Here is a 56762-nt window from a genome sequence, read left to right on the forward strand (position 1 = left end):
GTCGTTCAACGGCGTCGTCCAGGAAGTGGACGAGGAGCGTGCCCGCCTCAAGGTGGAAGTTTCGATCTTCGGGCGCGCCGTGCCTGTCGATCTGGAATTCGGACAGGTCGAAAAGGGCTGATCCGTATATCCGCGCCGCAAGGCGTCGGGGCGGTGTGAAAAACGCCGCATGAACGGGTGGGAGGCGAAGGCGGCATAGCCGGCCGTCGGAACCGTACCACCAGACTGCAACCGCCGGTGTTGCCCGAGAATGGGGCCGGCATGAGAAAAGGCAGGAATAGAGATGGCTAAGAAAGTTGCAGGCCAGCTCAAGCTCCAGGTTGCCGCGGGCTCGGCTACGCCGTCGCCCCCGATCGGCCCGGCGCTTGGTCAGCGCGGCATCAACATCATGGAGTTCTGTAAGGCGTTCAACGCGCAGACCCAGGAGATGGAGAAGGGGTCGCCGATCCCGGTCGTCATCACCTACTACCAGGACAAGTCGTTCACCTTCGTCATGAAGACGCCGCCGGTGAGCTACTTCCTGAAGAAGGCCGCCAACCTGAAGTCGGGCTCCAAGGAGCCGGGCAAGACCAAGGTCGGCACGATCAGCCGCGACAAGGTGCGCGCGATCGCCGAGCAGAAGATGAAGGACCTGAACGCAAACGACGTCGAGGCGGCCATGCGCATGGTCGAGGGCTCCGCCCGCTCGATGGGCCTGGAAGTGGTGGGCTAAGATCATGGCAAAGATTGCAAAGCGTGTTGCCAAGAGCCGCGAAGGCATCGATCCGAACAAGGCTTACGCCCTCTCCGAGGCGCTGCAGCTGCTCAAGGACCGGTCCAAGGTGAAGTTCGACGAGACCGTCGAGGTCTCGATGAATCTCGGCGTCGATCCGCGCCATGCCGACCAGATGGTCCGCGGCGTGGTCAACCTGCCGAACGGCACCGGCCGCTCGGTGCGCGTCGCCGTGTTCGCTCGCGGCGACAAGGCTGAGGAAGCCAAGGCCGCCGGCGCCGATGTGGTTGGCGCCGAGGACCTGGTCGACATCGTCCAGAAGGGCACGATCGATTTCGATCGCTGCATCGCCACCCCGGACATGATGCCGCTGGTCGGCCGTCTGGGTAAGGTGCTCGGCCCGCGCGGCATGATGCCGAACCCGAAGGTCGGCACCGTGACCACCGATGTGGCCGCGGCCGTCAAGGCTTCGAAGGGCGGCGCCGTCGAGTTCCGCGTCGAGAAGGCCGGCATCGTCCAGGCCGGCGTCGGCAAGGTCTCGTTCGACGTCAAGGCGTTGGAAGAGAACGTCCGCGCCTTCGCCGATGCGGTGAACAAGGCCAAGCCCGCGGGCGCCAAGGGCAACTACGTCAAGAAGGTGTCGGTCACCTCGACGATGGGCCCGGGCCTCAAGCTCGACATCGCGACGCTCGCCGCGTCGTAAGTGTCGTCCGGTCGGCCTCGAGCTGATCGTAACAAGAATTCCGGACCGCCGATCCGTCGGCGGCCCGGTAACCCGGGAGCCGAAAGGTTTCCGGATGTCCTGTCCGAGATTGCAGGCGGCCCAAAAGCCTTAATTCGATTGGGCCTGCATGAGACGGGTGAAGACCCGACAAAGGAGCAAGTGCTCCAATGAAAGGTTCGAACCGTGTTTGCCTTTTGTCAGCACATCGCCGGCTTGCCGTCGGTGTGGCGAAAAAGGGGGCAGGATCCTCGAGCGCCGTTCGGGAGATCCAGGATTTGGATGGCCCGGCCGGCAAAAGGCAACCCGACTTCTGACCTCGAAAATGAGGCAGGGGTCAACTGGAGATAGGCAGTGGACAGAGCGGAAAAGCGCGAACTCGTCACGGGCCTGAACGAAGCGTTCACGAACGCGGGTTCAGTCGTCGTGGCCCACTACGCCGGTATCACCGTGGCGCAAATGAACGACCTCCGGTCTAAGATGCGCGCCGCCGGCGGCACCGTCAAAGTCGCGAAGAACCGTCTCGCCAAGATCGCTCTTCAGGGCACGGACTCCGCATCGATCGTCGATCTGTTCAAGGGACAGACGCTGGTCGCTTATTCGGAGGATCCGGTTGCGGCGCCGAAGGTCACGTCCGATTTCGCCAAGGGGAATGACAAGCTGATCATTCTCGGCGGCGCGATGGGCTCGACCTCGCTCAACGCCGATGGTGTCAAGGCACTCGCCACGATRCCGTCGCTCGACGAGCTGCGCGCCAAGCTGGTTGGCATGATCGCCACGCCGGCAACCCGGATCGCCCAGATCGTCAATGCGCCCGCGGCTTCGGTCGCGCGCGTCATCGGCGCTTACGCCCGGAAGGACGAGGCGGCATGAGGCCGTTCCTCGCTGTCAACAACACACGTTCGAACCAACTAAAGGAATATCAAAATGGCTGATCTCGCGAAGATCGTAGACGACCTTTCGAAGCTGACCGTCCTCGAGGCGGCTGAGCTGTCGAAGCTCCTGGAAGAGAAGTGGGGCGTTTCGGCCGCTGCTCCGGTGGCTGTTGCCGCCGCTGCCGGTGGCGCTGCCGCTGCCGCTGCTCCGGCTGAAGAGAAGACGGAATTCGACGTCGTTCTCGCCGACGCCGGCGCCCAGAAGATCAACGTCATCAAGGAAGTCCGCGCCATCACCGGCCTTGGCCTCAAGGAAGCCAAGGACCTGGTCGAAGCGGCTCCGAAGCCGGTCAAGGAAGGCGTTTCCAAGGCCGACGCCGACAAGTTCAAGGCTCAGCTGGAAGCAGCTGGCGCCAAGGTCGAGCTGAAGTAAGCCTGTCAGGCAGGGGCGGGCGGTCTCGCGCCGTCCGCCCCCTCCCTTGGATCGAGGGAGGGCTTTGTTGCGCGAGGCGTTTGAAAACCTCTTTCCTGAGGGCCGAAAAGCGGCCTTCCGGAAACGGGTTTTCTCCCGTTTTAGCCGGTAGCCGCCAAGCGATTGGAAAAGGCGACCGGAAAAACAGATAGGGGCAGCCGCCGAGGCCGCCCGTTGGTGCAAGGCGAGCCGCGGCGAGGTTCGTCCCGAGTTTAGAGCTAAGGAGCGACGATGGCCCAGACCCAGACTTTCAATGGCCGCAGACGCGTACGCAAGTTCTTCGGAAAGATCCCGGAAGTTGCGGAGATGCCGAACCTCATCGAGGTTCAGAAGGCATCCTATGACCAGTTCCTGATGGTGGACGAGCCCAAGGGCGGCCGTCCGGACGAAGGGCTGCAGGCCGTTTTCAAGTCGGTCTTCCCGATCTCCGACTTTTCCGGCTCCTCCATGCTGGAGTTCGTGAAGTATGAGTTCGAGGCACCGAAATTCGACGTTGACGAGTGCCGTCAGCGCGACCTGACCTATGCCGCGCCGCTCAAGGTGACGCTGCGCCTCATCGTGTTCGATATCGACGAGGATACCGGCGCGAAGTCGATCAAGGACATCAAGGAGCAGGACGTCTACATGGGCGACATGCCGCTCATGACGTCGAACGGCACCTTCATCGTCAACGGCACCGAGCGCGTCATCGTCTCGCAGATGCACCGCTCGCCGGGCGTCTTCTTCGACCWTGACAAGGGAAAGTCGCACTCGTCGGGCAAGCTTCTGTTTGCCGCGCGCGTCATCCCCTATCGCGGTTCGTGGCTCGACRTCGAGTTCGATAGCAAGGACGTCGTGCACGCCCGCATCGACCRCCGCCGCAAGATCCCGGTGACGTCGCTTCTGATGGCGCTCGGCATGGACGGCGAAGAGATCCTGTCGACCTTCTACAACAAGATCACCTACAAGCGCTCCGGCGACCATTGGCGCATTCCCTTCAACGTCGAGCGGTTCCGCGGCCTCAAGGCCGTCGGCGACCTTGTCGACGCCGACACCGGCGAGATCGTCGTCGAGGCCGGCAAGAAGATCACCGCGCGCCAGGCCCGCCAGCTCGGCGAAAAGGGTCTCAAGGCCATCAAGGCGACCGACGAGGATCTGCTCGGCAACTATCTCGCCGAGGACATCGTCAACTACGCCACCGGTGAAATCTTCCTCGAGGCCGGCGACGAGATCGACGACAAGACGCTGAAAGTGCTGCTCGGCACCGGCGAGGAAGAGATCCAGATCCTGGACATCGACCACGTCAATGTCGGCGCCTACATCCGTAACACCTTGGCCGTCGACAAGAACGAGAGCCGCCAGGACGCGCTGTTCGACATCTACCGCGTCATGCGCCCGGGCGAGCCGCCGACGCTCGAGACCGCCGAAGCCATGTTCAACTCGCTGTTCTTCGACAGCGAGCGCTATGACCTGTCGGCCGTCGGCCGCGTCAAGATGAACATGCGCCTCGAGCTCAAGGCCGAGGACACCGTGCGCGTGCTGCGCAAGGAAGACATCCTGGCTGTGGTCAAGACGCTGGTCGAACTGCGCGACGGCAAGGGCGAGATCGACGACATCGACAATCTCGGCAACCGCCGCGTGCGTTCGGTCGGCGAGCTCATGGAGAACCAGTACCGCGTCGGGCTGCTGCGCATGGAGCGCGCGATCAAGGAACGCATGTCCTCGATCGAGATCGACACGGTCATGCCGCAGGACCTGATCAACGCCAAGCCGGCGGCCGCCGCCGTGCGCGAGTTCTTCGGTTCCTCGCAGCTGTCGCAGTTCATGGACCAGACCAACCCGTTGTCGGAGATCACCCACAAGCGTCGCCTGTCGGCGCTTGGACCGGGCGGTCTGACCCGCGAGCGCGCCGGCTTCGAGGTGCGCGACGTGCACCCGACGCATTACGGCCGCATCTGCCCGATCGAGACGCCGGAAGGTCCGAATATCGGTCTGATCAACTCGCTGGCCACCTTCGCGCGCGTCAACAAGTACGGCTTCATCGAAAGCCCGTACCGCAAGATCGTGGGCGGCAAGCTGACCAACGAGGTCGTCTATCTGTCGGCGATGGAAGAGGCCAAGCACTATGTCGCGCAGGCCAACGCCGAGCTCGACAAGAATGGCAGCTTCGTCGACGAGTTCGTCATTTGCCGTAACGCCGGCGAAGTGATGATGGCGCCGCGCGAAAACGTCGACCTGATGGACGTCTCGCCGAAGCAGATGGTGTCGGTCGCGGCCGCGCTCATCCCGTTCCTCGAGAACGACGACGCCAACCGCGCGCTGATGGGCTCGAACATGCAGCGTCAGGCCGTGCCGCTGGTGCGCGCCGAGGCGCCGTTCGTCGGCACCGGCATGGAGCCGGTCGTCGCCCGTGACTCGGGCGCGGCCATCGGCGCCCGTCGTGGCGGCGTGGTCGACCAGGTTGACGCCACCCGTATCGTCATCCGCGCCACGGAAGATCTCGATCCCGGCAAGTCGGGCGTCGATATCTACCGGCTGATGAAGTTCCAGCGTTCGAACCAGAACACCTGCATCAACCAGCGTCCGCTGGTGCGCATGGGCGACCGCGTCAACAAGGGCGACATCATTGCCGACGGTCCGTCGACCGAGCTCGGCGATCTGGCGCTCGGCCGCAACGTGCTCGTCGCGTTCATGCCGTGGAACGGCTACAACTACGAGGACTCGATCCTGCTCTCCGAGCGCATCGTGGCCGACGACGTCTTCACCTCGATCCACATCGAGGAGTTCGAGGTCATGGCGCGCGACACCAAGCTCGGGCCGGAGGAAATCACGCGCGACATTCCGAACGTTTCGGAAGAGGCGCTGAAGAACCTCGACGAGGCCGGCATCGTCTATATCGGTGCCGAAGTGCAGCCGGGCGATATCCTGGTCGGCAAGATCACGCCGAAGGGCGAAAGCCCGATGACGCCGGAAGAGAAGCTTCTGCGCGCCATCTTCGGCGAAAAGGCCTCGGACGTCCGCGACACCTCCATGCGCATGCCTCCGGGCACCTTCGGCACGGTCGTCGAAGTGCGCGTCTTCAACCGCCACGGCGTGGAGAAGGACGAGCGCGCGATGGCGATCGAGCGCGAGGAGATCGAGCGTCTGGCCAAGGACCGCGACGACGAGCAGGCGATCCTCGACCGCAACGTCTATGCGCGTCTTTCCGACGTGCTGGTCGGCAAGGAAGCGATCGCCGGACCGAAAGGCTTCAAGAAGGGCTCGAAGCTGTCGAAGGACACGCTCGACGAGTATCCGCGTTCGCAGTGGTGGCAGTTCGCCGTCGAGAACGAGAAACTCCAGGGCGAGCTCGAGGCTCTGCGCGGCCAGTATGACGAGTCCAAGAAGGCGCTCGAGCAGCGCTTCATGGACAAGGTCGAGAAGGTGCAGCGCGGCGACGAAATGCCTCCGGGCGTCATGAAGATGGTCAAGGTCTTCGTGGCGGTGAAGCGCAAGATGCAGCCGGGCGACAAGATGGCCGGCCGTCACGGCAACAAGGGTGTCGTGTCGCGCATCGTTCCGGTCGAGGATATGCCTTTCCTCGAGGACGGCACGCATGCCGATATCGTGCTCAACCCGCTGGGTGTGCCGAGCCGCATGAATGTCGGCCAGATCCTGGAGACGCATCTGGGCTGGGCTTGCGCCGGTATGGGCAGGAAGATCGGCGAGCTGATCGACGCCTACAAGGCGGGCGGCGACATCAAGCCGCTGCGCAAGACGCTGGAAAGCTTCATGCCGGCCAACGACCGCAACGAGCCGATCCGCGAGTATGACGACGAGAGCATCGTTCGCCTGAGCGAGCAGATGCGCCGCGGCGTCTCCATCGCGACCCCGGTGTTCGACGGCGCGCATGAGGCCGACATCAACACCATGCTGGAGCAGGCCGGCCTGCACACCAGCGGTCAGTCGCAGCTCTATGACGGCCGCACCGGCGAGCCGTTCGATCGCAAGGTGACGATGGGCTATATCTATATGCTCAAGCTGCATCACCTGGTGGACGACAAGATCCACGCGCGTTCGATCGGCCCGTACTCGCTCGTCACCCAGCAGCCGCTGGGCGGCAAGGCGCAGTTCGGTGGCCAGCGCTTCGGCGAAATGGAGGTCTGGGCGCTCGAAGCCTACGGCGCCGCCTACACGCTGCAGGAAATGCTGACGGTGAAGTCGGACGACGTCGCCGGCCGCACCAAGGTCTACGAGGCGATCGTGCGCGGCGACGACACGTTCGAGGCGGGCATTCCGGAGAGCTTCAACGTGCTCGTCAAGGAAATGCGCTCGCTCGGTCTCAATGTCGAGCTGGAGAACACCCAGCTCGAAGAGGTCCCGACGCGTCTGCCCGACGCAGCCGAGTAAAGGCTACGGCGCGCGCCGCTCTAAGGGCGGCGCGCCCCTCAAAATTCTCGGCCGGTTCGACCGGCCAGTCTGCGGACATTTCGTCCGCGATCGATTGAAGGGGTTATCGAGGACCCCGAAAAGGAGAACGGCATGAACCAAGAGGTCATGAATCTCTTCAACCCGCAGGCGCCTGCGCAGGTGTTCGATTCCATCCGGATCTCGCTTGCCAGCCCAGAGAAGATTCTGTCCTGGTCGTTCGGCGAGATCAAGAAGCCGGAGACCATCAACTACCGCACCTTCAAGCCGGAGCGTGACGGCCTGTTCTGCGCGCGCATTTTTGGCCCGATCAAGGACTATGAGTGCCTGTGCGGCAAGTACAAGCGCATGAAGTACAAGGGCGTCATCTGCGAGAAGTGCGGCGTCGAAGTCACGCTGTCGCGCGTTCGCCGCGAGCGCATGGGCCATATCGAGCTCGCCGCGCCCGTCGCCCATATCTGGTTCCTGAAGTCGCTGCCCTCGCGCATCGGCACGCTGCTCGACATGACGCTCAAGGACATCGAGCGCGTGCTCTACTTCGAGAACTACATCGTCACCGAGCCGGGCCTGACCGCGCTGAAGGAGAACCAGCTCCTCAGCGAGGAAGAGTACATGCTCGCCGTGGACGAGTATGGCGAGGATTCTTTCACCGCCATGATCGGCGCCGAGGCCATCCATGACCTTCTGGCCGGCATGGACCTGGAGAAGATCGCCGGCGACCTGCGTTCGGAGCTGGCTTCGACCACCTCCGAGCTCAAGCAGAAGAAATACCTGAAGCGGCTCAAGGTCGTTGAGAACTTCATGGAATCCGGCAACCGTCCGGAATGGATGATCATGAAGGTGGTTCCGGTGATCCCGCCGGACCTGCGCCCGCTCGTCCCGCTGGACGGCGGCCGCTTCGCGACGTCCGATCTCAACGATCTCTATCGCCGCGTCATCAACCGCAACAACCGCCTGAAGCGGCTGATCGAGCTGCGCGCGCCCGGCATCATCGTGCGCAATGAAAAGCGCATGCTGCAGGAAGCCGTCGACGCGCTGTTCGACAACGGCCGTCGCGGCCGCGTCATCACCGGCGCCAACAAGCGTCCGCTGAAGTCGCTGTCCGACATGCTCAAGGGCAAGCAGGGCCGGTTCCGCCAGAACCTGCTCGGCAAGCGCGTCGACTATTCCGGCCGCTCGGTCATCGTGACCGGTCCGGAGTTGAAGCTGCATCAGTGCGGCCTGCCGAAGAAGATGGCGCTCGAGCTCTTCAAGCCCTTCATCTACGCCCGTCTCGACGCCAAGGGTTTCTCCTCGACCGTCAAGYAGGCGAAGAAGCTGGTCGAGAAGGAGCGTCCGGAGGTTTGGGATATCCTCGACGAGGTCATCCGCGAACATCCGGTGSTGTTGAACCGCGCGCCGACGCTGCATCGCCTTGGCATCCAGGCGTTTGAGCCGACCCTGATCGAAGGCAAGGCGATCCAGCTGCATCCGCTGGTCTGCACCGCCTTCAACGCCGACTTCGACGGCGACCAGATGGCGGTCCACGTGCCGCTGTCGCTGGAAGCGCAGCTCGAAGCCCGCGTGCTGATGATGTCGACCAACAACATCCTGCACCCGGCCTCCGGCGCGCCGATCATCGTGCCGTCGCAAGACATGGTTCTCGGTCTCTACTATTTGTCGATCGTCAACCAGAACGAGCCGGGCGAAGGCATGGTGTTCGCCGACATGGGCGAGCTCCAGCATGCGCTGGAGACCAAAGCCGTGACGCTGCACGCCAAGATCAAGGGCCGCTTCCGCACAGTCGACGCCGAAGGCAATGTCGTGTCGAAGATCTATGACACCACGCCTGGCCGCATGATCATCGGCGAGCTTCTGCCGAAGAACGTCAACGTGCCGTATGAGACCGCCAACCAGGAGATGACCAAGAAGAACATCTCCAAGATGATCGACACCGTCTACCGCCACTGCGGTCAGAAGGAGACGGTCATCTTCTGCGACCGCATCATGGCGCTGGGCTTCGCGCATGCCTGCCGTGCCGGCATTTCGTTCGGCAAGGACGACATGCTGATCCCGGACACCAAGCTGAAGCTTGTTTCCGACACCGAGGCTTTGGCCAAGGAATACGAGCAGCAGTACAATGACGGCCTGATCACGCAGGGCGAGAAGTACAACAAGGTCGTCGACGCCTGGGCCAAGTGCTCGGAAAAGGTCGCCGACGAAATGATGGCGCGCATCAAGGCGGTGGAGTTCGAGGAGAACGGCCGTCAGAAGCCGATGAACTCGATCTACATGATGTCGCATTCGGGTGCGCGCGGTTCGCCCACCCAGATGCGCCAGCTCGCCGGCATGCGCGGCCTGATGGCCAAGCCGTCGGGGGAGATCATCGAGACGCCGATCATCTCGAACTTCAAGGAAGGTCTCACCGTGCTCGAGTACTTCAACTCGACCCACGGCGCCCGCAAGGGTCTGGCCGACACCGCCTTGAAGACGGCGAACTCGGGTTACCTCACCCGCCGTCTCGTCGACGTGGCGCAGGACTGCATCGTCAACTCCGTGGATTGCGGCACCGACAAGGGCCTCACCATGCAGCCGATCGTCGATGCCGGTCAGATCGTCGCTTCGGTCGGCCAGCGCGTGCTGGGCCGCACCGCGCTCGACGACATCAACCATCCGGTCTCCGGCGAATTGCTGGTCAAGGCCGGCAAGCTGATGGACGAGCGTGATGTGGAGCAGATCGAAAAGGCCGGCGTGCAGTCGGTCCGCATCCGTTCGGCGCTGACCTGCGAGGTCAGGACCGGCGTGTGCGCCGTCTGCTACGGACGCGACCTGGCTCGCGGTACTCCCGTCAACCAGGGCGAGGCCGTCGGCGTCATCGCGGCGCAGTCGATCGGCGAGCCTGGCACCCAGCTCACCATGCGTACTTTCCACATGGGCGGCACGGCGCAGGTGGTGGATTCTTCGTTCCTTGAAGCCTCCTATGAGGGCAAGGTGCAGATCCGCAACCGCAACGTGGTGCGCAACTCGGAAGGCCAGCAGATGGTCATGGGCCGCAACATGGCGGTGCTCATCCTCGATGAGACCGGCAAGGAGCGCGCCACGCACCGCGTCGCCTATGGTTCGCGCATCTTCGTGGACGATGGCGACAAGGTGAAGCGCGGCCAGCGTATCGCCGAGTGGGATCCCTACACCCGCCCGATCCTCACCGAAATCGAGGGTCGCGTGGCGTTCGAGGATCTGGTCGACGGCATTTCCGTCCAGGAAACGGCCGACGAGTCGACCGGCATCACCAAGCGTGAGGTCATCGACTGGCGTTCGACGCCGCGCGGCAGCGACCTGAAGCCCGCGATCGTCATCCAGGACGCCAAGGGCAAGGTCGGCAAGCTGTCGAAGGGCGGCGATGCGCGCTTCCTGCTCTCGGTCGAGGCCATCCTCTCGGTCGAGCCGGGCGCCCATGTGAAGCCGGGCGACGTGCTGGCGCGTATCCCGATGGAAAGCGCCAAGACCAAGGACATCACCGGTGGTCTGCCGCGTGTCGCGGAACTGTTCGAGGCTCGCCGTCCGAAGGATCACGCCATCATCGCCGAGATCGATGGCACGATCCGCTTCGGCCGCGACTACAAGAACAAGCGCCGCATCATCATCGAGCCGCATGACTCGACGCTGGAGCCGGTGGAGTACCTGATCCCGAAGGGCAAGCCGTTCCATCTCCAGGACGGCGACGTCATCGAGAAGGGCGACTACATCCTCGACGGCAATCCGGCGCCGCACGACATCCTGGCGATCAAGGGCGTGGAGGCGCTTGCCTCCTACCTCGTCAATGAGATCCAGGAGGTCTACCGCCTGCAGGGCGTGTCGATCAACGACAAGCACATCGAGGTGATCGTTCGCCAGATGCTGCAGAAGGTCGAGATCACCACGCAGGGCGACTCGACCTACATCCCGGGCGACCATGTCGACGTGATCGAGCTGGAAGAGGTCAACGAGCGCCTGATCGAGGACGGCAAGAAGCCGGCCGAAGGTCAGCCGGTGCTGCTCGGCATCACCAAGGCCTCGCTGCAGACGCCGTCCTTCATCTCGGCCGCCTCCTTCCAGGAGACGACCAGGGTGCTGACCGAGGCAGCGGTTGCCGGCAAGACCGACATGCTGCAGGGCCTGAAGGAAAACGTCATCGTCGGCCGCCTGATCCCGGCCGGCACGGGCGGCACGATGAGCCAAATCCGGCGCATCGCCACTTCGCGCGACGAGCTCATCATCGACGAGCGCCGCAAGGCCTCCGGTGTCGAGGTCGCCGAGCCGATGCTGACCGACATGGTCAACGCCGCGCAGTAAGCGGTTATGATATGAGAGACGACGAGAAGGGGCCTACGCGGCCCCTTCTTGCATTTTGGCTTCACGAACGAGGAAGAGCCATGAGCAGCAAGACCTGGACTTCTGTCGACGACTATATCGTTTCCGCTCTTTTCGAAGCGGATCCAATGCTGGATGCGGTGCTCAAGGCCAACCGCGATCAGGGCCTGCCGGCGATCGACGTCTCGGCGGCGCAGGGCAAGCTGCTGTCGCTGCTGGTGCGCATCCGCGGTGCCAAGACCGTGCTGGAGGTCGGCACGCTCGGCGGCTACTCGACCATCTGGATGGCAAGGGGATTGCCGGCGGACGGTAAGGTCGTGACGCTGGAGCTCGACCCGCACCACGCCAAGGTCGCGCGCTCGAATTTCGAGCGGGCAGGGGTTTCCGACAAGGTCGACCTACGGGTCGGTCCCGCGCTCCAGTCCCTTGCCGCCCTTGGCAGCGAAAATGCGGGGCCGTTCGACCTGATCTTCATCGACGCCGACAAGCCGAACAACCCGAATTATCTCGACTGGGCCATGAAGCTGGCGCGCCCGGGCACCGTCATCGTCTGCGACAACGTCATCCGCGACGGTGCGGTCGTGAAAAAGAACAGCGGCGACGCCAATGTCGAAGGCGCTCGCGCCGCGTTCTCGTTCATCGGTGGCGAGAAGCGACTGGACGGCACCGCCATCCAGACCRTCGGCGCCAAGGGCTATGACGGTTTCGCCATCGCGATCGTCGAGTAAGGATCTCGTTCGCCTCGGCGCTTTACCGCGGTCTCAGTCGAAAAACGCCTCGACCACGTTGCGCTTGCCCAGCATGAAAGCATCGGCAACATGCTGCAGCGGCGCGAGGTCGACGTCCGAAGCTCCGGCGCGAACGATCTCGGCGAAGCGCTTGTAAAGCATCGGATATTCGGCTTCCGGCTCGTCATGGATGATGTTGCCGTCAACGGCGAGCTTCGCGCCGCCGCCTGACAGCACCATCTTGCCCTTGTCGGTCTCGGCCAGGATGTCCCAGCTCTGCGGGCCGGTCTGCAGCCAGTCGAGCTCCATCGTCACCGGCAGGCCGTTGGACGTGCGGAAGGCGACATGCGCCGCGACCGGCGCCGCGCGATTCTCCGGAAAATCGAGGACGGCCGAGGTGATGAACATCGGCGGCAGGATGTGGGTGGCGATCGACAGCGCGTTGATGCCCGGATCGAACACGCCGAAGCCGCCCGGTTCCCAGATCCATTCCTGGTTCGGGTGCCAGCGGCGCACGTCTTCCTTCCAGTTGATGGCGGCCGAAGTCAGCCTGGCCGAGGCGAGGAAAGCGCGCGCGGCTTCGACCGCCGGCGCGTAGCGGGAGTGCCAGCTGGCGAAGAGCGAGACGCCGTTCTTTTCGGCAAGCGCCTTAAGGTGCTCGACTTCGCTCACCGTCGCGCCCGGTGGCTTTTCGAGGAACACATGCTTCTTCGCTTCCAGCGCGGTGCGTGCGGCGTCGTAACGGAACTGCGGCGGCATGCAGAGCGAGACCGCCTCGAGGCCGGGTTCGGCCGCAAGCATTGTTTCGATATTGGGATAGTTGGCAATGCCGTCGACCTTGCCGTGGCGGCTGGCCGCGGCGATGAGCTGATAATTGCCGTCCTTGGCGATCGCCGGCAAATGCTGGTCGCGAACGATCTTTCCCACGCCGACGATGCCGAGCTTGATTGCGTTGCTGGTCATGGGAGCTCCGGAGAGAAGAGTGCTGGCTTTAGGTTGTCGGGAAGGCCGTTACGCCGGTGCGGTATCAGAACGGCTCGTCGAAGGTAACGATCGAGACCTCGCCTTCGAGCGCGCCCTGATAGGCCGACAGATGCGGCTCCTCGTCGGGCTCGCCCTCCATGTCGCCGATCTGGTCGAGCTCTGCCTCCGCGAATCCTTCCGCGGCGAGCGATTCGAGCGCGCGCCGCACGGCAGAATCATCGTCGGGCGCCACCAGCATCACGTGCACGCCCTCCGGCTTGCCGCCTTTCTTGCGCCAGACCCGTCCGGTGATGATGGTGACCGGCCGTTCCTCATTGTCGTTCACGGGTTGATTCCTCATTTTCCGGCAGATAGTCCGGTTCAAGCCGCCTTTTGGCACGAAGCAAGCCCGGAAGACAGCCGCAAGCCGGTCACTTTCTTCCTCGCTCTTGAAAAAAGGCGCAATAAAATTACATGCGTTTTGCGCATGGCTGCCAAGCCCCGAATTGACCGCAATATTTGCCGTTGCGGGGTTGACGGGCAATGACCTTACGAGTAGAAGCCGCCACGTCAGAACCGATGTGAGACCAGCCTTTCCGAGGCGACACGCTTTGGAGTTTGTCTCAAACAGGGTTCGTTTTACGAGCGAAAAGACATTTCCGGCGCGCATGAAGCGGCTTCCGCTTCCTCTGCAATTTGTTCGGGCAGGACCGCGAGCCGCGGTGTGTTGCCCGAATTTGCGTATGGAAATGACGCTTTGAGCGGCCCTGACAGGGCAGACACGGAATTGAGAGACAAGAGGGTTTAATGCCTACCGTCAACCAGCTGATCCGCAAGCCGCGCCTGGCGCCGGTGAAGCGCAACAAGGTCCCGGCCATGCAGCAGAACCCGCAGAAGCGGGGCGTCTGCACGCGCGTCTACACGACGACGCCGAAGAAGCCGAACTCGGCGCTGCGCAAGGTGGCCAAGATTCGCCTGACCAACGGTTTTGAAGTGATCGGCTACATCCCCGGCGAAGGTCACAACCTTCAGGAACACTCGGTGGTCATGATCCGCGGCGGTCGCGTCAAGGATCTGCCGGGCGTCCGCTACCACATCATCCGCGGCGTGCTCGACACGCAGGGTGTGAAGAACCGCAAGCAGCGTCGTTCGAAATACGGCGCCAAGCGTCCGAAGTAAGGGTTTCCCATGTCCCGTCGTCACAGTGCAGAAAAGCGTGAGATCAATCCGGACCCCAAGTTCGGCGATCTGATCGTCACCAAGTTCATGAACGCCGTCATGTATGATGGCAAGAAATCGGTTGCCGAGACCATCGTCTATGGCGCGCTGGACCAGGTCCAGTCCAAGACCAAGCAGGAGCCGGTCACCGTCTTCCACCAGGCGCTCGACAATGTCGCGCCGCATGTGGAAGTGCGCTCGCGTCGCGTCGGTGGCGCCACCTACCAGGTTCCGGTCGACGTGCGCCCCGAGCGCCGCCAGGCGCTGGCCATCCGCTGGCTGATCGCCGCGGCCCGCAACCGCAACGAGACCACCATGGTCGATCGCCTCTCGGGCGAGCTGATGGACGCGGCCAATAACCGCGGCACGGCCGTCAAGAAGCGTGAAGACACCCACAAGATGGCAGAAGCCAACCGCGCCTTCGCGCACTACCGCTGGTAAAGCGCGAACGAGACTGAGAGGCAACCTCCCATGGCCCGCGAATACAAAATCGAAGACTACCGCAATTTCGGTATCATGGCGCATATCGACGCCGGCAAGACGACGACGACCGAGCGCGTCCTGTATTACACGGGCAAGTCGCACAAGATCGGCGAAGTCCATGACGGCGCAGCCACCATGGACTGGATGGAGCAGGAGCAGGAACGCGGCATCACCATCACGTCCGCCGCGACCACGACCTTCTGGAAGGGTCGTGACGGCAAGATGCGCCGCTTCAACATCATCGACACCCCCGGACACGTCGACTTCACCATCGAGGTCGAGCGTTCGCTGCGCGTGCTCGACGGCGCCATCGCGCTGCTCGACGCCAACGCCGGTGTCGAGCCACAGACCGAGACCGTGTGGCGCCAGGCCGACAAGTACCACGTGCCGCGCATGATCTTCTGCAACAAGATGGACAAGATCGGCGCCGACTTCTACCGCTCGGAGGAAATGATCGGTTCGCGCCTCGGCGCGCAGGCTGTCGTCATGCAGCTGCCGATCGGCGCCGAGACCGAGTTCAAGGGCGTCGTCGACCTCGTCGAGATGAACGCGCTCGTCTGGCGCGATGAGACGCTCGGCGCTGCCTGGGACGTCGTCGAGATCCCAGCYGACCTCAAGGCGAAGGCCGAGCAGTACCGCGAGAAGATGATCGAAGCGGCTGTCGAGATGGACGAGACGGCGCTCGAGAACTACCTCGAAGGCAAGATGCCGTCGAATGACGAGATCCGCGCGCTGATCCGCAAGGGCACCATCGCGGTCAAGTTCTTCCCGATGTTCTGCGGTTCGGCCTTCAAGAACAAGGGCGTGCAGCCGCTGCTCGACGCCGTCGTCGAATACCTGCCGTCGCCGATCGACGTGCCGGCCATCAAGGGCGTCGACGCCAAGACCGACGCCGAGATCGAGCGTCATGCCGACGACAACGAGCCGCTGTCGATGCTGGCGTTCAAGATCATGAACGATCCGTTCGTCGGTTCGCTGACCTTCGCCCGCATCTATTCGGGCAAGCTCACCAAGGGCACCTCGCTCGACAACACGGTGAAGGGCAAGAAGGAGCGCATCGGCCGCATGCTGCAGATGCATGCGAATTCGCGCGCCGACATCGAGGAAGCCTATGCCGGCGACATCGTCGCTCTGGCTGGCCTGAAGGACACGACCACCGGCGACACGCTCTGCGATCCGCTGCACCCGGTCATTCTCGAGCGCATGGAGTTCCCCGATCCGGTCATCCAGATCGCCATCGAGCCGAAGACCAAGAACGACCAGGAGAAGATGGGCCTCGCGCTGCATCGCCTGGCGGCTGAGGATCCGTCCTTCCGCGTCAAGACCGACGAGGAAAGCGGCCAGACCATCATCGCCGGCATGGGCGAGCTGCATCTCGACATCATCGTCGACCGCATGCGCCGCGAGTTCAAGGTCGAAGCCAATGTCGGCGCGCCGCAGGTGGCCTATCGCGAGACGATCACCCGCACGCACGAGCAGGACTACACGCACAAGAAGCAGACCGGTGGTACCGGCCAGTTCGCCCGCGTCAAGATCCTGTTCGAGCCGAACACCGAGAGCGAAGAGTTCGTGTTCGAGTCCAAGATCGTCGGCGGTGCGGTTCCGAAGGAATACATCCCCGGCGTCGAGAAGGGCATCAACAGCGTCATGGGTTCCGGCCCGTTCGCTGGCTTCCCGATGATCGGCGTCAAGGCGACCCTCATCGACGGCGCCTTCCACGACGTCGACTCCTCGGTGCTGGCGTTCGAAATCGCTTCCCGCGCCTGCTTCAAGGAAGCCGCTCCGCGCCTCGGCGTGCAGTTGCTGGAGCCGATCATGAAGGTCGAGGTCGTGACGCCGGAAGATTACGTCGGGGGCGTCATTGGCGACCTCAACGGCCGTCGTGGCCAGATCCAGGGCCAGGAAGCGCGCGGCGTTGCCGTCGTCATCAACGCGATGGTGCCGCTCGCGAACATGTTCAAGTACGTCGACAATCTGCGTTCGATGTCGCAGGGCCGCGCCCAGTACACGATGCAGTTCGACCACTACGAGCCGGTTCCGACCGCGGTCGCCCAGGAAGTTCAGAAGAAATACGCGTAACTCGAGCGGGTTGCACGAGACCTTAATTCAAGGCCCGCACGGGCAGGCAGGAATGGAGAGATCACATGGCAAAAGGTAAATTCGAGCGCACCAAGCCGCATGTGAACATTGGCACGATCGGTCACGTCGATCATGGCAAGACGTCGCTGACGGCGGCGATCACGAAGTATTTTGGCGAATACAAGCGCTATGACCAGATCGACGCGGCCCCGGAAGAGAAGGCACGCGGCATCACGATCTCGACGGCGCATGTCGAGTATGAGACGGCCAACCGTCACTACGCCCATGTCGACTGCCCCGGCCACGCCGACTATGTGAAGAACATGATCACGGGTGCCGCGCAGATGGACGGCGCGATCCTGGTCGTGTCGGCCGCCGACGGCCCGATGCCGCAGACCCGCGAGCACATCCTGCTTGCCCGCCAGGTCGGCGTGCCCTCGATCGTTGTGTTCTTGAACAAGGTCGACCAGGTCGACGACGCCGAGCTGCTCGAGCTGGTCGAGCTCGAGGTTCGCGAGCTTCTGTCGAAGAACGAGTTCCCCGGCGACGACATTCCGATCGTCAAGGGTTCGGCGCTGGCGGCGCTGGAGGATTCCAACAAGACCATCGGCGAGGACGCCATCCGTGAGCTGATGGCTCAGGTCGACGCCTACATCCCGACGCCTGTTCGTCCGCTGGACAAGCCGTTCCTGATGCCGATCGAGGACGTGTTCTCGATCTCGGGCCGCGGCACGGTGGTGACCGGCCGCGTCGAGCGCGGCGTGGTCAAGGTCGGCGAGGAACTGGAGATCGTCGGCATCCGTCCGACCGCCAAGACGACCTGCACGGGCGTTGAAATGTTCCGCAAGCTGCTCGACCAGGGTCAGGCCGGCGACAACATCGGCGCGCTCTTGCGCGGCATCGACCGCGAGGGTGTCGAGCGCGGCCAGGTTCTGGCCAAGCCGGGTTCGGTGAAGCCGCACAAGAAGTTCGTGGCCGAAGCCTACATCCTGACCAAGGACGAGGGCGGCCGTCACACGCCGTTCTTCACCAACTACCGTCCGCAGTTCTACTTCCGCACGACCGACGTGACGGGCATCGTGACGCTGCCGGCCGGCACCGAGATGGTGATGCCCGGCGACAACATCACCGTCGACGTCGAGCTGATCGTGCCGATCGCGATGGAAGAGAAGCTGCGCTTCGCCATCCGTGAAGGCGGCCGCACCGTCGGTGCCGGCATCGTCGTCACCATCAAGGAATAATTGGACTGAAACGGATCTGTCGCGGGCGCGGGAGCTGCCCGCGCCGCGCCAGAACAAGGAATTGACGCATGAACGGACAGAATATCCGCATCCGCCTTAAGGCGTTTGACCACCGGGTGCTCGACGCCTCGACGCGCGAAATCGTGTCGACCGCCAAGCGCACCGGCGCCAACGTCCGCGGCCCCATTCCGCTGCCGACGCGGATCGAAAAATTCACGGTCAACCGGTCGCCCCACGTCGACAAGAAGAGCCGTGAGCAGTTCGAGATGCGCACGCACAAGCGGCTGCTCGACATTGTCGATCCGACCCCGCAGACGGTCGATGCTTTGATGAAGCTCGATCTGGCGGCCGGTGTCGACGTCGAGATCAAGCTCTAAGGGAATGAGAGCGCGGTAAGGGGCGCTGCCCCTGGCCCGGAACTCTAAAGGAATTGAACCGATGCGTTCAGGTGTGATTGCAAAGAAGGTGGGAATGACCCGCATCTACAACGATGCCGGGGAACACGTTCCCGTCACCGTTCTCCAGATGGAGAACTGCCAGGTCGTGGCCCAGCGCACGCAGGAGAAGAACGGCTACACCGCCGTCCAGCTCGGCGTTGGCCTTGCCAAGGTGAAGAACACGTCGAAGGCGATGCGCGGCCATTTCGCCGCCGCCGCCGTCGAGCCGAAGGCCAAGCTCGCCGAGTTTCGCGTCTCCGCCGACAACATGATCGACGTCGGCGCGGAGCTGACCGTCGAGCATTTCGTCGCCGGCCAGAAGGTCGACGTCACCGGCACCTCGACCGGCAAGGGTTTCCAGGGCGTCATCAAGCGGCACCACATGGGCGGTGGCCGCGCCACGCACGGTAACTCGGTTTCGCACCGTACGCACGGTTCGACCGGTCAGCGCCAGGACCCCGGCAAGGTGTTCAAGGGCAAGAAGATGGCCGGCCACATGGGCGACACCCGCGTGACCACGCAGAATGTCGAGGTCGTGTCGACCGACGCCGACCGCGGCCTGATCCTGATCCGCGGCGCGGTTCCCGGCGTCAAGGGCGCCTGGATCCTGGTTCGCGATGCTGCCAAGGCGGCGCTGCCGGCCAATGCGCCGAAGCCTGCCGCGATCCGTGCCGCTGCCGCCAAGAACGAAGCCCCGGCCACTGAGGGAGCGGAATAATGGACCTCAAGATCACAACGCTCGGCGGCAAGGACGCCGGCAAGGTGAAACTCTCCGAGGAGATTTTCGGCCTTGACCCGCGCGAGGACATCCTGCAGCGCGTCGTGCGCTGGCAGCTCGCCAAGAAGCAGCAGGGCACGCACAAGGCCAAGGGCCGCGCCGAGATCGCGCGCACCGGCGCCAAGATGTACAAGCAGAAGGGTACGGGCCGCGCCCGTCACCACTCGGCTCGCGCTCCGCAGTTCCGCGGCGGCGGCAAGGCGCACGGCCCGGTCGTGCGCAGCCACGAGCACGAGCTGCCGAAGAAGGTGCGCGCGCTTGGCCTCAAGCATGCTCTCTCGGCCAAGGCCAAGAGCGCTTCGCTCATCATCGTCGACGAGCTGAAGCTGGCCGAAGCCAAGACCAAGGCGCTGGCGGCGAACCTCGAGACGCTGGGGCTGACCAACGCCCTGGTGATCGGCGGCGCCGAGCTTGACCAGAACTTCAAGCTGGCCGCGACCAACATTCCCAACATCGACGTGCTGCCCATCCAGGGCATCAACGTCTACGACATTCTGCGCCGCGGCACGCTGGTCCTTTCGAAGGCCGCCGTCGAGGCTCTCGAGGAGCGCTTTAAATGACCGACCTCCGTCACTACGACGTGATCGTCTCGCCGGCGATCACCGAAAAGTCGACCATGGCTTCCGAGCAGAACCAGGTCGTCTTCAACGTCGCCAAGAAGGCGTCGAAGCCGGAAATCAAGGCTGCCGTGGAAGCTCTCTTCGGCGTCAAGGTGACGGCTGTGAACACGCTCGTCCGCAAGGGCAAGATCAAGCGCTTCCGCGGCACGGTTGGCCGCCAGGGCGACGTCAAGAAGGCGGTAGTGACGCTGGCCGACGGCCAGTCGATCGACGTCGCGACGGGTCTCTGAGCAAGGCCGCGAGGACAGGACAATGGCACTTAAGAAATTCAACCCGGTAACGCCGAGCACCCGCCAGCTGGTCATCGTCGACCGTTCGGGCCTCTACAAGGGCAAGCCCGTCAAGGGCTTGACCGAAGGYCTGACCAAGTCGGGCGGCCGCAACAACTACGGCCGCATCACGGCCCGCTTCATCGGCGGCGGTCACAAGCGCTCGTACCGCATCATCGACTTCAAGCGTAAGAAGTACGATGTCGTCGGCACCGTGGAACGTATCGAATACGATCCGAACCGCACCGCCTTCATCGCGCTGATCAAGTATGACGACGGCGAGCTGTCCTACATCCTGGCCCCGCAGCGCCTTGCTGCCGGCGACAAGATCGTGGCCGGCGAAGCGGTCGACGTGAAGCCGGGCAACGCGATGCCGCTCGCCTCGATGCCGGTCGGCACGATCGTCCATAACATCGAGCTGAAGCCGGGCAAGGGCGGTCAGGTCGCCCGTTCGGCTGGCGGTTACGCCCAGCTCGTCGGCCGCGACCAGGGCATGGCGATCCTGCGCCTGAACTCGGGCGAGCAGCGCGTCGTGCACGGTTCCTGCATGGCCACCGTCGGCRCCGTTTCGAATCCCGATCACGGCAACATCAACGACGGCAAGGCCGGTCGCACCGTGTGGCGCGGCAAGCGCCCGCACAATCGCGGCGTGACCATGAACCCGGTCGACCATCCGCATGGCGGCGGCGAAGGCCGCACCTCGGGTGGCCGTCATCCGGTTTCGCCCTGGGGCAAGCCGACCAAGGGCAAGAAGACGCGGTCCAACAAGGCGACCGATAAGTTCATCGTGCGCTCGCGCCATCAGCGCAAGAGCTAAGAAGAGGTAACGCCAAGTGACTCGTTCGATTTGGAAAGGCCCCTTCATCGACGGCTACCTTCTCAAGAAGGTGGACAAGGTTCGTGAAGGCGGTCGCAATGAGGTGATCAAGATGTGGAGCCGTCGCTCCACCATCCTGCCGCAGTTCGTCGGCTTCACCTTCGGTGTCTATAACGGCCAGAAGCACGTCCCGGTCTCGGTGAACGAGGACATGGTCGGCCACAAGTTCGGTGAATTCGCTCCGACCCGGACCTATTACGGTCACGGCGCGGATAAGAAGGCGAAGAGGAAATAATCATGGGCAAGGCCAAAGCTCCGCGCAGGCTTGCTGACAACGAGGCCCGTGCCGTTCTGCGCACGATCCGTATCAGCCCGCAGAAGCTCAACCTGGTTGCCGCGCTGATCCGCGGCAAGAAGGTCGCGACCGCGCTTTCCGACCTCGAATTCTCGGCCAAGCGGATTTCCGGCACGGTCAAGAAGACGCTGGAATCGGCGATCGCCAACGCGGAAAACAACCACGACCTCGACGTCGACGCTCTCATCGTGGCGGAAGCCTATGTCGGCAAGTCGATCGTCATGAAGCGCTTCCACGCTCGTGGTCGCGGTCGCGCCAGCCGTATCGAAAAGCCGTTCTCGCACCTCACGATCGTCGTTCGTGAAGTCGAGGAAACAGGGGAGGCCGCATAATGGGCCAGAAAGTCAATCCGATCGGGCTGCGTCTCGGCATCAACCGCACCTGGGATTCGCGCTGGTTCGCGAACACCGGCGAGTACGGCCAGCTGCTGCATGAGGACCTCAAGATCCGCAAGTATCTCGAGAAGGAGCTCAAGCAGGCCGCGATCTCCAAGGTCGTGATCGAGCGTCCGCACAAGAAGTGCCGCGTCACCATCCACGCCGCGCGTCCGGGCCTCATCATCGGCAAGAAGGGCGCCGACATCGAGAAGCTTCGCAAGAAGCTGACCGAGATGACGAAGTCCGAAACGCACCTCAACATCGTTGAAGTGCGCAAGCCCGAGATCGACGCCACGCTGATCGCCCAGTCGATCGCCCAGCAGCTCGAGCGCCGCATCGCGTTCCGCCGCGCCATGAAGCGCGCCGTTCAGTCGGCCATGCGCCTCGGCGCCGAAGGCATCCGCATCAACTGCTCCGGCCGTCTCGGCGGCGCCGAAATCGCGCGCATGGAGTGGTACCGCGAGGGCCGCGTGCCGCTGCATACGCTGCGCGCCGATGTCGACTACGGCACGGCCGAGGCGAACACCGCCTACGGCATCTGCGGCGTCAAGGTGTGGGTGTTCAAGGGCGAGATCCTCGAGCACGACCCGATGGCTTCGGAGCGCCGTGCCACTGAGGGTGATGCCGCGCATGGCGGTGGCGCCGGTGGTGAGCGTGAACGCGGCCGTCGTCGCGAGAACGCCTGAGACATTTGAGAATTTKGAGTTAGAACGATGCTGCAGCCAAAGCGCACAAAGTTCCGCAAGCAGTTCAAGGGCCGTATCCACGGTACCGCCAAGGGCGGCACCAATCTGGATTTCGGCGGTTTCGGGCTGAAGGCGCTTGAGCCGAACCGCGTCACCGCGCGTGAGATCGAGGCGGCCCGCCGCGCGATCACCCGCGAGATGAAGCGTGCCGGCCGCGTCTGGATCCGGGTGTTCCCGGACCTGCCGGTCACCTCGAAACCGACCGAAGTCCGCATGGGTAAGGGCAAGGGCGCCGTCGACTACTGGGCGGCGCGCGTCAAGCCCGGCCGCATCATGTTCGAGATCGATGGCGTCAGCGAGGAGACCGCGCGTGAGGCGCTGCGTCTCGGCGCCGCCAAGCTCTCGGTCAAGACGCGCTTCGTGCAGCGCATCGCAGAATAAGGGACAGGCGATCATGAAAGCCGAAGACATCCGGACCAAGACCCAGGATCAGCTGACTGACGACCTGGCCGCCCTCAAGAAGGAGCAGTTCAACCTGCGCTTCCAGAAGGCCACCGGCCAGCTCGAGAAGACCGCGCGCGTGAAGCAGGTCCGCAAGGACATCGCGCGCATCAAGACCATCGCCGCGGAAAAAGCCGCGGCCAAGAAGGCTTAAGGACGAGAACCATGCCAAAGCGCATCCTGCAGGGCACCGTCGTCAGCGACAAGAACGAGAAGACGGTCGTGGTCAAGGTCGAGCGTCGCTTCACCCATCCGGTGATGAAGAAGACCGTGCGTATGACCAAGAAGTACAAGGCGCACGACGAGAACAACGCTCACAAGGTCGGCGACCAGGTGTTCATCCAGGAATCGAAGCCGATTTCGAAGGACAAGCGCTGGGTTGTCGTCTCTTCGGATCAGGCTTGATCCGGGCGAACGAACCGAATTTTGGACAGACCGGGGAGGGGTGAAAGCACCCGTCCCGTGAAAAAAGAAGAAGGCGGCCAGTCATGATTCAGATGCAAACAAACCTCGACGTCGCGGACAATTCCGGCGCTCGTCGTGTCATGTGCATCAAGGTGCTGGGCGGCTCGAAGCGGAAGTACGCCTCCGTCGGCGACATCATCGTGGTGTCGATCAAGGAAGCCATTCCGCGCGGCCGCGTTAAGAAGGGCGATGTGATGAAGGCGGTCGTGGTTCGCACGGCCAAGGACATCCGCCGTCCGGACGGCAGCGTGATCCGTTTCGACAAGAACGCGGCCGTTCTCGTCGACAATAAGAAAGAGCCGATCGGCACCCGTATCTTCGGACCGGTTCCGCGCGAGCTGCGCGCCAAGAACCACATGAAGATCATCTCGCTCGCGCCTGAAGTGCTGTAAGGAGCCGGACCAATGCAAAAGATCAGAAAAGGCGACAAGGTCGTCGTGCTTGCCGGCAAGGACAAGGGCCGTTCGGGCGAAGTCCTGTCGGTGCAGCCGAAGGAGGACACCGCGGTCGTCCGCGGCGTGAACCTCATTCGCCGTCACCAGAAGCAGACCCAGTCCCAAGAGGGCGGGATCATCACCAAGGAAGCGCCGATCCACCTGTCGAACATCGCGCTGGCCGACCCCAAGGACGGCAAGCCGACCCGCGTCGGCTTCACCATCCAGAAGGACGGCAAGAAGGTGCGCGTCGCCAAGCGTTCGGGAGAAGTCATCAATGGCTAAGGCTGAAACCAAGCAGGCGGCTGCCAAGAACGAGCCGCGCCTCAAGAAGGTCTATCAGGAGACCATCCGCAAGGCGCTGCAGGAGCAGTTCGGCTACGAGAACGACATGCAGGTTCCGCGCATCGACAAGATCGTGCTGAACATGGGTGTCGGCGAAGCAACCGCCGATTCCAAGAAGCCCTCGGTCGCGGCCGAGGATCTCGCGCTGATCGCCGGCCAGAAGGCCGTCGTCACCCGCTCGCGCAAGTCGATCGCGGGCTTCAAGGTGCGCGAGAACATGCCGATCGGCGCCAAGGTCACGCTGCGCAAGGAACGCATGTACGAGTTCCTCGACCGCCTCGTGAACATCGCGCTGCCGCGCGTTCGCGACTTCCGCGGACTGAACCCGAAGAGCTTTGACGGCCGTGGCAACTACGCCATGGGCATCAAGGAGCACATCGTGTTCCCGGAGATCAACTACGACAAGGTCGATCAGGTCTGGGGCATGGACGTCATCGTTTGTACGACGGCGAAGACGGATGACGAGGCGAGAGCGCTGCTCAAGGCCTTCAACTTCCCCTTCCGCCAGTAACGGCAGCGAAAAAGGAAAAATCTGAAATGGCAAAGACCAGCTCAGTCGAGAAGAACAACCGGCGCCGCAAGCTTGCCGGTCAGTACGCCGCCAAGCGCGCGGCGCTCAAGGCCATCATCATGGATCAGTCCAAGCCGATGGAAGAGCGTTTCCGCGCCCAGTTGAAGCTGTCGGCGCTGCCGCGCAACTCGGCCAAGATCCGCATCCGCAACCGCTGCGAGGTCACGGGCCGTCCGCGCGCCTTTTATCGCAAGCTCAAGCTTTCGCGTATCGCGCTTCGCGATCTGGGCAACACCGGCCAGATCCCTGGCCTGGTCAAGTCGAGCTGGTAAGGAGACACTGAGATGTCATTGAGCGATCCTCTCGGCGATATGCTGACCCGCATCCGCAACGCCTATGGCCGCAAGAAGTCGAGCGTTTCGACTCCGGCCTCGCGTCTGCGCACCCGCGTTCTCGACGTGCTGAAGTCGGAAGGCTATATCCGCGACTACAGCCAGACCGACTTCGAAAACGGCAAGTCGGAAATCGAGATCGAGCTGAAATATTTCGATGGCGCCCCGGTCGTGCGCGAAATCGAGCGCGTCTCGAAGCCCGGCCGCCGCGTCTATGTCTCGGCCAAGTCGATCCCGCAGGTCGCCAACGGCCTCGGCATCGCCATCCTTTCGACGCCGAAGGGCGTCATGGCCGACCATGAAGCGCGCGAGCAGAATGTCGGCGGCGAGATCCTCTGCCAGATCTTCTGATCGGCCAAGAGATTGATGAATGGGCTTCGGTTCTCGGGATCGCGCCCGGGAACTGGAACCTGAAACGAAAGAAGTGACGAGGACAACAAAATGTCTCGTATCGGAAAGAAACCCGTTTCGCTGCCGCAGGGCGTGTCCGCGACCGTCAACGGCCAGACCGTGACGGCGAAGGGCCCGAAGGGCGAGCTGAAGTTCGTGGTGAACGACGAAGTGCTGGTGAAGATGGAGAACAACGAGATTTCCGTCCAGCCGCGCGACCAGACCAAGACCGCCCGCTCCAAGTGGGGCATGTCGCGCACGCAGATCGTCAACATCCTGCAAGGCGTGAAGGACGGCTTCGAGAAGAAGCTCGAGATCACCGGCGTCGGCTATCGCGCCGCCATGCAGGGCAAGAACCTGCAGCTCGCGCTGGGCTTCAGCCACGACGTGGTCTATGAGACGCCGCAGGGCATCACCATTTCGGTGCCGAAGCCGACCGAAATCACGGTCTCGGGCATCGACAAGCAGCAGGTCGGCCAGGTCGCCGCCGAGATCCGCGAATATCGCGGTCCGGAGCCGTACAAGGGCAAGGGCGTGCGTTATGCCGACGAGCGCATCGTGCGCAAGGAAGGCAAGAAGAAGTAATAGGCACGGCCCCGAAAAGTTTCGGACTTTTCGGATAGGGCCAAGCCGCGGAAGTGTAACGCCGCGGGGAGCGGCCGCGGGAGGCTTGGCCTACCGCACAGGGTTGCCCCCGTTTTCTGAAGGCAGGGAATTGACAGTATGAGCACGAAAGAAGCCACTCAGCGCCGCGCGCAGCGCATCCGCCGCCAGATCAAGAAGGTCGCCGGCGCGCGCCCGCGTCTGTCGGTGCATCGCACCTCGAAGAACATCTACGTCCAGGTGATCGACGACGCCAAGGGTCATACCCTGGCCGCCGCCTCGACGCTCGAGAAGGACCTCAAGGGTTCGCTCAAGACCGGCGCCGATACAGCTGCCGCCGCTGCCGTCGGCAAGCTGATCGCCGAGCGCGCCACCAAGGCGGGCGTCAAGGAAGTCGTCTTCGACCGTGGCCCGTACATCTATCATGGCCGCGTCAAGGCGCTGGCCGAGGCTGCCCGCGAAGGCGGCTTGAGCTTCTGATTTTTCGCCGCTGACGACCCAAAGCGGCGTCGGCAAACAGCAACCCGTGCTTCCGGAAAAGAACAAGGACTAGGATATGGCACAGGAACGTAGGGAAGGCGGCCGCGGCCGCGAGCGTGAACGCGAAGAGCGTGACGACGGCATGGTGGACAAGCTCGTCCACATCAACCGCGTCGCCAAGGTGGTGAAGGGCGGCCGTCGTTTCGGCTTTGCCGCTCTCGTCGTCGTCGGCGACCAGAAGGGCCGCGTCGGCTTCGGCCACGGCAAGGCGCGTGAAGTGCCGGAAGCCATCCGCAAGGCGACCGAATCGGCCAAGCGCGACATGATCTTCGTGCCGCTGCGTTCGGGCCGTACGCTGCATCACGACGTCGAGGGCCGTTGGGGCGCCGGACGCGTTCTGCTGCGCGCCGCCAAGCAGGGTACCGGCATCATCGCCGGCGGTCCGATGCGCGCCGTCTTCGAGACGCTGGGCATGCATGACGTGGTCGCCAAGTCGATGGGGTCGTCGAACCCCTACAACATGGTTCGCGCCACCTTCGACGCGCTGAAGAGCCAGATGCATCCGAAGGATGTGGCTGCGGCGCGCGGCATCAAGTACTCGACCCTTCAGGCCCGCCGCGGCACCGCCGTTGCGGCTGAAGAATAGTCGACGCTGACCAGGGATTTCGACCATGGCCAAGAAAGCTACCAAGACCATCACCGTCGAGCAGATCGGCTCCCCGATCCGCCGGCCGAAGGAGCAGCGCGCGACGCTGGTCGGCCTCGGCCTGAACAAGATGCACAAGCGGCGCACGCTGGAAGACACCCCTTCCGTGCGCGGCATGATCGCCGCCGTCCAGCATCTCGTCCGCGTCGTGGACGAGGCGTGAACGGAAGCGCAGGAGAAGAATGATGAAACTCAACGATCTGCGTGACAAGGACGGCGCCACGCATTCCAGGAAGCGCCTCGGTCGCGGCATCGGCTCCGGCTCGGGCAAGACCGCCGGGCGCGGCGTCAAGGGTCAGAAGGCCCGTTCGGGCGTTGCCATCAACGGCTTCGAGGGCGGCCAGATGCCGCTCTACCGGCGCCTGCCGAAGCGCGGCTTCAACAACCTGTTCGGCAAGAGCTTCGCGGTCGTGTCGCTCGCCAAGATCCAGGCTGCGATCGACGCCAAGAAGCTCGACGCCAAGGCGGCCGTGACGGCTGAGGCCCTGGTTGCCRCCGGTGTCATCCGCCGCGCCAAGGACGGCGTGCGCGTGCTGTCCGACGGCGAGCTCAAGGCCAAGCTCTCCTTCGACGTGGCCGGCGCCTCCAAGGCCGCGATCGAGAAGATCGAGAAGGCCGGCGGTTCGGTGAAGCTGCCGGAAGCGGCCACCGCCGAGTAACGGCGATTTGAAGCGCGGCCGATCGGGATGATTTCGCATTTTCCGTCGAACCGCGCTTTGATCTGGTGAATTGGGCGGCCGCGTCAACGCGGCCGCTTGCATGTTTACGGTCCGGAGCTTATCTCGTGAGCTTCGGTGACACGCGCCGCCTGAGCTGCGGGCATCGAGCGTGACATAGAAATCAAAGAAGTAGAGCATGATCTCGTCCGGAAACCGCTCCACACTTTTCGGCATGCTCTAGCGGAGAATCAGGCATGGCTTCGGCTGCTGAACAACTAGCCTCCAATCTGAATTTCGCGGCCTTCGCCAAGGCCGAGGATCTCAAGAAGCGCATCTGGTTCACCATCGGCGCGCTGCTCGTCTACCGCCTCGGCACCTATATCCCGCTTCCCGGCATAAATCCCGACGCTTTCGCCCAAGCCTTCTCCTCGCAGAGCAAGGGCGTGCTCGGCATGTTCAACATGTTCGCCGGCGGCGCCGTGCAGCGCATGGCGATCTTCGCGCTGGGCATCATGCCTTACATCTCCGCCTCCATCATCATGCAGCTGATGACCTCGGTCATCCCGTCGCTGGAATCGCTGAAGAAGGAAGGCGAGCAGGGCCGCAAGATCATCAACCAGTACACGCGCTACGGCACCGTGCTTCTGGCGCTGATCCAGGCCTACGGCATTTCGGTCGGCCTCGAAGGCGGCAACGGCATCGTCAACGATCCCGGCATGTTCTTCCGCATCTCGACCGTCGTCACGCTGGTCGGCGGCACCATGTTCCTGATGTGGCTCGGCGAGCAGATCACGGCGCGCGGCATCGGTAACGGAATTTCGCTGATCATCTTCTCCGGCATCGTCGCCGGCTTGCCGCGGGCGATCTCCGGCACTCTGGAGCTCGGCCGCACCGGCGCGCTGTCGACCGGTCTCATCCTCGCGATCATCGTTCTGGCCATCGTCGTCATCGCGCTGATCGTCTTCTTCGAGCGCGCGCAGCGTCGGCTGCTCATCCAGTATCCGAAGCGCCAGGTCGGCAACCGCATGTTCCAGGGCGATACCTCGCATTTGCCGCTGAAGCTCAACACCTCGGGTGTCATCCCGCCGATCTTCGCGTCCTCGCTGCTGCTTCTGCCGGCGACCGTCGCGGGCTTCTCGCAGACGACCAACTTGCCGGCCTGGGCAAGCACGATCCTGGCCTCGCTCGGCCACGGCCAGCCGCTCTACATGATCTTCTATGCGGGCATGATCGTCTTCTTCGCCTTCTTCTACACGGCGATCGTCTTCAACCCGAAGGACACGGCCGACCAGCTCAAGAAGCATTCCGGCTTCATCCCGGGCTATCGTCCGGGCGAGCGCACCGCCGAATATATCGACTATGTTCTGACGCGTATCACCGTCGTCGGCGCCATCTACCTGGTGCTGGTCTGTCTGCTGCCGGAGTTCCTGATCTCGGCGACTGGCGTACCTTTCTATCTCGGTGGCACATCGCTTCTGATCGTGGTCAGTGTCACGCTCGACACGGTGGCGCAGATTCAGGGCCACCTGATCGCGCACCAGTATGAGGGCCTGATCAAGAAGTCGAAGTTGCGCGGGGGTAAGAGGAGCAGATGAGGCTGATATTGCTTGGGCCGCCAGGAGCGGGCAAGGGGACGCAAGCACAAAGACTGGTAGAAAAACACGGCATCCCCCAGCTCTCGACGGGTGACATGCTGCGTGCCGCCGTCCAGGCCGGAACCGAGGTCGGCAAGCGTGCGAAGGCGGTGATGGATGCCGGTGAGCTGGTCTCGGATGCAATCGTCAACGCCATCGTCGCCGAACGCATCGATCAGCCGGATTGCGCCAAGGGCTTCATCCTCGACGGCTACCCGCGCACGCTGGTGCAGGCCGACGCGGTCGAGGCGATGCTTGCCGAGCGCGGCATTGCGCTCGACACCGTCATCGAGCTTGTCGTCGACGACAAGGCGCTGGTTGGCCGAATCGTAAAACGCGCAGAGGATGCCAAGGCCGCCGGCCAGCCGGTGCGCAAGGACGACAACCCTGCGGTGTTCGAGGAACGCCTGCGCGAATACTACAAAAAGACGGCGCCGCTGACCGGCTACTACTACGCCAAAGGCAAGCTCAAGACCGTCGACGGCATGGCCAGCATCGATGCCGTGACCGCCGAGATCGGCAAAGTGCTCGCGGCCGCGGCGAAGTAGGTCGCGGCGACAATTAAAGATTGCGCTTGACTGGAGTGGGCCGTTGGGGTATGGCGGCCCGTCTTCCTATCAGGCATGGACTTTGCTTGCCCTTGCGGGCAAGGCATCCGCTTTGAACCAGGAAACTCCCGCAAGGGCCGGCCTCCACCGGACGCGGGGCAACTTCGACAGCGCCGGGCATGCCCGGCCCACATGGAGAAAGAGAAGAAAATGGCTCGTATAGCCGGCGTCAACATTCCGACCAACAAGCGCGTCGTCATCGCGCTTCAGTACATTCACGGCATCGGCAAGAAGTTTGCCCAGGAGATCGTCGACAAGGTCGGCATCCCGGCGGACCGCCGCGTCAACCAACTGACCGACGCGGAAGTGCTGCAGATCCGCGAGACGATCGACCGCGACTACCAGGTCGAAGGCGACCTGCGTCGCGAAGTCTCGATGAACATCAAGCGGCTCATGGACCTCGGCTGCTACCGCGGCCTGCGTCACCGCCGCTCGCTGCCGGTCCGCGGCCAGCGCACGCACACCAATGCGCGCACCCGCAAGGGCCCGGCCAAGGCAATCGCCGGCAAGAAGAAGTAATTGAGCGAATAGCGAGTAGTCATTAGCGAGTAGGGTTCTATTCGCTACTCACTACTCCCTGCTCGCTTCCCAAGGTGGAGCCGCTGGCATTACGGCGGTGTAGAGATCAACTGAAAGGACTACCATGGCCAAGGAAGCCGCTCGTGTTCGCCGTCGCGAACGCAAGAACATCTCGTCGGGCGTTGCCCACGTCAATTCGACCTTCAACAACACCATGATCACCATCACCGACGCGCAGGGCAATTCGATTGCCTGGTCGTCGGCCGGCGCCCAGGGCTTCAAGGGTTCGCGCAAATCGACCCCGTTCGCCGCCCAGATGGCCGCAGAGGACGTCGCCAAGAAGGCGCAGGAACACGGCATGCGCATGCTCGAGGTCGAGGTCTGCGGACCCGGCTCCGGTCGTGAATCGGCCCTTCGCGCGCTGCAGGCGGCCGGCTTCACCATCACCTCGATCCGTGACGTGACGCCGATCCCGCACAATGGCTGCCGTCCGCGCAAGAAGCGCCGCGTCTGATTTTTAAGCGCCGCGCGAACGCCACGGCGTTCCTCCGCGGTTTTCCGTGTCGCCCGCCACGATTGGATGGTGGCGGGGCAAAGGAAGGAAGACATTTATGATCCAGAAGAACTGGCAGGAACTGATCAAGCCGAACAAGATCGAGTTCTCGTCGAAGAAGAAGACGCTGACCACGCTGGTGGCCGAGCCGCTCGAACGCGGCTTTGGCCTGACGCTGGGCAACGCGCTGCGGCGCGTGCTTTTGTCTTCGCTGCGCGGCGCGGCTGTGACCGCCGTGCAGATCGACGGCGTGCTGCACGAGTTCTCGTCCATCGCCGGCGTGCGCGAGGACGTGACCGACATCGTGCTCAACATCAAGGAAATCGCCATCCGCATGGAAGGTGATGGTCCCAAGCGTATGGTCGTGCGCAAGCAAGGCCCGGGCGCAGTGCTCGCAGGCGACATCCAGACCGTGGGCGACGTCGAGATCCTCAACCCCGACCACGTCATCTGCACGCTGGACGAGGGCGCCGAGATCCGCATGGAATTCACCGTCGACACCGGCAAGGGCTATGTGCCCGCCGAGCGCAACCGCGCCGAAGACGCGCCGATCGGCCTGATCCCGGTCGACAGCCTCTACTCGCCGGTCAAGAAGGTCTCCTACAAGGTCGAGAACACCCGCGAGGGCCAGGTGCTCGACTATGACAAGCTCACCATGACCATTGAGACCAACGGCTCGATCTCGGGCGAGGACGCGGTCGCGTTCGCAGCCCGCATCCTGCAGGACCAGCTCGCGCTGTTCGTCAATTTCGACGAACCGCAGAAGGAAGTCGCCGCTGAAGCCGTCACCGAGCTCGCCTTTAACCCGGCGCTGCTCAAGAAGGTCGACGAGCTCGAGCTTTCGGTGCGTTCGGCCAACTGCCTGAAGAACGACAACATCGTCTATATCGGCGACCTGATCCAGAAGACCGAAGCCGAGATGCTGCGCACCCCGAACTTCGGCCGCAAGTCGCTGAACGAGATCAAGGAAGTGCTGGCGGCCATGGGCCTCCATCTCGGCATGGAAGTGCCGGACTGGCCGCCGGAAAACATCGAAGACCTCGCCAAGCGTTACGAAGACCAATATTGAGCATGAATTCCAAGGATCGGCGGCGAGAGCCGCTCGATCCGACGGTCATGCGGAAAACCATCAGAGGCCGTGGCCTCTTGAACAACTGAAGAAGGAAAAGAGCCATGCGCCACGGTTTCAAGGGCCGTCGCTTCGCCCGCAGCATCAGCCATCGCAAGTCGATGTTCGCCAACCTCGCCGTGTCTCTGATCGAGCACGAGCAGATCGTCACCACGCTGCCGAAGGCGAAGGACCTGCGTCCGATTGTCGAGAAGCTGGTGACGCTCGGCAAGCGCGGCGACCTGCACGCCCGTCGTCAGGTCATCGCCCAGATCGGCAACGAACCGGTCGTGAAGCGCCTGTTCGACACGATTGCGCCGCGTTATGCGCAGCGCAATGGCGGCTATCTGCGCATCATGAAGGCGGGCTTCCGCAAGGGCGACAACGCCGCCATGGCGGTCATCGAGTTCGTCGATCGCGACACGTCGGCCAAGGGCGCCGCCGACCGCGCCCGTCTCGAGGCTGAAGGCGCCAATGAGGAAGCCGCGGCCGCCTGAGGCCAAGCTTTTTCGTCAATGACTTCAAGGGGCCTACGGGCCCCTTTTTGCATTTGGAAGAGATTTGGGCAGAGCGAGCGGAATTTCACGTCTGGGCTCACGCTTTTGCGCGACAAGTGTCGCATTTGTGTGCATTAGCCTTTCATTCTGCACAATCGTCGGGACAATGGCGCCCGATCTGGAGGATTCGGAATGCACCTCAAACGACTGTTTCTTGTTGCCGCGCTGGCCGTTTTCGCCGCGGCACCGGCCGCAAGACAGGCTTTTGCCGAGAATGCCGCCAAGCCGGCCGATCCGGGCCTCTCCGATGTGCTGACCGATCTGCTGCATGGCGTCGAGGGCGAGAACGGCACGTCCGGGCCCGACAAACGCGTGCCGTTCGGCCGCGAGGAGGTGCAGCTCTCCTTCGCGCCGCTGGTCAAGCAAACGGCCCCGGCCGTCGTCAATGTTTATGCCTCGCAGACCGCCAAGGTGACCTCGCCCTTCGAGGGCGATCCCTTCTTCGAGGAGTTCTTCGGCCGCGCCCAGCCGCGCGCGCAGTCCTCGCTGGGCTCCGGCGTGCTGGTCGATCCGAGCGGCGTCATCGTTACCAACTTCCACGTCATCAAGGACGCCGACGAGGTGAAGGTGGCGACCGCGGACGGACGCGAATTCACCTCCAAGGTCATGCTCAAGGACGAGACGCTCGATCTCGCCGTGCTCAAAATCTCGGCCGACAAGCCGTGCCCGGTGATTGCCATCGGCGATTCCGACGCGCTCGAGGTCGGCGACCTGGTGCTCGCCATCGGCAACCCGTTCGGGGTCGGCCAGACCACCACCAGCGGCATCGTCTCGGCGCTCGCCCGCAGCCACATCGGCGTCTCGGATTCTGGCTATTTCATCCAGACCGATGCGGCCATCAATCCCGGCAATTCGGGCGGCGCGCTGATCAACATGGGCGGCCAATTGGTTGGCATCAACACGGCGATCTACAGCCGCAGCGGCGGCTCGATCGGCATCGGCTTCGCCATTCCCTCCAACATGGTGCGCGCCTTCGCCGACGCCGCCAAGGCCGGCCTCGACTTCTTCGAGCGTCCCTATATCGGCGCCGAGTTCGAAATGGTGACCCCGCAGATCGCCGAATCGCTCGGCATGGAGAAGCCGACCGGCGCGCTGGTGTCGTCGGTTGACGCGGCCGGGCCCGCCGGCAAGGCCGGCCTCAAGCCGGGCGACGTCATCCTGTCGCTCAACAACACGCCGGTCGAAGGCGTCGAGGCGCTCGACTACCGCATGGCGACGCTGTCGATCGGCACCAAGGCGACGTTCGCCGTGCTGAGCAAGGGGCAGCAGGCGACGCTGGAAATCCCGCTGGAGCGTGCGCCCGAAGGCGCCAAGCCCAGCGAGGTCACCCTGCGTGGCCGCAGTCCCTTTTCCGGCGCCAAGGTTGCGGAACTTTCGCCCAGGCTTGCCCAGCGGCTTGGCCTTCGCACCGACCTCAAGGGCGTCACCGTCATTGATATCAGCCGCGATTCGCCGGCCGCCGATTTCGGCTTCCAGCCTGGCGATATCGTGCGCGAGGTGAACGGCACCACCATCGACACCGCGGCGACGCTGGCGCAGGTTGCTCAGCAGGACACGCGCTGGTGGCGCTTTACCGTCGAACGCGGCGGGCAGATACTGCGGCAGGTGTTGCGTTATTGAGGCGGTCTGCCCATCTCTGAAGATCGCATCTCAACCAAAAGGCTTGCATGGCCGATCTGTTCAGTTCCGATGAGCCGGAAAAGGCGCCGCCCGGGCGGCCGCTGGCCGACCGGCTGCGCCCGAAAAATCTTGGTGAGGTTGTCGGCCAGGAGCATCTGACCGGCCCTGACGGCGCGCTGACCAGGCTGATCGATTCCGGCTCGCTCGGCTCGATGATCTTCTGGGGTCCGCCCGGTACCGGCAAGACGACGGTGGCGCGGCTGCTCGCCGGCGAGACCAACCTTGCCTTCGAGCAGATATCCGCCGTGTTTTCCGGCGTCGCGGATCTCAAGAAAGTGTTCGAGGCGGCGAAGCTCAGGCGCGCCAACGGCCGCCAGACGCTGCTCTTCGTCGACGAGATCCATCGCTTCAACCGCGCCCAGCAGGACGGGTTTTTGCCGGTGATGGAAGACGGCACCGTGGTGCTGGTCGGCGCCACCACGGAGAACCCGTCCTTCGAGCTGAACGCGGCGCTCCTGTCGCGAGCGCGCGTGCTGGTGTTCCGTTCGCTGGGCGAGGAAAGCATCGCCAAGCTTCTGGCGCGGGCGGAAGAAACCGAGGGCAGGGCGCTGCCGCTCGATGACGAGGCGCGCGCGATGCTGATCCGCATGGCCGACGGCGACGGCCGCGCCTCGCTGACGCTGGCCGAGGAAGTCTGGCGCGCCGCCAAGAAAGGCGAGGTGTTTGGCCCGGAGGGTCTGCAGCGCGTCATCCAGCGCCGCGCGCCGATCTACGACAAGGGCCAGGATGGCCACTACAACCTGATCTCGGCGCTGCACAAATCGGTGCGCGGCTCCGATCCGGATGCCGCCCTTTATTACCTCGCCCGCATGTTCGATGCCGGCGAGGATCCGCTTTATCTCGGCCGCCGGCTCGTGCGCATGGCGGTGGAGGATATCGGGCTCGCCGATCCGCAGGCGCTTGTCGTCGCCAACGCGGCCAAGGATGCCTATGACTATCTTGGCTCGCCCGAGGGCGAGCTTGCCTTCGCTCAGGCCGCCGTTTATCTCGCCACCGCGCCGAAATCGAACGCCGTCTACACAGCCTTCAAGGCCGCGACCGCGGCGGCCAAGGAGTTCGGCTCGCTGCTGCCGCCGAAACACATTCTCAACGCGCCGACCAAGCTGATGAAGCAGGAGGATTACGGCGCCGGCTATCGCTACGACCATGACGAGCCGGACGCGTTTTCCGGCCAGGACTATTTTCCGGAGAAGATGGGCCGGCACACCTTCTACGATCCGCCGGAACGCGGGTTCGAGCGCGATATCCGCAAGCGGCTGGAGTACTGGGCGAAGCTGCGCAGCGAGCGGAACAGCTGAGTCGCGCGGCCCGACGGGACATGGCGCTGAAGTGGAGTAGACCGCTCCAAATATTTGCACCGGCAGACCGCTTGGACCCGTGCGTCGGCATTGTGCCGGGAAACAAAAAATCCTATCAAGACGCACGGCTGGCGGGGGTCGCCGTGATTTTGTCCCATGGAACAGGATCGCGCTCCCGCGCGAATGACAATGAAAAAGCAAACCGTCAAGTCGCTCCGCAAGGCCGCCATCGCGGTCGTGGTTCTTGCGCTCGCCTTCTACTTTATCCCGATCATCACGGCGATCTGGGTCGTCTGCGGCCTGATCGACGTCATGCGCAACGACCGGAAGAACCGGAACCTGTTCGAGCGCTACTTCCTCGGCAACGGCCTGTTCACCTGGCTGCTGTCGCCGTTCAACCTGATCGTCGACCTACTCTGCTACCGCAACCCCGGTGTCTGGAAGCCCGAGCAGTTCCCTGAGGACTATCAGCGCGAGATCAACGAGGTCCTGGGCGTCTTCAAAGCCCGCAAGGACGAGATCATCGCCGACATCGACGCTAATTTCGGCGCCGGCCGGCGCGGTATGTATGTCTACCAGTGGTACGGCAAGCACAAGATCGACAACGTTCCCGAATTCAATAAGGATTACAAATACATCAAGACGATCGCGGTATCCGTTTTCAGCAAGCGTGAATCCACGTCCTGGCATTTCGGTCCGCTGCGGCTCAGCCTGCGCATCCTCTACAATCTGATCCCGGTGCAGGCGGAGATCTTCGTCCAGTGCGGCAGCAAGAAGAACTATTGGTACGACAATCCTTTGTTCATCTTCGACGACACGCTGTTCCACCGCTCGGTCAACGAATATGACGGTCGGCGCTACTGCGTCTTCGTCGACATCATCCGGCCATCCCCGTTCCCGAGGCTGATCGCGGGCCTTCTCGCCATCGTCTCGGTCAGCGTGGAGCGCATCAATTCCGTCTTCTACAAGAACTGGAAGATGATCGGCTCGTCCAAGCCGAAGGCCGCCGCCAATTGATCCCTGCAAGCTCCGGGGTTCGGCCCCTAGTGGCCGGGTCCCGTTTAAACCAACGTCCTATGGCGCCGATACACTGCGACCTTTAGAACTCCGGAGCAGTTCCAGGCGATGCGTAGCGATTTCCGCGTGGAATTGCTTGGAATCAAATGTCTGCGCGGTCGGCAATTGTATCAAAGGCCGAACCGCTTTGGATTGTCGGCTATGTTCCTGCGAGCATGGCGACGGAGCGGAAGGAGGTTCCGCTCACCGGGAGGATAGGGTTGATCGGACGGCAAACCGCCGTGCATGCGGATCTGGTCCAGGCTTCGATCGCGAAAAGCGACGCGGCCCATTCGGCGTTGGTGGCCTCATGGCGGCGCTCGCTGCAACTGCACCATCTCGATCCGGCCGAGCGCAAGGCGCCCAGGCGGCTGACCGAAGGCGAATTGAGAGGGGCCCGCCAGCGCATGGAGCGGATGATCCGCGCCGCCGAGGCAAGCCTCAACCGGCTCTACCAGGCGGTCGGCGGAGTTGGTTGCTGCGTGATGCTGGCCGACCGCGACGGCATCCCCGTCGAGCGCCGGGGCGCGGTCRCCGACGACGAAACCTTCGACGAATGGGGCCTGTGGACCGGCACGGTCTGGAGTGAGGACAGCGAAGGCACCAACGGCATCGGCACCTGCCTTGCCGAGCAGCGGGCGCTGACCATCCATCGCGACCAGCATTTCTTTTCGCGCAACACGCTGCTGAGCTGCACCACGGCGCCGATCTATGACCATGAAGGCAATCTGGCGGCCGCGCTCGACGTATCGTCCTGCCGTTCGGACCTGACGGAGGGATTCGTCCAGCTCATCTCCGTCGCGGTTGGCGATGCCGCGCGCCGCATCGAGGCGGAGAATTTCCGAATGGTGTATTCCAACGCCCGCATCCTTTTGGCGCCGGTCGCCGAGCGCGGGGCCGGCGCGCTGATCGCGGTCGACCAGGATGACCTGGTGATCGGCGCGACCCGGTCGGCGCGGCTTGCACTGGGAATAACAGGCGAAGCCCTGGCCCGGGGTTTGCTGGCTGCCGACGTTCTCGGCGACCAGGCAAAGGCGAAGGAAGACCTCGACGACGCCGAGCGCGGCGCGTTGCAGCGGGCGATGGCGCGAGCCGGCGGCAATGTCTCGGCGGCAGCCCAAAATCTCGGCATTTCGCGCGCGACGCTGCATCGCAAGCTCGCCCGTTTCGAAATCCGCCGCCCGCATTGATTTCCTGATCTGACCTGTCGCAGTTCTGCGACACTCGGCGGCCGCGATCGCCGGGCCCCCGGCTGACAAGGCGGCAACCATCCGCAAAATCCTCCGCCAACGCGCCGCATCCCGCGGCGCGCCTTTACGGGAGGAAGACATGAACAAGGTGGAATTCTCGCGCGCAGCCAAGGTTCCGTTCGCCAAGCGTTACGACAACTTCATCGGCGGCAAGTGGGCAGCGCCGCATTCCGGCAAATATTTCGAGAACATCTCGCCGGTCACCGGACGGCCCCTGTGCGAGATCGCCCGCTCGGATGCGGCCGACATCGAGGCAGCGCTCGATGCCGCACACAAAGCCAAGGACGCCTGGGGCAGAACCAGCCCCGCGGAACGCGCTCTGATCCTCCATCGCATCGCCGACCGCATGGAAGACAATCTCGACCTTTTGGCGCTCGCCGAGACCTGGGACAACGGCAAGCCGATCCGCGAGACGACGGCCGCCGACCTTCCCCTGGCCGTCGACCATTTCCGCTATTTCGCCGGCGTGCTGCGCAGCCAGGAAGGCTCGATCTCCGAGATCGATCACGACACCGTCGCCTACCACTTCCACGAACCGCTCGGCGTCGTCGGCCAGATCATCCCGTGGAATTTCCCACTGCTGATGGCGGTGTGGAAGTTGGCGCCGGCGCTTGCCGCCGGCAATTGCGTGGTGCTCAAGCCCGCCGAGCAGACACCCGCCTCTATTATGCTGTGGGCCGACCTCATCGGCGACCTTCTGCCCGAAGGCGTGCTCAACATCGTCAACGGTTTCGGCCTCGAGGCCGGCAAGCCGCTGGCATCGTCGAACCGCATCGCCAAGATAGCCTTCACCGGCGAGACCACGACCGGCCGCCTGATCTCGCAATATGCCAGCCAGAACCTCATCCCGGTGACGCTCGAGCTCGGCGGCAAGTCGCCCAACATCTTCTTCCAGGATGTGACGGCCGAAGACGACGACTTCTTCGACAAGGCGATCGAGGGCTTCGTCATGTTCGCGCTCAACCAGGGCGAGGTCTGCACGTGTCCCAGCCGTGCGCTGGTGCATGAGAAGATCTATGACAAATTCATGGAGCGCGCGCTGAAGCGCGTCGAGGCGATCGTCCAGGGCGACCCGCTTGATCCGGCCACCATGATCGGCGCCCAGGCATCGAGCGAGCAGTTGGAGAAGATCCTGTCCTACTTCGACATCGGCCGCCAGGAAGGCGCCGAGGTGCTGACCGGCGGTGAGCAGAACCATCTGCCGGGCGACCTAGCCGGCGGCTATTACGTCAAGCCGACCGTGTTCAAGGGCAACAACAAGATGCGCATCTTCCAGGAGGAGATCTTTGGCCCTGTTGTGTCCGTGACGACCTTCAAGGAGGATGACGAGGCGCTGTCGATCGCCAACGACACGCTCTATGGCCTCGGCGCCGGCATCTGGAGCCGCGACGCCAATCGCTGCTACCGCTTCGGCCGCGCCATCCAGGCCGGACGCGTGTGGACGAACTGCTACCACGCCTATCCGGCGCATGCCGCCTTCGGCGGCTACAAGCAGTCCGGCATCGGCCGCGAGACGCACAAGATGATGCTCGACCACTATCAGCAGACCAAGAACATGCTGGTCAGCTACAGCCCCAAGAAGCTCGGCTTCTTCTGATCCTCCCAGGGCGAAGAGGAGGGCGCGGTTCATCCGCGTCCTCCCGTCAGTTGGAGGAGGTTTTGATGGATAGTGCTTCATTGGGCAAAGTGACGGCCACGCCGGCGGCCGAGGCGCTGCTTGCCGAGATCATCGCCGATCACGGCCCGGTTCTGTTCCACCAGTCCGGCGGCTGCTGCGACGGCTCGTCGCCGATGTGCTATCCGCGCGGCGAGTTCATGATCGGCGACAATGACGTGAAGCTCGGCGAGATCGGCGATACGCCGGTCTATATCAGCGCCTCGCAATATGAGGCCTGGAAGCACACCGACCTTATCATCGACGTGGTGAAGGGCAGGGGCGGCATGTTCTCGCTCGACAATGGCCGCGAGAGGCGATTCCTGACGCGCTCGACGGTTTGCGTGCTATCGCCGCCGTCTTCCGGCAACTGAGCGACCAGGCTGGACGGCATACAGCGCGACGATTGGGGTAATCGTCCGGCTTTGTTGGGTCTTTGGCTCGCAACATCCTCGCCTTAGTGCTATGGCGCCGCTTTCAAACGGAAAAGCGTATCCATGGCAGGTGTCGAACAGATCACGGTTGAGGCCGGCGAGGCGGGCATGAGGCTCGACCGCTGGTTCAAGGTCCATTATCCGGGCCTCGGCTTCGGCCACCTGCAAAAGCTCTTGCGCTCGGGCCAGATCCGCGTCGACGGCGGCCGGGTCAAGGCCGACACCCGCGTCGAGCCCGRCCAATCCGTACGTGTCCCGCCGCTCGACGTCGACAAGAAGGGCGACGTTCCGCTCACTGGTCACTCGATCCGCAACCAGGGCGATGCCGAAGTGCTCGCCAAGATGCTCTTGCACGAGGACCCGAAAGTCTTCGTCTTCAACAAGCCGGCGGGGCTGGCTGTGCAGGGCGGCTCCGGCGTCACTCGCAATGTCGACGACATGCTGGAGGCCTGGCGCAACCAGAAGGGCGAGAAGCCGCGCCTCGTCCATCGCCTCGACCGCGACACGTCCGGCGTGCTGGTCGTCGCTCGCACCCGTCTTGCCGCGATGAAGCTGTCGGAAGCGTTCCGGGCGCGCGAAACCAAGAAGACCTACTGGGCGCTGGTCAAGGGCGTGCCGGCAAAGCGAGAGGACAAGATCTCGACCTGGCTGGTCAAGGAGGCGACGCCGGATGGCGACCGCGTGCGCATCGCCAAGCATGGCGAGAAGGGCGCCGATCACGCCGTCTCCTATTACCGCGTCGTCGAGCAGGCGGCACAGTCGCTGTCATGGCTGGAAATGGAGCCTTACACCGGCCGCACCCATCAGCTTCGCGTCCACGCCGCCCATATCGGCTGCCCGATCATCGGCGATCCCAAATATTTCGAGGCCGACACCAACTGGGAATTTCCGGGCGGCATCCAGAACCGTCTGCATCTCCATGCCCGCCGGATTGTCATACCGCATCCCGACCAGGGCGTGATCGACGTGACCGCGCCAATGCCGCCGCATATGCGCCAGAGCTGGAACCTTCTCGGCTTTGACGAACAGAGCGCGGAGGACTGAGATTTGACTGCTGCGCCCGTACTGGATCGCCGCGACGCGGTCGACATGGCGGCGGCGGCCATCATGGTCGGGCTGACCTTCTCCTGGGGGCTGAACTACGTCGCCGCCAAGGTCTCCTATGCAGGTTACGACCCTGTGTTCGTCTCGGTCGCCCGTTCGCTTATCGGGGGAGCCTGCGTGTTCGCCTGGTGCCAGCTGCGCGGCATCAGGCTGTTCGAGGCGGACGGGACGCTGGCCGCCGGCATCGTCGTCGGCGTGCTCTTCGGCGTCGAGTTCCTCTGCCTCTATATCGGGCTCGAATACACCACCGTTGCCCGTAACACGCTCCTGGTCAACACCATGCCGTTCTGGGTGCTGATCGGCGGACATTTTCTGCTTGGCGAGCGCATCAACGCGCGCAAGCTCGGTGGGCTTGTTCTCGCCTTTTGCGGCCTGGCGGCGGTTTTCTCCGACGGCATCGTTGCCGGCGGCGACGCAACGCTGACCGGCGATCTGCTCAGTCTTGGCTCGGGCATTCTCTGGGCGGCCACCAGCATTGTCATCAAGCGATCGAAGCTGGTCGAGACGCGCGCGGAGAAACTGCTGCTCTATCAGTTGGCCGGCGCCGCTATTGTGGGTGCCCTGGTGATGCCTTTCGCCGGCCCGCCGATCCGCGCGGTAGCCGCTTTGCCGACACTGGCGTTGCTGTTCCAGTCTTTCTATATCGTCGCCTTCACCTATGTGTTGTGGTTCTGGCTGCTCACGCGCTATCCGGCGGCAAGCCTGTCGAGTTTCGCCTTCTTGTCGCCTGTGTTCGGCGTCCTGTGCGGCGCGGTGTTGTTGGGCGAGCCGCCGACCGTCAGGATAATCCTGGCGCTCGGCCTGATCGCCGCCGGACTGATCATCGTCAACCGGCCCGCGCGAAGGCAGCCAACAGTTTAGGGAGTTCGGCATGCGCGATATCCTCGAAGACCTCGAAGCCGGAAAACTGCTCTCCGATCCCGACCCGGTGCGGCGCGCCCAGATCCAGATGAAGACGCCGCTGCCGAAGCGTTTCTACAAGGCTGTTTCGGTGGCTCCCGTCGAGAACGGTTTTGCCATCCATCTGGACGGCAGGCCGGTGCGCACGCCAGGCAAGGCCGTGATGGTGCTGCCGACTGAAAAGGCTGCGTCACTTGTGGCCGATGAATTCGGCGCGCAGAGCGAGGTCATAGATCCCGTGACGATGCCCGTCATGCGGCTCGTCAACACCGCCATCGACGGCGTCGCCTCCGATCCGCAGGCGGTGCTGGAAGACGTGCTGCGCTTCGCCTCGTCCGATCTACTTTGCTATCGCGCCGACGGCCCGCAGGGACTGGTCGATCGCCAGAACAAGCTCTGGGATCCGGTGCTCGACTGGGCACGCGGCAGCCTCAGGGCGCGCTTCAACCTTGCCGAAGGCGTCATCCATGTCGAGCAGCCGCGCGAAGCGATCGCCGTGCTCGGCGCACATCTTGGCCAGCGTGCGGAGCCGATGCGGCTGGCCGCCATCCATGTCATGACGTCGCTGACCGGATCGGCGCTGCTGGCCTTGGCCGTCGATTTCGGCGAGATCGACGCCGAGGAAGCTTGGGCCGCGGCCCACGTCGACGAGGATTGGCAGATCGAGCATTGGGGCCAGGATGCCGAGGCGGTGGCGCGTCGCTCCGCCCGCAAGCGCGACATGCTGGCGGCGGTCAGCCTGCTCGAGGCGCTGCAGGGCTAAAGCATTTCAAGCACTGCTCCGCTTTCGCAGCGCACCTAATACCAAAGTCATAATCCCATCGTCGCGGTGCCTTTCGAGCGCCCTTTCTGTCATTTTTTCCTTCGTTGGCTGCGTTTTTCGAGTCCGCGCATCGCAGATGCGCGGATGGTGGCGCGCAGCCGCGGAGGACAGACGGGATCTCACGGGAGGATTTATCAATGGCAATGGCATCGACCGCCGGCAGAACCAGCCGCGGCATGACGCGGGAGGAGAAGAAGGTCATCTTCGCCTCATCGCTCGGCACCGTTTTTGAATGGTACGATTTCTACCTCTACGGCTCGTTGGCCGCCTTCATCGGCTCGACCTTCTTCAGTCCGGCTATCCCGGAGGCGACGCGCAACATCTTCGCACTGCTGGCTTTTGCCGCAGGCTTCCTCGTGCGTCCGTTCGGCGCGCTGGTGTTCGGCCGCATCGGCGATCTCGTCGGCCGCAAATACACCTTCCTCGTCACCATGACGATCATGGGCCTGTCCACCTTCCTGGTCGRCCTGCTGCCCGGCTACGCCAGTTGGGGCATTGCGGCGCCGGTGATCCTGATTGGACTGCGCATGCTGCAGGGCCTTGCGCTCGGCGGCGAATATGGCGGTGCCGCGACCTATGTCGCCGAGCACGCGCCGGACGACCGCCGCGGCTACTACACGTCCTGGATCCAGACCACGGCGACGCTCGGGCTGTTCCTGTCGCTGATCGTCATCCTGATCGTGCAGGGGTCGCTCAGCAAGGAAACCTACGCCGCTTGGGGTTGGCGCATTCCCTTCATCGTCTCGTTCTTCCTGCTCGCCATCTCGATCTGGATCCGGCTGTCGCTCTCGGAGTCGCCGACGTTCCAGCGCATGAAGGAAGAGGGCAAGGGCTCCAAGGCGCCGCTCTCGGAAGCCTTCGGCCAGTGGAAGAACGCCAAGATCGCGCTGCTGGCGCTGCTCGGCCTCACCGCCGGCCAGGCCGTGATTTGGTACAATGGCCAGTTCTATGCCCTGTTCTTCCTGCAGAACGTGCTGAAGGTCGACGCGTGGTCGGTCAATGTCATGATCGCCATCGCGCTCGCCATCGGCTCGATCTTCTTCGTCGTGTTCGGCTGGCTGTCGGATAAGATCGGTCGCAAGCCGATCATCATGGCCGGCCTCGCCCTGGGCATCGTCTGCACCTTCCCGCTGTTCAAGGCGCTCACCTGGGCCGCCAATCCGGCCCTGGCCACCGCGCAGCAGAACACCCGCGCGACGGTGACGGCGGCGCCCGGCGACTGCAAGTTCCAGTTCAACCCGGTCGGCACGGCGAAATTCACGACCTCCTGCGATATCGCGACGTCGTTCCTCACGAAGAACTCGGTGCCCTATGACGTGGTGACCACCGCGGCCCCCGGCACGGCTGCCACGGTCAAGATCGGCAACGAGACGGTGGAATCTTATGACGCCGTTGCCGCCGGCGATCAGGCCAAGGCCAAGGAGGCGGCCTTCCAGAAGGCGGTGAACACGTCGCTGCAGGACGGCGGCTACCCGCTGAAGCGCGCCGCGGCCAAGGTGGCGGACCAGAAGCTCGACGCCTTCGTCGCGGCCAACCCGGAACTGAAGCTCGACGCTACGGCCATTCGCGGCGGCGAGAAGGCGACGGTGAAGACCGATCAGGCGATCGCCGACAAGATCCTGACCAAGGACGAGGCAGCCGGCGCGCCGGAAGTCACCGTCTACACCATCCCGGGCGGCGGCGCCTTTGCCATGACTGCCGACCCGGCGGCCATCAACTGGCCGCTTACGATCGGCATCCTGTTCATCCTGGTGCTGTTCGTGACCATGGTCTATGGGCCGATCGCCGCCATCCTCGTCGAGATGTTCCCCACCCGCATCCGCTACACCGGGATGTCGCTGCCTTACCACATCGGCAATGGCTGGTTCGGCGGTCTGCTGCCGGCAACGGTGTTCGCGCTCAGCGCCTACAAGGGCGATATCTACTACGGTCTCTGGTACCCGGTGATCATCGCGGCGATGTCGCTCATCATCGGCATGATCTTCGTCAGGGATACGCTCGGCACGGACCTGCACGCCAAGGAGTAACCCAGAGCGATTCCAAGAAAGTGCGCAGCGATTTCCGTCCGGAATTGCATAAAACGCTGAGTCAGAGCAGGTCGGCTAACCTGTCAAACGCTGAACTGCTCTGGTCATCCGCTCAAAACAGAAAGCCCGGCGCGAGCGATCGCGCCGGGCTTTTCCGTTCCTGAATTCAAAGAGGCGATCAGCTCTTGCGCAGCTGGTTTTCTTCCTCGACCGCCGCCTCGTGGTACCAGCCGTCGAAATCGGCGTGCTCGCCGCGGAGCGCTGCAAGCTCTGCTGCGAATTTGGCCTTTGCGCCTAAATTTGAGGCAGACTTGCCTGCTGCAAGCGGGAACATCAGAATTTTTGCCGATGGACGCGATGGCGTAACTTGCATTGCCGATCTCCTTGTCTTTCCAGGAGCATGTCGATTCACCTTTTCACCAAAATAGGTTCTGCGACTCCTTTAGGCAATATGCCCATTAAAAGATCATCTCGTGCACATTATTTAATCAATATCAGCACCTGAACGATCCGAACGCATTGCTAAGGCGGCTCAATAAAATCAACGCTTTGCCATGACCATTTTGCCGCACCCCGCGCTATCGAAGTGGCATACGACTTGCATTTTAACCATCGGCAGGCCGGCCCGATCCGGCCATGCATCGATGCCGCCATGGCGGCGTCCAAGCAACGAGAGGCACTGGAATGACCAAATACAAGCTCGAGTATATCTGGCTCGACGGCTACACCCCGACCCCCAATCTGCGCGGCAAGACCCAGATCAAGGAGTTTGCCGAGTTCCCGACGCTCGAGCAGCTGCCGCTGTGGGGCTTCGATGGTTCCTCCACCAACCAGGCCGAGGGCCGCAGCTCTGACTGCGTGCTGAAGCCCGTGGCGGTTTACCCGGATCCGGCCCGCACCAATGGTGTTCTCGTGATGTGCGAAGTCATGATGCCCGATGGCGTCACCCCGCATGCATCGAACAGCCGCGCGACCATTCTCGACGATGAGGACGCCTGGTTCGGCTTCGAGCAGGAATATTTCTTCTACAAGGACGGCCGCCCGCTCGGCTTCCCCGAGAGCGGCTATCCCGCACCGCAGGGCCCGTACTACACCGGCGTCGGTTTCAAGAATGTCGGCGACATCGCGCGCCAGCTCGTCGAGGAGCATCTCGACCTCTGCCTCGCCGCCGGCATCAACCATGAAGGCATCAATGCCGAAGTGGCGAAGGGCCAGTGGGAATTCCAGATTTTCGGCAAGGGCTCCAGGAAGGCCGCCGACCAGATGTGGATGGCGCGGTACCTGCTGCTGCGCCTCACCGAGAAATACGGCATCGACATCGAGTTCCACTGCAAGCCGCTCGGCGACACCGACTGGAACGGTTCGGGCATGCATTGCAACTTCTCGACCAAGTACATGCGCGAAGTCGGCGGCAAGACCTATTTCGAGGCACTGATGGCGCAGTTCGAGAAGAACCTGATGGATCACATCGCCGTCTACGGTCCGGACAACGACAAGCGCCTGACCGGCAAGCACGAGACCGCGCCGTGGAACAAGTTCTCCTACGGCGTCGCCGACCGCGGTGCTTCGATCCGCGTGCCGCACTCCTTCGTCAAGAACGACTACAAGGGCTACCTGGAAGACCGCCGCCCGAACTCGCAAGGCGACCCCTACCAGATCGCCTCGCAGGTGCTGAAGACGATCTCGCAGGTCTCGACCGCAGCCGTTTCGGCCGCCGCCTGATTTTGTTCGGCGTCACAGGCTTGCCAGCCAGTGGCGCGACGAAAACGATCTTAAAAGCCCCGGCGGGTCGACGCCGGGGCTTTTTGCATGGCGACTACCCGCGAACTCCGCCCGCTGCAGTCAGTCGGCGATGACGCCGCGCGATTTCAGCGCCGCGACCACCTTGTCTCGCGGTAGGGCGGGGGTACGATTGCCGTCGCGGCCGACCATATCCTCATTGGCGACCAGAGCGTTGAGCACGGCCTCCTCAGTCGCCTGCACCACGGCGGTGTAAAAATCGTCCATGCGGCCCCATGGAACGAAATCCATATGGCTGTAGCTCTTCTCTGTCGGAGCGCCGTTGGGGAAGCGACCGTTGAGAGCATCAGGGTTGGCTGTCGAGAAGGCGAGAAAGATATCGCCGGAGAAATGCGAGCCGGCGGTGCCGGTGCGCGCCAGCCCGAGCGGCACGCGGCGGGCCAGCGCCTTGCACTGTCCGGGCAGCAGCGGCGCGTCTGTTGCGACGATGCCGATGCAGGAGCCGGCGCCGGTCGGCCCGCCGCTGAAATACGCCTCCATCGGATTGTCGGCGGCAAGCTCGTGCCCGAGCGGCACGCCGGCGATGCTGATCTCCTGGCGCGAGCCGAAATTGGCCTGCAGGAAGACGCCGACCGTGTAGGCGCGGTGGCAATAGTCGACGATCCGCGAAGCGCTGCCTGAACCGCCTTTGAACGCGTAGCAATTCATGCCGGTGCCGCCGCCAACTGATCCTTCCTCGATGCCGCCGCCGGCAGCGTTGTCGATAGCCTCGATCGCGTGGTCGACAGTGACATGCGAGCCGTTGATGTCGTTCAGATAGCCGTCCCAGGTTTCGGCCACCACCGGCAGCAGCCATTGGCTCGCCAGTTGCGGCTTGTTGCGCGCCACCCAGTCGATGACGCCGCGATGACAGGGGCCGACCGCGTGTGTGTTGGTGATCAGGATCGGCATGGAGAGGCTGCCGGCTTCCTCCAGCCAAGAGGCGCCGGTCATCTCGCCATTGCCGTTGAAGGAATGGTAGCCGGCAGCCAATGCCACCCCCACGCCGTCGCGGCCGAGAGGCAGGACCGCGGTGACACCCGTGCGCACCGGCCCATGGCCCACGGTGAGCCTGCCGTCGCCTTTGATGAGCGTCGAATAGCCGACGAGCACGCCTTCGACATCGGTGATGGCATTTGCCGGGCCTGGCGTGCCGGGCAGGGGGATGCCAAGGCCGCGGGCGCGCGTCTTGCCGGCCGGCGTTGTGGTCGGGGCTAGTCGTTGGTCCATGCTGAGGGATGCTCCATTGATGAGAGCCGGCTCAGCCAAGGCTGCAGCCGGTCGCAAGTTCTGCATAGCTGGCGAGGATCGCCATCGCAGAGGCGTGGTCGACCGCCGGCACGACGTTGACGAGGTGCAGGCCAAGGCCGTCCTCGAGGACGACCAGGCTGCGGGCGATGACCTCGCTCGCCGCATTCAGCTTGAAGATGCCGGTGGCCGCGCCCGCCTCGAGTATGCCGACATAGATCGCCACCTGGCGCTCGAAGAGCGTGATATGGCGGGCGGCATAGCTGGCGTCCGAGCGCGAATAGGCGCCGAGCTCCAGCAGAAGCCGGCAGAGCTGGTCGTCTGGATCGGTCGGCAGGCCGCTTTCCAGCATCGTCCTCAACCGCGCCCGCGGATCGGCGATCGCGGCGACCGATGACGCGCGCTGGGTGCAGAAGCGTTCCACCGCCTTCTTCTGCACGTCGTCGAGAAGCTCCTTGAGGCCGGGATAATAATAGAGCAGGGCGCTCGAGCTCATGCCGGCCTCGTTGGCCACGTCGCGCAAGGTGACGCCCGCGAGGCCGCGCTTGGCGATCATCGATTCCGCCGCTGCGACCAGGGTGAGGCGGCGATCGGTCTGTGTCTTGGGTCTGCCCATTTCGATTTCCTGAATTTGATTCAATAAAAACTGGCCAGTGAATTTTTGCAAGTCGGCATATCGTATATTTGTTGACGCTATGTGGCGACACGGATAGCTTCCGTTGCGGATAATAATTTTTATCCAATTAAAAAAAGGGGAGGATAATGTCTACAAACGAAGCCACCACGGCGGCCGCAGACAAGGCTGCCCCCGGCGCCAAGGGCTTGGACCGGGCGCTGAACGCGCTGGGCACGCTGATGATCGTGCTCTCGGCGGTAACGCCGGCATCATCAGTCTTCATCATCGTGCCGGGCGTCATCGCGCTGGCCGGCACCGGCTCATTCCTGAGCTTCGTGATCGCGGCCGTCATCGGCCTGTTCATGGCCTTCGTCTATGCCGAGCTTTCCTCGGCCTATCCGATGGCCGGCGGCGAATACACCATGATCGGCCGCACGCTCGGCCGCTTCTGGGGCTTCGTCACCTTGGTGCTGGTGTTCGTGTCGATCGTCTTGATCGTCGCCGTCATCGCGCTTGGCGTCGGCACCTATCTCGGCGTCATCATTCCCAATCTCAGCCCGCAATGGGTCGGCGTGGTGACGATTATCCTCGCCGGCGCAGTCGCCGCCATGCGCATAAAACTCAACGCTTTCGTCACCGGTATCTTCCTCGGCATCGAGATGCTGGCGCTGCTGATCCTGACCGGGCTCGGGTTCGCCCATGTCGAGCGGCCGCTCTCCAGCCTGTTCACCGCGCCGCAACTGCTCGACGCCACGACCAACACGCTAGTTCCGGCCTCGGCCGCCATCATCCTGGCATCCACCGCCGTGTCGCTCTTTGCCTATAACGGCTATGGCGCGGCCGCCTATTTCGGTGAGGAGACGCATGACGCCAAGCGCAACATCGGCAGGGTGGTGCTCTGGGCGCTGGTGATCACGGTCGCCGCCGAGCTCATCCCACTGACCGCGGTGCTTCTCGGCGCGCCGGATCTCGTCGGCCTGCTCGCGGCTCCGCAGAAGATCGAATATTTCCTCGAGGCACGCGGCGGCCATTGGCTGACGGTGGCGATCAGCCTGGCGATCGCGGTCGCCATCTTCAACGCCGTCATCGCCATCATCCTGCAGGCGGCGCGACTGCTCTTCAGCTCCGGTCGGGACAAGACCTGGTTCGGCCCGATCAACAATGCGGTGGCGTCCGTGCACGGCACTTACGCCTCGCCATGGATCGCAACCATCGTCGTGGCGGTGCTGGCGGCCCTTGCCTGCTTCATCGATCTCAACCTTTTGCTGGTGGTCAGCGGCACCTCGCTGGTCGTGATCTATGCGCTGCTTTGCGTCGCCGTCTTCGCCGGCCGCCGCAACGGCACCACGTCGGGCGGCCACTATCGTATGCCGCTGTTCCCGGTGCCTGCGATCCTCGCCTTCGTAGCGCTGATCTATGTCGCCTACCAAAACTGGCTCGACGCTGCTTTCGGGCGTCCGAGTCTGATCGCGACGCTGGCGATCATGGCGGTCGCCGCGATCTATTTCCTGCTGTTCCTGTCGCGCCGCGCCGACTGGACGCTGCACGGACCCGACGAGCTTGCGGGATAGGCGTCAGCCCTCCGACACCTGTCCATGCGAGAACCCCGGCGAAACGCCGGGGTTCTTTTTGCCGCTCGAAAAAGAAGGCCGCGAAATCCGTCTCAAAAAATGAAAGCCCTTGGAGGCCATGACCTCCAAGGGCTTGATTTCAGCGTCCGATCAGAGGCTTAGACCGAATAATACATGTCGTACTCGACCGGGTGCGGGGTCATCTCGAAGCGCATGACCTCGGCCATCTTCAACTCTATATAGGAGTCGATCTGGTCGTCGTCGAAGACGCCGCCGGCCTTCAGGAAGCCGCGGTCCTTGTCAAGGTTCTGCAGCGCCTCGCGCAGCGAGCCGCTGACGGTCGGGATCTTCTTCAATTCCTTCGGCGGCAGGTCGTAGAGGTCCTTGTCCATCGGCTGCCCCGGATGGATCTTGTTCTTGATGCCGTCGAGGCCGGCCATCAGCATGGCGGCGAAGCCGAGATAGGGGTTCGCGCCCGGATCGGGGAAGCGGACCTCGACGCGCTTCGACTTCGGCGAGGAGCCGAACGGAATGCGGCAGGAGGCCGAACGGTTGCGCGCCGAATAGGCGAGCAGCACCGGCGCCTCATAGCCCGGCACCAGACGCTTATAGGAGTTGGTGAGCGGATTGGTGAACGCGTTGATGGCCTTGGCGTGCTTGATGATGYCGCCGATGTAGTAGAGGCAGCTCTCCGACAAGCCTGCATATTCGTTGCCGGCGAAGGTCGGCTTGCCGCCCTTCCAGATTGACTGGTGGACATGCATGCCCGAGCCGTTGTCGCCAAACACCGGCTTCGGCATGAAGGTGGCCGTCTTGCCATAGGCGTTGGCGACCTGGTGCACGACATACTTGTAGATCAGCATCTTGTCGGCGTTGCGCACCAGCGTGTCGAACTTGATGCCGAGCTCGTGCTGGGCGGCGGCGACCTCATGGTGATGCTTTTCGACGCGCACGCCCATCTCGGCGAGCACGGTCAGCATCTCGGAGCGCATGTCCTGGCAGGAATCGATCGGCGGCACCGGGAAATAGCCGCCCTTGATGCGCGGACGGTGGCCGAGATTGCCGGTCTCATAGTCGGTGTCGTCGTTGGACGGCAGTTCGGTCGAGTCGAGGCGGAAGCCGGTGTTGTAAGGATCAGCCTTGTACTTGACGTCGTCGAACACGAAGAACTCGGCCTCCGGGCCGACATAGATGGTGTCGCCGATGCCTTCCGACTTCATGTAGGCTTCGGCCTTCTTGGCGGTGCCGCGCGGATCGCGATTATAGGCTTCGCCCGAGATCGGATCGAGGATGTCGCACAGGATGACCATGGTCGACTGCGCGAAGAACGGGTCCATGTGGACGGTATCGGTGTCGGGCATCAGCACCATGTCGGACTCGTTGATCGCCTTCCAGCCGGCGATCGAGGAGCCGTCGAACATGACGCCGTCGGCGAACATGTCTTCCTCGACCTCGACGACATCCATCGTCACATGCTGCAGCTTGCCCCGCGGATCGGTGAAGCGCAGGTCGACGAATTTCACGTCGTTGTCCTTGATCTGCTTCATGATGTCTTTGGCTGTCGTCATGTCATTTCTTCCCTGTGTGATGACGTCCGGTGTGGGTTGAAGGTCAGATGGCGTCGATACCGGTCTCGCCGGTACGGATGCGCACGACTTCCTCTATGTTGGAGACGAAGATTTTTCCATCGCCGATGCGGCCGGTCTGCGCCGCCTTGCGAATGGCCTCGATGGCGCCTTCGACGGCCTCGTCGCCGAGCACCACCTCGATCTTCACCTTGGGCAGGAAGTCAACGACATATTCGGCGCCGCGATAAAGCTCGGTATGACCCTTCTGGCGGCCGAAGCCCTTGGCCTCGGTGACGGTGATACCTTGCAGTCCGGCCTCCTGAAGCGCTTCCTTCACTTCGTCCAGCTTGAATGGCTTGATGATCGCTTCGATCTTTTTCATGTAAAAAGTGGCCTCCACTGCCAAGAAGACGGGTTGTGTGCCCCGCTTGCGCCTCCATCAAGCACGAACCGTGCCAATCGTGAGCGGTGCAGGCGGTGAGGAGCGTTTTCGAGCCCATGCCGCATACGGATGCAAATTCGCGTCATCCGCTGCATCGGATGCGTCATGGACGCCCAAACCCTATACATCGCCCCTCCTCACGTCTGCGCAAAAAACGGGCAGACAGCGCAATTTTCAGGCAGCCCCTCCCGGATGCGACCACACGTGCAACAAATGCCGCGTCACGCTGGTTTGCTTCGAACTGAAAACTGGACAATGCTTGATCGCATGGAAATCGGCAATCCCATGCGCAACGAGCTTCTATCGCCGGCCGAAATGGCCGAGRCCGACCGGCTGACAATCGCGGCCGGGCCGTTCGACGGCTATCGCTTAATGCAACGTGCGGGCGAGGCGGTCGCTGCGGTGGTGCTTAAGCGCTATCCTGCGGCGAAAAACGTGCACGTGCTGTGCGGCCCCGGCAACAATGGCGGCGACGGCTATGTCGTGGCGCGGCTGCTGGCCGAGGCTGGCGTCGATGTAGCCCTGTGGACATCGGGCAAACCGCGGGCAGGCAGCGATGCCGCGCTTGCGGCGGCCGACTGCGCCTTGGAACGGCGCCCGCTTTCGGCCTTTACCGCGCAAGCCGGCTCGCTGGTCGTCGACGCGATCTATGGCGCAGGCTTGTCGAAGCCGGTATCCGGCGACGCCAAGGGCGCGGTCGACATTGTCACGGGAATGAACCTGCCGGTTGTCGCGGTCGACCTGCCTTCAGGCGTTTCCGGCGAAAGCGGCGAAGTCCTCGGCTCGGCGTTTCGCGCGGTCCTGACTGTGACTTTCGCGCGAAAGAAGCCTGGGCATCTGCTTCTGCCTGGCCGAGAGCGATGCGGCGAGATCGTGTTAGCCGATATCGGCATTCGCGACGAGATCATCGACGCGGTCGCGCCGCGGGCGTTCGAGAACGGGCCCGGGCTCTGGATAGCGAACTTTCCCGCGCCGGCCGTCGACGCGCATAAATACAAGCGCGGCCACACGAGCGTCTTTTCGGGCGGACCATCCGCGACGGGCGCGGCGCGCCTTTCAGCGCTCGCGGCCGCAAGAAGCGGGGCAGGGGCCGTCACCGTGCTCTCGCCGGCAAACGCCATGCAGGTCAATGCGGCGCATCTGACCTCCATCATGCTGCGCAAGGTCGACGCGGTCGAGGACGTGCATGACCTTATCGGCGATCGCCGGCCGTCCGCCTTCATCCTTGGCCCAGGCTTCGGCATCGGCGACAAGGCGCGCGATTTCACGCTCGCCGTGCTCGCCAAAAACCGCCAAGACGGTGGCGTCGAGGGCCTCGTGCTCGACGCCGACGGCATCACGTCTTTCCGCGATACGGCCTCGACACTGTTCGAGGCAGCAGGCAGACCGGACGCGCCCGCGTTGATCATGACGCCGCATGAGGGCGAGTTCGGCAGGTTGTTTGCGGACATTGCCGCCGACAAGGCGTTGTCGAAGCTGGCGAAGGCGCGCGAAGCAGCGCGGCGCGCCAACGCCGTGCTTGTCTACAAGGGCGCCGACAGCGTGATCGCCGCGCCGGACGGCCGCGCCGCAATCAACGGCAATGGCGCTCCCTGGCTTGCCACCGCCGGTTCCGGCGACGTGCTGGCGGGCATCGTCGCGGGCTTGYTCGCGCAAGGCATGCCGGCCTTCGAAGCGGCTTGTGCAGGAGTCTGGATCCATGCCGAGGCCGGCAGCCGTTTCGGCCCGGGTTTGATCGCGGAAGACCTGCCTCTGGCGATCGTGCCGGTACTTCGCGAACTGACGCAGAATACGGTTCGATGAACCGCTGCGGGCACTGCAGCCGAGGAATAGATCAGGCGAATTGCGGCGCGTGTTTTCGGACCGCTGCCGCCAGCGCCTCGCGAACCCTGTCTTCGCTGACGGCGCGCGTGTTCTCCACCCAGCCCGGAGTCGAAATCGGCGGTTCGAGAAAGATCACCTGTTCGTTGACCGGACCGTGCACATAGGCTCGGTTCGAGCCGTAGATGAGCACGCACGGACCGCCCAACGCCCCGGCGGCATGGGAGAGGCCGCCATCGACGCCGAGGAATACGGTCGAGGCTGCGATCTGGCACATGGCCTCCGCAATATCGGGCGTCGCGGTGAAATCGACCGCGTCGGGCAATTGAGCCTTGATTTCGGCCGCGGCCTGCCGCTCGCGCGGTCCGCCGATCAGCCAGACCGACCAGCCGCGGGCGGCATAGTCGCGCGCGACCGAGACGAAGCGCTCCATCGGCCATGAGCGCTTGTTGGCGAAATCGGACGTATAGAGGGCAATCACCGGCCTGGCCGGGTCGATCCCGTTGCGCCGGCGCCAAGCGGCAAGCGCCTCGGCGGAAACGACCAGTTGCGGAGCCGGCAGCGGTGCGTCTTCGGCCGGCCTTTTGCCGAGGCGCGCGATTGCGCAAACCTGCTCCGCCAGCCGTGTCTTGCGCGGACCGAAGGCCACCATCGATTTCAGCCAACCGGCGGGCAGTCGGTTGACGACGCCGAACTGGAACTCGCGCGGATAGCCGATGCGCTCCGGTATTCCGGCCAGCCACGGCACCAGGCAAGCCTTGGTGCTGCTGGTGAGCATATAGGCCACCTGGTAATTCTCCTTGCGGATTTCGCGCGCCAGGCCAGCCCGCTCTTTCAGCCCAGGCTTCCAGTGCTTCTCGGCTATCCACACCTTGCGGACATGCGGCATCAGTCGCGCCAGCGGAGCGGCGATCCTCGATGTGACGATATCGATCTGCTGGCCGGGGAATCTCTCGGCGATGATCCGGATAGCCGAATGGCAGCGGATGAAATCACCGATCGCCGGCAGGCAGAAAACCAGGATGGGGCGCAATGCGCGAAACCTTTTCGATCGGGAACGGCCACCGCCGACAGGGGATGCCTGCGTGATGTCTCACGGAAGCGCTTCGCCATCAAGAATGCGGCGGTAGAGCTCCAGATAGGCTTTGGCGGTTTTCTGGATCGGAAACCGGTCTGCCGCGGATTCGCGGCATCTTTGCGCCGGCAAACCGGCGATTTCACCGAAACCGCGCGCGAACTCCTCATCCGTGTCGAAGAAGCGGCCGGTATCGGCATCGACGGTTTCGGGCAGCGCGCCGCGCGCCGTGGTCAAGACCGGCGTGCCGCACAGCATGGATTCGACCGGCGCATTGCCAAAAGGCTCTTCCCAGGAAATCGGGTTCAGAAAGGCCTTGGTCTCACCCAGCAGGCGCACCTTCGGCTCGCCGTCGACCATGCCGTGGTAGCGGAAGCGCGACGACAGGCTCTTGAAGAACACGCCCTCGCGGCGCGTCTTGCTGCGGCCGAGCAGCTTCCAGCGCGAGCCGCCGGCGATATCGAGCTTGAAATCATACTTTTTCGCCAGGTCCACCGCCCGGTTGAGGCCCTTTCCGGCCCGCGCGATGGCCGCCATGAAAAACAGATGGTCGTTCTTCGACGGCGCCAGGCGATAGGCATCCAGCGGAAAGCCGTTGTAGACGAAGGTCTTGCGGCCATGCAGCTCGGCATGGCGGGCGCTGATGAAGCTCCAGTTCGGCTGCGGCCTCGGGTAATCCGGCAGATGGCCGCGCTCGGTGTTGAGCGTCGGAAACGGAACTTCGACCTTCCAGGCGTGGAGATGGACGATGTCGGTATCCTTGGGCACAGCCGCGCGGCACTCGTCATTGGTCACCGCGTGGCGGACCTCGCACATCGGATGCGACGATCCCGGGCCGGCGATCAAGGTCACCTGATGCCCCATCTTGACCATTTCCGTGGCCAGCCATTCGACCTGCCGCTGGATGCCGCCATAGCCCTTGCACGGAATAAGGCCTTGGGCCGCAAGCGTTATTCGCATTTCGTCTCCGCGCTCATGTTAGCGGTTGTCGTCCTTCGGCAGATGGAGGCCTGCTCACAAGGGGATGTTGTCGTGCTTCTTCCAGGGGTTCTGCATGTCCTTGTTGCGCAGCATGCGCAGCGCCCTGGCGACACGGCGCCGGGTCGAATGCGGCATGATCACCTCGTCGACATAGCCGCGCTCGGCGGCGACGAAGGGCGACAGGAAGCGATCCTCGTAAGTTTTTGTATGAGCGGCGATTTTCTCCGGATCGCCGATATCTTTGCGGTAGATGATCTCGACCGCGCCCCTGGCGCCCATCACCGCGATCTGCGCCGTCGGCCAGGCATAGTTCATGTCGCCGCGCAAATGCTTCGAAGCCATCACGTCATAGGCGCCGCCATAGGCCTTGCGGGTGATGACGGTGATCTTCGGCACGGTCGCCTCGGCATAGGCGAAGAGCAGC

General features: G+C 63.4%; 62 protein-coding genes (2 of these 62 cut by a window edge). 52 read left to right on the plus strand and 10 right to left on the minus strand.

Features of this window, described 5'->3' with window-relative positions; all coding sequences use genetic code 11:
* From nusG to LCM4577_RS21900, 8 genes are all read left to right on the plus strand, one after another.
* Positions 1–121, plus strand: partial view of a transcription termination/antitermination protein NusG gene (nusG, locus tag LCM4577_RS21865; protein WP_071073394.1) — the final stretch only. It extends 407 nt beyond the left edge of the window; the window shows 121 of its 528 coding nt (coding positions 408–528); the start codon falls outside the window, past its left edge; its stop codon occupies positions 119–121.
* Between the two features lie 162 nt (positions 122–283).
* On the plus strand, positions 284–712 hold the full coding sequence (rplK, locus tag LCM4577_RS21870) for a 50S ribosomal protein L11 (RefSeq protein WP_040983061.1): 429 nt from the start codon (positions 284–286) through the stop codon (positions 710–712).
* 4 nt (positions 713–716) lie between these two features.
* A complete protein-coding gene (gene rplA / locus LCM4577_RS21875) occupies positions 717–1415 on the plus strand; it encodes a 50S ribosomal protein L1 (protein ID WP_040983059.1) in 699 nt (232 codons plus the stop codon).
* A gap of 372 nt (positions 1416–1787) precedes the next feature.
* Positions 1788–2306 carry a 50S ribosomal protein L10 gene (gene rplJ, locus LCM4577_RS21880; protein WP_071073396.1) on the plus strand — a complete coding sequence of 173 codons (519 nt, stop codon included), beginning with the start codon at positions 1788–1790 and terminating at the stop codon, positions 2304–2306.
* A 54-nt stretch (positions 2307–2360) separates the two neighbouring features.
* Complete coding sequence (gene rplL, locus LCM4577_RS21885; RefSeq protein WP_040983055.1) at positions 2361–2741, plus strand: 50S ribosomal protein L7/L12; 381 nt, start codon at positions 2361–2363, stop codon at positions 2739–2741.
* A 270-nt stretch (positions 2742–3011) separates the two neighbouring features.
* Positions 3012–7148, plus strand: coding sequence for a DNA-directed RNA polymerase subunit beta (rpoB, locus tag LCM4577_RS21890; RefSeq protein ID WP_071073397.1), 4137 nt, complete (start codon positions 3012–3014; stop codon positions 7146–7148).
* Positions 7149–7280: 132 nt separating this feature from the next.
* Positions 7281–11477 carry a DNA-directed RNA polymerase subunit beta' gene (rpoC, locus tag LCM4577_RS21895; protein WP_071073399.1) on the plus strand — a complete coding sequence of 1399 codons (4197 nt, stop codon included), beginning with the start codon at positions 7281–7283 and terminating at the stop codon, positions 11475–11477.
* Positions 11478–11557: 80 nt separating this feature from the next.
* Positions 11558–12223, plus strand: coding sequence for an O-methyltransferase (locus LCM4577_RS21900; protein WP_071073401.1), 666 nt, complete (start codon positions 11558–11560; stop codon positions 12221–12223).
* A 33-nt stretch (positions 12224–12256) separates the two neighbouring features.
* Here LCM4577_RS21900 and LCM4577_RS21905 read toward each other — a convergent pair whose 3' ends face one another.
* Together LCM4577_RS21905 and LCM4577_RS21910 are read right to left on the minus strand one after the other, a co-directional pair.
* Positions 12257–13186 (minus strand): Gfo/Idh/MocA family protein, encoded by a 930-nt coding sequence (locus LCM4577_RS21905; RefSeq protein WP_071030155.1) that lies wholly within the window; start codon positions 13184–13186, stop codon positions 12257–12259.
* Positions 13187–13250: 64 nt separating this feature from the next.
* On the minus strand, positions 13251–13532 hold the full coding sequence (locus tag LCM4577_RS21910) for a hypothetical protein (protein ID WP_040983044.1): 282 nt from the start codon (positions 13530–13532) through the stop codon (positions 13251–13253).
* A gap of 461 nt (positions 13533–13993) precedes the next feature.
* On the opposite strand from LCM4577_RS21910, the gene rpsL reads away from it, so the two are divergent.
* The 41 genes from rpsL to LCM4577_RS22115 all read left to right on the plus strand — a co-directional run bounded on the left by rpsL (position 13994) and on the right by LCM4577_RS22115 (position 45237).
* A complete protein-coding gene (gene rpsL / locus LCM4577_RS21915; protein ID WP_006202128.1) occupies positions 13994–14365 on the plus strand; it encodes a 30S ribosomal protein S12 in 372 nt (123 codons plus the stop codon).
* A gap of 9 nt (positions 14366–14374) precedes the next feature.
* Positions 14375–14845, plus strand: a complete 471-nt coding sequence (gene rpsG / locus LCM4577_RS21920) for a 30S ribosomal protein S7 (RefSeq protein WP_008875664.1) — start codon at positions 14375–14377, stop codon at positions 14843–14845.
* 30 nt (positions 14846–14875) lie between these two features.
* Positions 14876–16966 (plus strand): elongation factor G, encoded by a 2091-nt coding sequence (gene fusA / locus LCM4577_RS21925; RefSeq protein WP_040983041.1) that lies wholly within the window; start codon positions 14876–14878, stop codon positions 16964–16966.
* Between the two features lie 65 nt (positions 16967–17031).
* Positions 17032–18207 (plus strand): elongation factor Tu, encoded by a 1176-nt coding sequence (gene tuf, locus LCM4577_RS21930; RefSeq protein WP_040983039.1) that lies wholly within the window; start codon positions 17032–17034, stop codon positions 18205–18207.
* A 68-nt stretch (positions 18208–18275) separates the two neighbouring features.
* A complete protein-coding gene (gene rpsJ / locus LCM4577_RS21935; protein ID WP_006205468.1) occupies positions 18276–18584 on the plus strand; it encodes a 30S ribosomal protein S10 in 309 nt (102 codons plus the stop codon).
* 61 nt (positions 18585–18645) lie between these two features.
* Positions 18646–19362 carry a 50S ribosomal protein L3 gene (rplC, locus tag LCM4577_RS21940; RefSeq protein WP_071073403.1) on the plus strand — a complete coding sequence of 239 codons (717 nt, stop codon included), beginning with the start codon at positions 18646–18648 and terminating at the stop codon, positions 19360–19362.
* Positions 19362–19982: a 50S ribosomal protein L4 gene (gene rplD, locus LCM4577_RS21945; RefSeq protein ID WP_040983035.1), complete on the plus strand. Its 621-nt coding sequence runs from the start codon at positions 19362–19364 to the stop codon at positions 19980–19982. Before rplC ends, rplD begins: the two co-directional genes overlap by 1 nt.
* Entirely contained in the window at positions 19979–20272 is a 294-nt protein-coding gene (locus LCM4577_RS21950; protein ID WP_040983033.1) for a 50S ribosomal protein L23, read from the plus strand. The genes rplD and LCM4577_RS21950 overlap by 4 nt, the downstream gene beginning before the upstream one ends.
* Positions 20273–20294: 22 nt before the next feature.
* Positions 20295–21128, plus strand: a complete 834-nt coding sequence (gene rplB, locus LCM4577_RS21955) for a 50S ribosomal protein L2 (RefSeq protein ID WP_071073405.1) — start codon at positions 20295–20297, stop codon at positions 21126–21128.
* A gap of 16 nt (positions 21129–21144) precedes the next feature.
* The gene (rpsS, locus tag LCM4577_RS21960) at positions 21145–21423 is read left to right on the plus strand and encodes a 30S ribosomal protein S19 (RefSeq protein ID WP_006205463.1); all 279 of its coding nucleotides are present in this window, start codon (positions 21145–21147) and stop codon (positions 21421–21423) included.
* A gap of 2 nt (positions 21424–21425) precedes the next feature.
* A complete protein-coding gene (gene rplV / locus LCM4577_RS21965; RefSeq protein ID WP_040983030.1) occupies positions 21426–21815 on the plus strand; it encodes a 50S ribosomal protein L22 in 390 nt (129 codons plus the stop codon).
* Entirely contained in the window at positions 21815–22546 is a 732-nt protein-coding gene (gene rpsC / locus LCM4577_RS21970) for a 30S ribosomal protein S3 (RefSeq protein ID WP_040983028.1), read from the plus strand. The genes rplV and rpsC overlap by 1 nt, the downstream gene beginning before the upstream one ends.
* Positions 22547–22573: 27 nt before the next feature.
* Positions 22574–22987: a 50S ribosomal protein L16 gene (rplP, locus tag LCM4577_RS21975; RefSeq protein WP_027170364.1), complete on the plus strand. Its 414-nt coding sequence runs from the start codon at positions 22574–22576 to the stop codon at positions 22985–22987.
* Between the two features lie 13 nt (positions 22988–23000).
* A complete protein-coding gene (rpmC, locus tag LCM4577_RS21980) occupies positions 23001–23201 on the plus strand; it encodes a 50S ribosomal protein L29 (protein ID WP_040983026.1) in 201 nt (66 codons plus the stop codon).
* Positions 23202–23212: 11 nt separating this feature from the next.
* The gene (gene rpsQ, locus LCM4577_RS21985; protein WP_023675136.1) at positions 23213–23452 is read left to right on the plus strand and encodes a 30S ribosomal protein S17; all 240 of its coding nucleotides are present in this window, start codon (positions 23213–23215) and stop codon (positions 23450–23452) included.
* Positions 23453–23535: 83 nt separating this feature from the next.
* Positions 23536–23904 (plus strand): 50S ribosomal protein L14, encoded by a 369-nt coding sequence (gene rplN / locus LCM4577_RS21990; protein ID WP_006205457.1) that lies wholly within the window; start codon positions 23536–23538, stop codon positions 23902–23904.
* Between the two features lie 12 nt (positions 23905–23916).
* Entirely contained in the window at positions 23917–24231 is a 315-nt protein-coding gene (rplX, locus tag LCM4577_RS21995) for a 50S ribosomal protein L24 (RefSeq protein ID WP_040983021.1), read from the plus strand.
* Positions 24224–24802: a 50S ribosomal protein L5 gene (gene rplE / locus LCM4577_RS22000; RefSeq protein WP_052457750.1), complete on the plus strand. Its 579-nt coding sequence runs from the start codon at positions 24224–24226 to the stop codon at positions 24800–24802. The genes rplX and rplE overlap by 8 nt, the downstream gene beginning before the upstream one ends.
* 26 nt (positions 24803–24828) lie before the next feature.
* Positions 24829–25134: a 30S ribosomal protein S14 gene (gene rpsN, locus LCM4577_RS22005; RefSeq protein WP_040983019.1), complete on the plus strand. Its 306-nt coding sequence runs from the start codon at positions 24829–24831 to the stop codon at positions 25132–25134.
* Positions 25135–25146: 12 nt separating this feature from the next.
* Positions 25147–25545: a 30S ribosomal protein S8 gene (gene rpsH, locus LCM4577_RS22010; RefSeq protein WP_040983017.1), complete on the plus strand. Its 399-nt coding sequence runs from the start codon at positions 25147–25149 to the stop codon at positions 25543–25545.
* 90 nt (positions 25546–25635) lie between these two features.
* On the plus strand, positions 25636–26169 hold the full coding sequence (rplF, locus tag LCM4577_RS22015) for a 50S ribosomal protein L6 (protein WP_040983015.1): 534 nt from the start codon (positions 25636–25638) through the stop codon (positions 26167–26169).
* A 138-nt stretch (positions 26170–26307) separates the two neighbouring features.
* Positions 26308–26667, plus strand: a complete 360-nt coding sequence (gene rplR, locus LCM4577_RS22020; protein ID WP_041006791.1) for a 50S ribosomal protein L18 — start codon at positions 26308–26310, stop codon at positions 26665–26667.
* A 76-nt stretch (positions 26668–26743) separates the two neighbouring features.
* Positions 26744–27313 (plus strand): 30S ribosomal protein S5, encoded by a 570-nt coding sequence (rpsE, locus tag LCM4577_RS22025; RefSeq protein ID WP_027046810.1) that lies wholly within the window; start codon positions 26744–26746, stop codon positions 27311–27313.
* Positions 27314–27338: 25 nt separating this feature from the next.
* Entirely contained in the window at positions 27339–27536 is a 198-nt protein-coding gene (gene rpmD, locus LCM4577_RS22030; RefSeq protein ID WP_027170355.1) for a 50S ribosomal protein L30, read from the plus strand.
* A 22-nt stretch (positions 27537–27558) separates the two neighbouring features.
* Positions 27559–28032 (plus strand): 50S ribosomal protein L15, encoded by a 474-nt coding sequence (rplO, locus tag LCM4577_RS22035; RefSeq protein ID WP_071073406.1) that lies wholly within the window; start codon positions 27559–27561, stop codon positions 28030–28032.
* 254 nt (positions 28033–28286) lie between these two features.
* Entirely contained in the window at positions 28287–29627 is a 1341-nt protein-coding gene (gene secY, locus LCM4577_RS22040; RefSeq protein WP_040983006.1) for a preprotein translocase subunit SecY, read from the plus strand.
* Positions 29624–30214: an adenylate kinase gene (locus LCM4577_RS22045; RefSeq protein WP_040983004.1), complete on the plus strand. Its 591-nt coding sequence runs from the start codon at positions 29624–29626 to the stop codon at positions 30212–30214. The genes secY and LCM4577_RS22045 overlap by 4 nt, the downstream gene beginning before the upstream one ends.
* Positions 30215–30424: 210 nt before the next feature.
* On the plus strand, positions 30425–30793 hold the full coding sequence (gene rpsM / locus LCM4577_RS22050) for a 30S ribosomal protein S13 (RefSeq protein WP_027170351.1): 369 nt from the start codon (positions 30425–30427) through the stop codon (positions 30791–30793).
* A 124-nt stretch (positions 30794–30917) separates the two neighbouring features.
* Entirely contained in the window at positions 30918–31307 is a 390-nt protein-coding gene (gene rpsK, locus LCM4577_RS22055; RefSeq protein ID WP_006205444.1) for a 30S ribosomal protein S11, read from the plus strand.
* A gap of 97 nt (positions 31308–31404) precedes the next feature.
* The gene (locus LCM4577_RS22060; RefSeq protein ID WP_040983001.1) at positions 31405–32415 is read left to right on the plus strand and encodes a DNA-directed RNA polymerase subunit alpha; all 1011 of its coding nucleotides are present in this window, start codon (positions 31405–31407) and stop codon (positions 32413–32415) included.
* Between the two features lie 104 nt (positions 32416–32519).
* Positions 32520–32951 carry a 50S ribosomal protein L17 gene (gene rplQ / locus LCM4577_RS22065; protein WP_040982999.1) on the plus strand — a complete coding sequence of 144 codons (432 nt, stop codon included), beginning with the start codon at positions 32520–32522 and terminating at the stop codon, positions 32949–32951.
* Between the two features lie 192 nt (positions 32952–33143).
* Complete coding sequence (locus LCM4577_RS22070; RefSeq protein WP_071073408.1) at positions 33144–34631, plus strand: DegQ family serine endoprotease; 1488 nt, start codon at positions 33144–33146, stop codon at positions 34629–34631.
* 47 nt (positions 34632–34678) lie between these two features.
* The gene (locus LCM4577_RS22075) at positions 34679–35989 is read left to right on the plus strand and encodes a replication-associated recombination protein A (RefSeq protein WP_071073410.1); all 1311 of its coding nucleotides are present in this window, start codon (positions 34679–34681) and stop codon (positions 35987–35989) included.
* Positions 35990–36178: 189 nt separating this feature from the next.
* Positions 36179–37006: an aspartyl/asparaginyl beta-hydroxylase domain-containing protein gene (locus tag LCM4577_RS22080; protein WP_040983439.1), complete on the plus strand. Its 828-nt coding sequence runs from the start codon at positions 36179–36181 to the stop codon at positions 37004–37006.
* 260 nt (positions 37007–37266) lie between these two features.
* Complete coding sequence (locus tag LCM4577_RS22085; RefSeq protein WP_071073412.1) at positions 37267–38235, plus strand: GAF domain-containing protein; 969 nt, start codon at positions 37267–37269, stop codon at positions 38233–38235.
* A gap of 139 nt (positions 38236–38374) precedes the next feature.
* Positions 38375–39892, plus strand: coding sequence for an aldehyde dehydrogenase (gene adh, locus LCM4577_RS22090; protein ID WP_071073414.1), 1518 nt, complete (start codon positions 38375–38377; stop codon positions 39890–39892).
* A 65-nt stretch (positions 39893–39957) separates the two neighbouring features.
* Positions 39958–40323, plus strand: a complete 366-nt coding sequence (locus LCM4577_RS22095) for a DUF779 domain-containing protein (protein WP_071073416.1) — start codon at positions 39958–39960, stop codon at positions 40321–40323.
* A gap of 123 nt (positions 40324–40446) precedes the next feature.
* Positions 40447–41427: an RluA family pseudouridine synthase gene (locus LCM4577_RS22100; protein WP_071073418.1), complete on the plus strand. Its 981-nt coding sequence runs from the start codon at positions 40447–40449 to the stop codon at positions 41425–41427.
* Positions 41428–41472: 45 nt separating this feature from the next.
* Positions 41473–42348, plus strand: coding sequence for a DMT family transporter (locus LCM4577_RS22105; RefSeq protein ID WP_071073746.1), 876 nt, complete (start codon positions 41473–41475; stop codon positions 42346–42348).
* A 10-nt stretch (positions 42349–42358) separates the two neighbouring features.
* Positions 42359–43150, plus strand: coding sequence for an ATP12 family chaperone protein (locus tag LCM4577_RS22110; protein ID WP_071073420.1), 792 nt, complete (start codon positions 42359–42361; stop codon positions 43148–43150).
* Positions 43151–43347: 197 nt separating this feature from the next.
* Positions 43348–45237, plus strand: a complete 1890-nt coding sequence (locus tag LCM4577_RS22115; RefSeq protein ID WP_071073422.1) for an MFS transporter — start codon at positions 43348–43350, stop codon at positions 45235–45237.
* Positions 45238–45415: 178 nt separating this feature from the next.
* On the opposite strand, the gene LCM4577_RS22120 is transcribed toward LCM4577_RS22115, so the two are convergent.
* Complete coding sequence (locus LCM4577_RS22120) at positions 45416–45610, minus strand: DUF2735 domain-containing protein (protein ID WP_071073424.1); 195 nt, start codon at positions 45608–45610, stop codon at positions 45416–45418.
* A 311-nt stretch (positions 45611–45921) separates the two neighbouring features.
* Here LCM4577_RS22120 and LCM4577_RS22125 point away from each other — a divergent pair, with 311 nt between their 5' ends.
* A complete protein-coding gene (locus tag LCM4577_RS22125) occupies positions 45922–46959 on the plus strand; it encodes a glutamine synthetase beta-grasp domain-containing protein (protein ID WP_071030066.1) in 1038 nt (345 codons plus the stop codon).
* Between the two features lie 120 nt (positions 46960–47079).
* Here the strand turns inward: LCM4577_RS22125 and LCM4577_RS22130 are convergent, their stop codons facing one another.
* On the minus strand, positions 47080–48246 hold the full coding sequence (locus tag LCM4577_RS22130; protein ID WP_071073426.1) for a P1 family peptidase: 1167 nt from the start codon (positions 48244–48246) through the stop codon (positions 47080–47082).
* 31 nt (positions 48247–48277) lie between these two features.
* The gene (locus LCM4577_RS22135) at positions 48278–48880 is read right to left on the minus strand and encodes a TetR/AcrR family transcriptional regulator (protein ID WP_071073428.1); all 603 of its coding nucleotides are present in this window, start codon (positions 48878–48880) and stop codon (positions 48278–48280) included.
* A gap of 146 nt (positions 48881–49026) precedes the next feature.
* Between LCM4577_RS22135 and LCM4577_RS22140 the strand changes: the two genes are divergently transcribed.
* Positions 49027–50451: an APC family permease gene (locus LCM4577_RS22140; RefSeq protein ID WP_083354809.1), complete on the plus strand. Its 1425-nt coding sequence runs from the start codon at positions 49027–49029 to the stop codon at positions 50449–50451.
* Positions 50452–50609: 158 nt separating this feature from the next.
* On the opposite strand, the gene glnA is transcribed toward LCM4577_RS22140, so the two are convergent.
* Together glnA and LCM4577_RS22150 are read right to left on the minus strand one after the other, a co-directional pair.
* Positions 50610–52019: a type I glutamate--ammonia ligase gene (glnA, locus tag LCM4577_RS22145; protein WP_071073430.1), complete on the minus strand. Its 1410-nt coding sequence runs from the start codon at positions 52017–52019 to the stop codon at positions 50610–50612.
* A 43-nt stretch (positions 52020–52062) separates the two neighbouring features.
* Positions 52063–52401: a P-II family nitrogen regulator gene (locus LCM4577_RS22150; RefSeq protein WP_018428041.1), complete on the minus strand. Its 339-nt coding sequence runs from the start codon at positions 52399–52401 to the stop codon at positions 52063–52065.
* Positions 52402–52746: 345 nt separating this feature from the next.
* Between LCM4577_RS22150 and LCM4577_RS22155 the strand changes: the two genes are divergently transcribed.
* Positions 52747–54264 carry a bifunctional ADP-dependent NAD(P)H-hydrate dehydratase/NAD(P)H-hydrate epimerase gene (locus tag LCM4577_RS22155; protein ID WP_071073751.1) on the plus strand — a complete coding sequence of 506 codons (1518 nt, stop codon included), beginning with the start codon at positions 52747–52749 and terminating at the stop codon, positions 54262–54264.
* A gap of 31 nt (positions 54265–54295) precedes the next feature.
* Here the strand turns inward: LCM4577_RS22155 and waaF are convergent, their stop codons facing one another.
* The 3 genes in view from waaF to LCM4577_RS22170 are tightly spaced (at most 60 nt apart) and all read right to left on the minus strand, a layout consistent with a single transcriptional unit that may run on beyond the window.
* Complete coding sequence (gene waaF / locus LCM4577_RS22160) at positions 54296–55315, minus strand: lipopolysaccharide heptosyltransferase II (protein WP_071030058.1); 1020 nt, start codon at positions 55313–55315, stop codon at positions 54296–54298.
* A gap of 60 nt (positions 55316–55375) precedes the next feature.
* Positions 55376–56317 carry a glycosyltransferase gene (locus tag LCM4577_RS22165; protein ID WP_071073431.1) on the minus strand — a complete coding sequence of 314 codons (942 nt, stop codon included), beginning with the start codon at positions 56315–56317 and terminating at the stop codon, positions 55376–55378.
* Between the two features lie 54 nt (positions 56318–56371).
* Positions 56372–56762 carry the 3' portion of an acyl-CoA carboxylase subunit beta gene (locus LCM4577_RS22170; protein WP_071073434.1) on the minus strand. Its footprint extends 1142 nt past the window's final position, so the window shows 391 of its 1533 coding nt (coding positions 1143–1533); its start codon lies off the right edge, out of view — the gene reads right to left on this strand; it ends in the stop codon at positions 56372–56374.

It is taken from the genome of Mesorhizobium sp. LCM 4577 (assembly GCF_001854795.2).
Lineage (GTDB): Bacteria > Pseudomonadota > Alphaproteobacteria > Rhizobiales > Rhizobiaceae > Mesorhizobium > Mesorhizobium plurifarium.

Coding starts and splice junctions, on each gene's coding strand:
- rplK (WP_040983061.1), top strand. CDS start 284: ATGGCTAAGAAAGTTGCAGGCCAGCTCAAGCTCCAGGTTGCCGCGGGC.
- rplA (WP_040983059.1), top strand. CDS start 717: ATGGCAAAGATTGCAAAGCGTGTTGCCAAGAGCCGCGAAGGCATCGAT.
- rplL (WP_040983055.1), top strand. CDS start 2,361: ATGGCTGATCTCGCGAAGATCGTAGACGACCTTTCGAAGCTGACCGTC.
- LCM4577_RS21905 (WP_071030155.1), bottom strand. CDS start 13,186: ATGACCAGCAACGCAATCAAGCTCGGCATCGTCGGCGTGGGAAAGATC.
- rpsL (WP_006202128.1), top strand. CDS start 13,994: ATGCCTACCGTCAACCAGCTGATCCGCAAGCCGCGCCTGGCGCCGGTG.
- rpsG (WP_008875664.1), top strand. CDS start 14,375: ATGTCCCGTCGTCACAGTGCAGAAAAGCGTGAGATCAATCCGGACCCC.
- tuf (WP_040983039.1), top strand. CDS start 17,032: ATGGCAAAAGGTAAATTCGAGCGCACCAAGCCGCATGTGAACATTGGC.
- rpsJ (WP_006205468.1), top strand. CDS start 18,276: ATGAACGGACAGAATATCCGCATCCGCCTTAAGGCGTTTGACCACCGG.
- rplC (WP_071073403.1), top strand. CDS start 18,646: ATGCGTTCAGGTGTGATTGCAAAGAAGGTGGGAATGACCCGCATCTAC.
- rplD (WP_040983035.1), top strand. CDS start 19,362: ATGGACCTCAAGATCACAACGCTCGGCGGCAAGGACGCCGGCAAGGTG.
- LCM4577_RS21950 (WP_040983033.1), top strand. CDS start 19,979: ATGACCGACCTCCGTCACTACGACGTGATCGTCTCGCCGGCGATCACC.
- rplV (WP_040983030.1), top strand. CDS start 21,426: ATGGGCAAGGCCAAAGCTCCGCGCAGGCTTGCTGACAACGAGGCCCGT.
- rpsC (WP_040983028.1), top strand. CDS start 21,815: ATGGGCCAGAAAGTCAATCCGATCGGGCTGCGTCTCGGCATCAACCGC.
- rplP (WP_027170364.1), top strand. CDS start 22,574: ATGCTGCAGCCAAAGCGCACAAAGTTCCGCAAGCAGTTCAAGGGCCGT.
- rpmC (WP_040983026.1), top strand. CDS start 23,001: ATGAAAGCCGAAGACATCCGGACCAAGACCCAGGATCAGCTGACTGAC.
- rpsQ (WP_023675136.1), top strand. CDS start 23,213: ATGCCAAAGCGCATCCTGCAGGGCACCGTCGTCAGCGACAAGAACGAG.
- rplN (WP_006205457.1), top strand. CDS start 23,536: ATGATTCAGATGCAAACAAACCTCGACGTCGCGGACAATTCCGGCGCT.
- rplX (WP_040983021.1), top strand. CDS start 23,917: ATGCAAAAGATCAGAAAAGGCGACAAGGTCGTCGTGCTTGCCGGCAAG.
- rplE (WP_052457750.1), top strand. CDS start 24,224: ATGGCTAAGGCTGAAACCAAGCAGGCGGCTGCCAAGAACGAGCCGCGC.
- rpsN (WP_040983019.1), top strand. CDS start 24,829: ATGGCAAAGACCAGCTCAGTCGAGAAGAACAACCGGCGCCGCAAGCTT.
- rpsH (WP_040983017.1), top strand. CDS start 25,147: ATGTCATTGAGCGATCCTCTCGGCGATATGCTGACCCGCATCCGCAAC.
- rplF (WP_040983015.1), top strand. CDS start 25,636: ATGTCTCGTATCGGAAAGAAACCCGTTTCGCTGCCGCAGGGCGTGTCC.
- rplR (WP_041006791.1), top strand. CDS start 26,308: ATGAGCACGAAAGAAGCCACTCAGCGCCGCGCGCAGCGCATCCGCCGC.
- rpsE (WP_027046810.1), top strand. CDS start 26,744: ATGGCACAGGAACGTAGGGAAGGCGGCCGCGGCCGCGAGCGTGAACGC.
- rpmD (WP_027170355.1), top strand. CDS start 27,339: ATGGCCAAGAAAGCTACCAAGACCATCACCGTCGAGCAGATCGGCTCC.
- secY (WP_040983006.1), top strand. CDS start 28,287: ATGGCTTCGGCTGCTGAACAACTAGCCTCCAATCTGAATTTCGCGGCC.
- LCM4577_RS22045 (WP_040983004.1), top strand. CDS start 29,624: ATGAGGCTGATATTGCTTGGGCCGCCAGGAGCGGGCAAGGGGACGCAA.
- rpsM (WP_027170351.1), top strand. CDS start 30,425: ATGGCTCGTATAGCCGGCGTCAACATTCCGACCAACAAGCGCGTCGTC.
- rpsK (WP_006205444.1), top strand. CDS start 30,918: ATGGCCAAGGAAGCCGCTCGTGTTCGCCGTCGCGAACGCAAGAACATC.
- LCM4577_RS22060 (WP_040983001.1), top strand. CDS start 31,405: ATGATCCAGAAGAACTGGCAGGAACTGATCAAGCCGAACAAGATCGAG.
- rplQ (WP_040982999.1), top strand. CDS start 32,520: ATGCGCCACGGTTTCAAGGGCCGTCGCTTCGCCCGCAGCATCAGCCAT.
- LCM4577_RS22070 (WP_071073408.1), top strand. CDS start 33,144: ATGCACCTCAAACGACTGTTTCTTGTTGCCGCGCTGGCCGTTTTCGCC.
- LCM4577_RS22075 (WP_071073410.1), top strand. CDS start 34,679: ATGGCCGATCTGTTCAGTTCCGATGAGCCGGAAAAGGCGCCGCCCGGG.
- LCM4577_RS22080 (WP_040983439.1), top strand. CDS start 36,179: ATGAAAAAGCAAACCGTCAAGTCGCTCCGCAAGGCCGCCATCGCGGTC.
- adh (WP_071073414.1), top strand. CDS start 38,375: ATGAACAAGGTGGAATTCTCGCGCGCAGCCAAGGTTCCGTTCGCCAAG.
- LCM4577_RS22095 (WP_071073416.1), top strand. CDS start 39,958: ATGGATAGTGCTTCATTGGGCAAAGTGACGGCCACGCCGGCGGCCGAG.
- LCM4577_RS22105 (WP_071073746.1), top strand. CDS start 41,473: ATGGCGGCGGCGGCCATCATGGTCGGGCTGACCTTCTCCTGGGGGCTG.
- LCM4577_RS22110 (WP_071073420.1), top strand. CDS start 42,359: ATGCGCGATATCCTCGAAGACCTCGAAGCCGGAAAACTGCTCTCCGAT.
- LCM4577_RS22120 (WP_071073424.1), bottom strand. CDS start 45,610: ATGCAAGTTACGCCATCGCGTCCATCGGCAAAAATTCTGATGTTCCCG.
- LCM4577_RS22125 (WP_071030066.1), top strand. CDS start 45,922: ATGACCAAATACAAGCTCGAGTATATCTGGCTCGACGGCTACACCCCG.
- LCM4577_RS22130 (WP_071073426.1), bottom strand. CDS start 48,246: ATGGACCAACGACTAGCCCCGACCACAACGCCGGCCGGCAAGACGCGC.
- LCM4577_RS22135 (WP_071073428.1), bottom strand. CDS start 48,880: ATGGGCAGACCCAAGACACAGACCGATCGCCGCCTCACCCTGGTCGCA.
- LCM4577_RS22140 (WP_083354809.1), top strand. CDS start 49,027: ATGTCTACAAACGAAGCCACCACGGCGGCCGCAGACAAGGCTGCCCCC.
- LCM4577_RS22150 (WP_018428041.1), bottom strand. CDS start 52,401: ATGAAAAAGATCGAAGCGATCATCAAGCCATTCAAGCTGGACGAAGTG.
- LCM4577_RS22165 (WP_071073431.1), bottom strand. CDS start 56,317: ATGCGAATAACGCTTGCGGCCCAAGGCCTTATTCCGTGCAAGGGCTAT.